The sequence below is a fragment of the Pseudoalteromonas sp. Angola-4 genome, from assembly GCF_028599265.1.
GTDB classification, from domain to species: domain Bacteria; phylum Pseudomonadota; class Gammaproteobacteria; order Enterobacterales; family Alteromonadaceae; genus Pseudoalteromonas; species Pseudoalteromonas atlantica.
The window spans coordinates 1-50,353 of record NZ_JAQREK010000023.1; the positions used below are offsets into that span (position 1 = coordinate 1).

The window sequence follows — 50,353 nt, forward strand, 5'->3', positions numbered from 1 at the left end:
TGGACAATGCCAATCCATAATTGGAATCTGACATTGTCGCAATTGGCCATCCACTTCGAAGGTAGGTTAGATGGTGTGCTAGATATTTAGCAACTTAGGCTGACACAGAATTCTGAACGCTCTCTTTTTAGGTTGCATATCCAAGTATATTTTAAAGGCATTGTACATATCCTCAGACATTAAACTTTCTTGAATATGTTTGCTTGAATTTAAGCATTTTGATGAAGGAAATGCCTTAATAACATTGTTGATATATAAACCCTTGTCACCCTCAGCTACATTTAATACCGAGTTAAAGTTAATTGTAATACCAGTTGAAATGATATTAACTTTACCGTTTATATGCAGAGTCGATACTAAATATGCTGAGGGCCTTTTAGTCACATCTTGGTTTATGTAGTGAGTTATGAGTTCACTTTTTTTGTAGGTACATCCTTTTGTTAATTCTAAAATAAGGTCGTGTTCAATAAGTTTAGTAACAGCCGTTTTTGCCTCTATATTTTTTAATCCGCATGCATTAGCTATGGTCGGTACCGAAAAGTTTTCGACGTGCCCAAACTTATCTTGGTTTAGTACGAAGAAACTCCATACTATTTTTACAGGCACCCTAAAGTCTTTCCCCTCTATTTTTGATAGCATTTCGTTCGGTATTAATTTACTCATTTCGATAGATTCATTGAAGATAAAATTGTAACAATCCTTAGGTCGTCCCCGGTTAAAGTGCTCAACTTTGAGTTTTGAAATGGCATCGATGTTTAGTAGTTCACCTACAACTACATTAAATTTATTGTATGGACATCCTCGTTCAATGAAGTCAGTTTTAGATAATTCATCTCCAATAGTCTTATCCACAATTAAACCAATTAGAACCCATTTTGAATGTGCTGATAAACTTGTGGTTAAGGTGAAAAATTCATTCATTTAACTTATTTCTCATGAAATACATATACCAACTAGTAGAGCAGTTTAATGAATATAATACAATAACAGGGTGTTATTTCGTTAAATAAATATAATATCTAAATTAGAGTTTAGTTAGGGTTAAGTTAAGCCTTAAATTGGTGTTATGGTAAAATCTTACTAGCGGTGATTAAGTATCTAAATGAGATGTTAAATTTCAAAGAAATATTTGCTAACTAATAGGTATTACATTACTGTCTTGGGTGAAACCTACATACACTAAAGCCCAAGGAAGAACTAATGAGGGATTGGATTGATAGCAAGAAAATTTTGACTTGGGTCAAGGAAGATAACGAAGATTTACGTAACTGGCTAGCATGGCGCTATGGCAGTTATAGTAATTATTTTAAATTCCCAGATTCAACATTAGATAGCTTTATTAGAGATGAAATAAAACGTATAAGTGATAATAATAAAGATAGTCAAAAAGTTAACCTTGATAAGCTCTATAAAGCTTGGAAAAGCTATGAAAGAGGCTTAAAAAATACATCTAATAAAGTGTGTAAACTTCAGCTTGAGGTATCCAAATCAGCTCGTGGTAAACTACAAACTTTAAGTGAGGCCGATGGAATTTCACAATCTAAATATATTGAGAAATTGATTACTTACGCTCATAAAAACCCTAAGCTGATTTCCAAAAATTCAAAAGTACAAGAGCAATACACACTTAACCAGAGAACTTTTGATGATAGCACTGAGATTAAAGCCATAAGAGAAGACTTATCGACTATTGATGATAAGATTACTAGGTTATTGTCTGCTTTGGGAGAGTAGGGCAAGCTGAGTTTTTTCGACCGCTTTGGTTATTTTTAAAGATAAATAGCTTTTAGTATACCTATTAGTATTCCTTGATTTTATTTTTAAAGGTATTGTTGTTTTTAACCAATGGTTTATTAGTTTTCCATGAATCCCTCTTCCCCATCATTCTTGAACCCAGTTATTGAATATCAATAACTGGGTTTTTTAATGCCTGCTGCCCAAACCTTAGTTATGCGCTAATAGGCATGTATTTAGTGGGTAATCTCAATCGGCTCTTAAAGTCGTCCCTTTAAATACGTGATATGTTATAAGCCCCGAATTTATTGGTACTCAAATAACGCGTTTTCCCATTCTTGAATGATTATTTGGCGCTTCATCTGATCGTCTATCACTAATATTTCTATGCCAAGGGGGACGGGGCGCAGCTGACCTTCTGATATATCAAGTAAATGTTTTTGTTTAATTCTTACTTCGTTATTTATTGGCTCAAAATTAGTAAAGTTGGCCATGTCTGTTTGTCCTTGTACAGACACTAAGTAATCAATAAACAGCTGTGCGCCAATTACATTTTTAGCATGTTTAGGAATAATGGCACTGCGCATAATAACCGAGGTGTAGTCTTTAGGTTGCACCACAATAATATTAGGGTGCTGCGCCGCCCATGTGCGCGCATAAGAGCTTAATATGTTATAGCCAACAGTGAGCTCTCCCGTTGAAAGTGCCTTAAGGATGTCGGCGCTGCGTCTAAATACACGCGTGCTGTGATAGCCAAATGATTCAAGCATTCGGCCATAGCTTGAGCTTTGCTCGCGGTCATGAGCCCACAGCAAATAGCCTATGCCCACTTGAGTAATATCGTAAATGCCAATGCGGCCTTTAATTTGCTCACTGCGCCTACGAATTAGCTCTAATAATTCGTTGCGGCTACTTGGTGCGACCTCTTCACCTAAAAATTCTTTATTAAATGCAATTACCGCTGTTTCATAGGTAAAGCCAAATACTTCATTTCGCCATTTAGCCCATGCAGGAAGCTTATTTGTTTGCTCAGAGCTATAAGGCTGTGCGTAACCGTCGTTAACTAACTTTACCTGCAAGTTCATTGCTGAACTTAATAATACGTCGGGCGGGTTTTTAACGTCGGCTAAAAATTCGCTATACACTTCGAAAGTACTCAGCTCGTAGTAGTCAATTTGTACAAAAGGGTATTTTTTTTGAAAGGCCGATAAAAAAGGGGCAATTTCCATTTTATCAGCGCCGCCATATATTTTAAGCACAGATTTATTTTCGCTTTGTGCCGGAAATACTAAAGGGGTTTTTGCAGCAACGAATGGCGAGTCTACAAAGCACGTAAAAACAACGGCAATATAAATCAGCGATAAAAGTTTCAATGTTCGTCCTCGGTCAGCATTAGCGGAAAGTTTATTTCAAAAATAAGCCCCGACGGGCTGTTATCAAGCAGCTTAATAGCAGCGTTATGATGCTCTGCTACCTCCTTTGCAATGCTTAAGCCTAGGCCGCTGCCGGCACGTGGGTCGCCTTTACTTTTGTAAAACCGCTCAAACACATGCTGTTTTTGCGCATCGGGTACACCTACGCCTTGATCAGCCACGCATAATCGGGCTATGTAACCACTGTCTGTACTGTGAAGCTCGGTAGACACATTTACTTCTTTGTTTTGCGGGCTAAATTTAATCGCGTTTTCTAAAATGTTGCGTAGCATTTGGCTAAGTGCAAACGAATCACCATTGATCATTAAGTTATCATCACCTTGATATGTGATGATCACGCCGCGTTGAATCGCCGATACCGCAACATCTCTACACACAGACTTTACCAGCTCCGGCAACGAAAGCGTTATTAAAGGCTGGCTATGAAAGCGGTGCGCAAGAGTGGCTTGGTTTAACAGTTGCGTAACGGTGCTGTCGAGTAAATCTGTTGAATATAAAACACGATTTAACTGCTCTGTTCTTATTTTTTCATCGCTTTCTTCAATGGCATTTTGCGCCTGGCTTTTAAGGCCTGCAAGAGGCGTTCTTATTTGATGGGCCACTTCGCCAGTAAAGCGCTTTAAATGATTAAGCGAGACTTCTAATTGCGATATAAAATGGTTAATGGTTGAAATTAAATCGGCCATTTCTTTGGGGACCGACATATCAATAGGGCGTAGATCAGTGGGGGAGCGCCGACGTATTTTTTTATTTATGCTGTAAATAGGGCGCAAAATTTGATTCACTCCCAGTAATATAAGCACAATAGCTATTACAAACGTTAAAATAACCATTTGTATTACATTTAAATTCATTTCATAGGCGAGCTGATCGCGTGCTTGGGTGGTTTGGCCTATTAAAATATTTACATCAAACGATTCACCCACTTCATAAAGCTTATCTGAGAGTAAAATAAAGCGGTAGTTTTCGCCTTTGTAATCACCTTCCCAAAATTGTATTAGTAGGTTATCTCGCGGGTCATACTCTGCACGTTGCCACTGGGTGTCGGCTTTTTGTAAAATGTGTTGATATAAGCCATTGTAACCGGTTAAGTGCTCGCCTTGATTTTGTGTTATTTGATACACCAATCTGTCATTTGAGGCCATCGAGAGAGTTTCGAATGTAGCACTGGGTAAATCAACAATAATTTCGTGGTAATCAATGTGGGTATTTTCAAAAATTTGTAAAGCAGCACTGGCAAGTAGTCTATCGTATGAAATTTGGGCGGCGTTTTTACTGTAATTATTAGCCATAAAATAGGTTATAAGTGTAATTATAACCATTAAAGCAATGGTTATTGTAAGCAGCTGTCGGCGAATTGAGGGGAGGGTTTTGCTACTCATTCGGCTCTGCTAAAAGATAGCCTAAACCACGCAGTGTTTTTATATCAACACTGCTATTTACCAGCTTTTTACGAAGCCTTGCTACGTAGGTTTCTATGGCGTTGGGGCTAGGGGAGTCGTCAAACGAATATAAGTGATCGAGTAACTCATCTTTATTAAGCACTTTGCCTTGATGCGTTAAAAATATTTCTAGTAACCTAAATTCTCGTTGTTTTAAGTCAACAAGTTCTTTAGCAATAGTGACCGTGCATGATTTTCGGTCAAAATCGAGATTGCCATAACTAATAATGTCTTTACCTAGGCCTTGGTTACGCCTAAGTAGGGCGCGGCAACGGGCTTCTAATTCGCCAAAATCAAAGGGTTTAGTGAGGTAGTCGTCGGCGCCTAAGTCGAGTAATTCTATGCGGTGCTCTACTTGAGCGCGTGCCGTTAAAATTAATACAGGCGTATTTGATGAGCGAGCCCTGAGCTTTTTTAATATTTGCTCACCGTTTAAATTGGGCAAGTTCAAATCAAGTAAAATAAGGTCGTACTCATGGCGTTTTAACAGCGAATTAGCCACATCACCACTGGTTACAAGGTCTATACCTTGGCCCATTTTGGTGAAACGTTGGCAAATTGCTTCTCCTAACACTTCGTCGTCTTCAACTGCTAAAATTCTCATTAAGCACACCCGCAAAGTCGCAATTAAAAAATATAATTTTAAGTTGTGCAAGACACTAAACAATTACTGCAACGTTTACAATACGCAAATACCTTCGTTTATAGCAAGATAAGCTATAGTTTTAATTTAATAGCTAAAAATACAATTGCCTAAAATGTAATTATCTTGTGACAGGTTTGTGACAGGTTTACCGTGTAAATTGCAACATGAATAAACTGATACACACTACACACAACTATAAATTTAATTAAACAAGGTAGCGGAGACAACTATGGCTCAACGGTTCTCTAAAATATTTGCAGTAACAGGCGCAGTATTAACTTGTGTTTCTATTCCTTCGTACGCTTCTTTTAATGGGCTTACAGAGCAAGACGAATTTAATATTAAGCTAAGGTCAATTTACTTTGACCGCGATTACGATAACGACGCCAGCGACGACTCAACGTTTGCACAAGGCATAGAGCTCAATTATCAATCGGGCTATTTTAATGACTTAATTAGCATGGGTGTCTCTACTTATACCGTACTTAATTACAACTCAACCGGCAGCGCACAAAATAATATTTTACCCGCAGGGGATGAAAAAGGCGGCGTTGACGATAGTTTTTCTAAATTTGGTCAATATTTTATCGACGTTAAACTTGGCGACAATGGCCATGTAAAAATAGGCGGGCAAAAAACCAAAAGCATGTTGTTAAAAAGCTCGGGTAGCCGCGCAATTCCCAATACTTTTAGAGGCGTATTTGGTGACTACAAGTTTGGCAATACCAAAGTATATGGTTACGCCTACGATAAATGGAGCCGCCGCCACGACGACAAGTGGGAAGATTTTTCTACCGACCAGTCAGATAACGGCGCAATTAGTGTTATTTGGGGTGTGGGCGCAAGCTACAAAAAAGACGCGCTAAAAATAGACGCAGAGTATTTAAATTCTCATGACTACTTATCAAAGCTTGGGCTTAAAGGCAGTTACGCTATAAAGCTCGATCAAAGTAAGTTAACCCTTTCAAGTGGCGTATTTACCTCACAAGACGATGGCGATTTATTTGTAACCGGCGCAGAGGGTGGCGATTTAGATGATGAAGATGCACTCGGTGCTGTTTCAGGCGTTACTAAAAGTGAAAACGATGGTTTTGCCTATTACCTAGATGCCAATTGGAAAAAAGATATTTGGACACTAGGCGCCGCATTTACCAAAGTGAACGATGCCTGGATTGAAGATAACTTTAGTGGCGATCACGGGACTAACCCGTTTCCCACGCGCTCATTAATTGGTGCCGATTTAACAAACCAAAATGAGGCAACCTGGCAGGCTCGCTTAGGCATTGATCTAAAAGCAGTGGCACCGGGTTTGACCACAAAGTTTTATTACACCAGCGGCAGCGATGCAGAAAATTCAAGCTTAGGTAAAGCAGGTGGCACAGCCGATGAAAAATATTGGGCCATTGATACACGCTACAAAGTAGCGGCTGTAAAAGGCTTAAGCCTACGTTGGTTATTTTTAGATTACACCACAGATGAAACTGGCAGTGTTGATGGTGTAAAAGGAGACAGAGCAGATCACCGTGTATATGTAGATTACACCATTAAGTTTTAAACGCCCCCTTCGATTGGCTTTTAACGCGCAGCATGAGAATGCTGCGCGTTTTTTAATGTTTAAAAGTTATTTTTTAATCAATTTTTATTTCGTGACAGGTTAGTGACAGTTTGGCTCCTTACTCTTAAAAAAAGGGCAACGTTTTGATAACGACGTTACTTGTTTTTAATTGCATTGAAAGGGCGAAACGATGAACTCAACACACGCTACACCTCAGTTAAAACCTACGCCGAGAGCCATTCACTTTCGTGCAAATAGCCACCAAACAGCCACGGCTGCTAGTGCAACAAGTAATACTAATTTTGCCCCTCAACCTTTGCAAAGTAAGCAAGAGCAAGTGCAAGAGTGCGTGGTTATTTTAAGTAATAACTAACCCGTTACTGCTCATTTAAATTGATTTAGAAGCTGGATTATTATGACTATTCAAAAAAAAATACCTTGTGTCATTATGCGAGGCGGAACGTCTCGCGGGACATATTTTTTAGCCAACGATTTACCGAGAGAGTGGGATAAACGCAAAGAAATTTTAACAGCAGCTATGGGCTCAGGCGATCCACTGCAGGTAAATGGCGTTGGTGGAGGAAACTCACTAACCAGTAAAGCGGCCATTATTTCACGCTCAACCGACCCCGATGCAGACATTGATTACTTATTTGCGCAAGTTGCCATTGAGCAAAATGAAGTCGATATAACCCCTTCGTGTGGCAATATTTTATCAGGTGCAGCACCTCTGGCAATTGAATACGGATTGGTTACTGCAAACGACGGTGAAACAACGGTACGGGTTAAAAATGTAAATACCAATACCCTGATTGAAGTTGTGGTACAAACGCCTAACGGCTTTGTAGAGTACGAAGGTGATGCCACCATTGATGGCGTTCCAGGCTCTGGAGCGCCTATTTTACTTAAGTTTTTTGATGTGTGTGGCACTAAAACCGGTGAATTACTGCCTACTGGCTCTGCACGCGATACCTTTGATGGCGTAGAAGTAAGTTGTGTCGATGCGGCCATGCCAATGGTACTAATACCTGCACCATCACTGGGTGTAAAAGGCTCTGAAACTAAACAAGAGCTTGATGCAAATACAGAGTTACTGCAAAAAATAGAAAGCATTCGCCTGCAGGCGTCACTAAAAATGGGCCTTGGCGATGCAACCGGAAAAGTCATTCCTAAAGTCGGTTTACTGTCGGTGCCGCAATTTGGCGGTACGATAACTTCGCGCTACTTTGTGCCGCAAAATTGCCATACCAGTCATTCTGTTACTGGGGCAATTTGCGTAAGTGTTAGTTGCATGTTGCCAGGCAGTGTGGCGTACGACTTAATTACGCCACAAAGCTCAGAGCAGCAAAATATAGTGGTTGAACACCCAAGCGGTAAAATAGATTTACTCCTTGAGGGGCGCTTTGAAAACGATACGCTAGATATAAAATCGGCGGGGTTAATGCGCACCGCCAGAATGTTATTTAAAGGTGAAGTACACATACCTGCAAAAGTATGGGATGAAAGCAAAATAGCTTAACTTATACCAATGGGCAAAATAGCTCACTTAATTAAGCGAATTGGTGTTAAGCCTTAGTAAACCAACCGAAAATGCGATAGCAGATTGTCTGTTATCGCTTTTTTTATACTTTAAATAAATAAAACTAAATTTATTTTTATTTAAAAACAACGCCTTATAAATAATTTTAAATTAATGGGTAGTTTGGCGTCGATGACAGGTAGATGACAGTTTCGGCTATTAGTCTAGCTGTTGTTAACTTCTTTTAACGAAATACTTTCATCTACGTAATAGATGCAATGACGTTATTAGGACCTATTTAAATAATTGCAGCGAATAACAGAGGTCAAATTATGAAGATTAAATTAAGTACTTTTGCACCTAATCGACTAAAAGCAATGCTTGTTGTGTTAGCAGTAAGCACTTGTATCAGCTCAGCTTATGCAAACAATAACGACGAAGTAAGCTTTGATGGTGAGCGAGTAGAGTGGGTTGTGCCTTTTAAAGAAGGTGGCGGCTCTGACACATGGGCACGTTTTTTTGGTCCGCGTTTTTCTCAGCATTTAAATGGTAAACCTGTGGTTGTGGTTAAAAACATTCCAGGTGGTGGCTCTACCAAGGGGGCTAACCGCTTTGAACGCCGCGCTAAAGCAAATGGTTTAAATGTATTTAGTACTTCTGCCTCTACACAAATCCCTTACTTACTTGGCGACTCACGCGTTAGATACGAAGTAAAACGTTGGAACGTGATTATGGCAACACCGACTGGTGCGGTGGTATATGTGCGCCCAGAGCTGGGTATTAAAAACGCATCAGAGCTTGCCAAATTGCAGGGTCAAAAACTTAAATTTGGTAGCCAACGGGCCGCGTCAATGGACCTGGTTGGGTTATTAGCCTTCGACATGCTTGATTTAGACATTCATGCCATTTTTGGTATGAAAGGCCGTGGCAGTGCGCGTTTATCGTTTGAACGTGGCGAGGTGGATATCGACTTTCAAACTACCTCTGCCTACTTAAAAAAAGTACAGCCGCTAGTTGATGAAGGTAAAGCGATTCCGCTTATGTCGTTTGGCGTACTTAATAAAGAAGGCAAAATTGTACGCGACCCAACGTTTCCTGACTTACCACACGTAGGCGAAGTATACGAAATGATCCATGGTAAAAAGCCAACAGGCGTTGAATACAACGTATGGAAAACCTTTTTTGTAGCCGGTTTTGCCGCGCAAAAAGGACTGTTTTTACCTAAAGGCACCCCAGATGACGTTATTGCAGAGTGGCGCAATGCAGCACAGCGCGTCATTGATCAAGACAACTTTAAAGAAGAGTCTGAATTAGTACTTGGCCAATACCCACAACTTGTAAACGAAGATGCAGTAAACACACTGAGCTCAGCACTGACAATTTCTGAAACTGACAAACAATGGGTAAGAAATTACCTAACCGAAAACTACAACGCGCGTTTTTAAAAAACCATGTTGATTTGTTGTACACACAGTGGCTCGCATTTAGTGAGCCACTTTTTTAATCTAAGGAGAGCAGTATGTTAGATGCATTTTTAATTGCGCTACAAACTATTCTTACCCCCACACACTTAATGTATTTATGCGGCGGCGTTTTTTTAGGCTTGCTGATTGGTATTTTTCCGGGTTTAGGCGGCATAGCGGGTTTATCGTTATTACTGCCATTTTTATATGGTATGGACCCAATTTCAGCGCTTGCTATGCTTATTGGCCTAGTGGCGGTTATTCCAACCTCTGACACCTTCACCTCTGTATTAATGGGTATTCCAGGCTCCAGTGGCTCACAAGCCACAGTGCTTGACGGCTTCCCACTGTCTAAAAAGGGTCAAGCAGCGCGTGCGCTTTCAGCAGCGTTTGCTTCGTCATTATTTGGTGGCCTTTTTGGCGCGATTATTTTAACGCTGTTTGTACTGATTGCCCGCCCCGTTATTTTAGCGTTTGGCTCGGCCGAATTATTCATGCTTACTTTGCTAGGTTTAAGCATGGTGGGTGTATTAGCCGGTAATAGCCTAGTAAAAGGCTTAAGCGCATGTGGCTTAGGTTTATGTTTAGGCTCACTTGGCGGTGCTCCTGCAACCGGTGAGTACCGCATGGTATTTGATAACGGTTACCTTATGGATGGGATTCCGTTAGTGGTTGTTGGTTTAGGTATATTTGCATTACCAGAGATTATCGATTTACTGCGTCAAAATCGCTCTATTTCAGAAGCTTCTGAGCTGGGTAGTGGATGGTTTGAAGGCGTAAAAGATGTTGTTAAAAATAAATGGCTAGCTACGCGCTGTGCTGCCATTGGTTGTGTTGTTGGCGCACTACCAGGCCTAGGTGGCAGCGTAGTTGATTGGATCTCTTATGGTCATGCGGTGCAAACCTCTAAAGACACCGAAAACTTTGGTAAAGGCGACATACGCGGTGTTATTGCCCCTGAGTCATCAAATAATGCCAAAGAAGGCGGTGGCTTAATTCCGACCTTATTATTTGGTATTCCAGGTTCTGGCAGCATGGCTGTATTTTTAGGTGGTATGGTATTAATTGGCTTAGAGCCAGGCCCTGCGATGATCACCACTGACCTTGATGTTACTTATACCATTGTATGGTCACTGGCACTTGCTAATGTAATTGGCGCGGGCGCGTGTTTACTAATTTCTAAATGGGTAGCAAAGGTAACAACTATTCCTTACACGCTCATGGCACCATTTATGGTTATGGTGATCTTTTTTGCGGCGTTTCAGGCAACCCGTGATTTAGGTGATTTAGTCGCACTCATTGGTATTGGTATTTTAGGCGTATTAATGAAGCGCTTTGGATGGCCTCGTCCGGCATTTTTAATTGGCTTTGTACTGGCAAGCGGCATGGAAACTTACCTTTATCAAGCTATTCAGTTTGACGGCATAGAGTTTTTATTAAAACCGGGTGTGATTATTATTGGTGCATTAACCGCGCTTTCTATTTTCTTTGCAGCACGCCACTCTATTAAGGCAGCTAAAAAAGAAAAAGCCAATAAAAACACGGCTAATGCTGAGGTAAAACCAACTAATCTTAAACCACAAATCGCGTTTTCTGGCTTTGTTTGTTTAGTGTTTGCATACGGTTTGTATGACTCGTTCCAACGCACATTCTTAGGTGGAGTATTTCCTGCCGTGGTGTGCTCGTTCATGTTAATACTCTCTGCGGTTGTGCTGATCAAGCTGCTACTTAATAAAGTAGACGATGCTGTAAATTACGATAATGAGGTCTCTGCGGGGTATGTAAACGACTCAAGCGTGACTGGCCTTTGGCATTATGTATTTTGGCTGTGTGGCTTATTAGCTGGGTGTTTTTTACTGGGCTATGTGATTTCTATAGCGTTGTTTTTCATAATATTTTTACTTGTAAAAGCACGTATATCAATTGCTAGAACATTAACACTGACAGTGTGTGCGTTAGCATTTTTACTTACTTTATCGCACTTTATGGTATTAGATTTACCAAGCGGTTACCTACAAGAAGTGGCAAGCTTTACGCAGCTGTAAACGCCGCCGTGCTAAGCAAAACAAGCAGCGCTTAGCACGGTTTACATTCGCTCTAAAAGGCACAGGCTTAAGAAGGATATAATTATGATTTCACCTAAGCTTATTTTAATGCCGCTTTCTACAAGTGGGCATGTAACAGAGCGCTTAAAAGGGGGCTTAGCCGTTGCTAAGTATTTTAATGCGCACCTTGATGTTTATCACACGCACTTAGACCCAAAACGCTTTTTGCCAACAGGGCAGCTTGGCTTACCAACTAAATTGGTAAAAGAGTTAGACTCTGTAGCAGGGCGCTTTGCTACAACCGAATCGGCAAATTTAAAAACCGAATTTGTTAGTTTATGTGCCCAGCAGCAAGTTAAATACACTGACGACAGCGCAGAGCATCCCACGCACCCAAGCGCTTCATGGCATATTAATATAGGTGTGCGCAGCGAAATAATCGCAGAGCAAGGCAAAGTCGCTGATTTAATTATTATTCCGCAGTCTAAAAGTGGTAAATCAACCTCGACCTTTGAGGCATCGGTAATGCGAAGTGGTAAACCTATATTATTGGTACCACGGCAAATGACCCACTTTGATATAAAAACAGTGGTGATTGGCTGGAACGCCAGCACCGAGGTATCGCGTGCGCTCACATACAGTTTACCGCTTCTAAAACAAGCTCAAAAGGTTGTTATTTGCACCAGCGCAAGCAGCGCCGATAAAATGCCAAACGGCCATGAAGTGGTTAAATATTTAGCTCAGCACGATATTAAAAGTGAGTTTGTAACATTTAATAATGGCAGGCAATCGACCGCTAAAGCGTTTATGTCGGTAGCGCAAATGCATAACGCTGATCTAGTGGTGATGGGCGCATTTACTCACAGGCGAATCCATGAGCAAATTTTTGGTGGTATGACTAACTACATGCTAGCAAACACCACCTTGCCAATACTTATGGCGCGATAACACTTAAAGCTTAAAAACTAAATTTTACCCAAAAGCCGATATTTACGTTTAATATCGGCTTTTTATTAAAGCTCAATGTGATAAAACTAACCATTACAATAATAAAAGTTAATGGGTAGCAGCCTATGTATACGCTTTCACAGTGGCAATCAAGCGGGCAGTTTATTGATATAAATGCCCAGCAAATTTTTACTCAAACAGCGGGGGATGCTAATAACCCCGCGCTCCTTTTGATACACGGCTTTCCTAGTGCAAGCTGGGACTGGGAAGGTATGTGGGATGAGCTCAAAAAACACTACTTTTTAATTACACTTGATATGCTGGGGTTTGGCCTTTCGGATAAACCAATAAATGCGGCTTATAACATTACAGAGCAAGCTGATTTATACACGCAATTTTTAAAGCGTTTAGATATTACCAATGTACACCTATTAGCCCATGATTATGGTGATACCGTGGCTCAAGAGCTATTAGCAAGGCAAGTTGCTGCTCAAAGCGACATACGCATACACAGTGTATGCTTTTTAAATGGCGGGTTATTTCCACACATACATAAACCTTTATTTATCCAAAAGCTGCTACTTTCAAAACTTGGTTGGCTAGTACCTAAGCTAATGAGCAAACAAAAGTTTGCTAAAAATTTAATCACTATTTTTGGTAAAAACACGCCACCAGCCCCTATGGTAATTGATACCCTTTGGGCGTTGTTAATTTACAACAATGGTTTACGTGTGATGCCCAAGCTAATTAAATATATTACACAGCGAAAACAAAACGAGCAGCGCTGGGTTGGGGCAATGATTAATAGCGATATACCGCTTACGTTTATTGCAGGTGAGCAAGACCCAATATCGGGTAAACACATGCTTGAGCACTATAAAAAAACAATACCTAATGCGCGCGTACAAGGGTTTGTTGAGCTTGGACACTACCCACAAATAGAAGATGCCAAGGCTATAACCGAGGCTTATTTAAAATTTAGAAAGCAGATATAAAAAACGCGGCTATTTTAGGCCGCGTTTATAAACTAAATAACGTGATGCTGGCTACTTAGTACTTTCTTTTTTTAGGAATTTTTAACTGGCTTTCAAATTCATCAGGAAAAAGCACCGTGCCGTCGTCCTCTTCGGTAGGGAACACCGCAATAAGTAGGTCGTCTTCTTCAAGGCCGGGTGTCCAGCGGCTAAACCAATCTTTAGTCGGAATGGCTTTTGGTGTACAGCCTTCCCATTCGCCCGTGGCCCAAGCTTGTGCAAAATCGCGGGTTGGCCACACTGGTACACAGTCGTCATCTTCGTTGGCAAGCATTACGCAGCCATCATCGTCGTTTAAAATCCATACTTGTTTGTACTGTTGTACGGTTTCAAACATAAAAGCGAGTCGTTTTTTTGCCCCTAGCCCTAAAATTACGGTTTGTTCTTCAGTCGCATTTGCAGTTGTCATAATTGGCTCACTCTTTATTGCTTCAAATTTGAATTTTACTGTTACAAGTATATCGAGTTATGTGACAGTGTGTTGAAAAATTATTATTTAACCTGAACTCTGGATAATAAATCTATCTCTAGCAGCTATTTTAAGCGCTAACTGCGTTGAATTTACTGAAAATCTCTGGCTAGAGACAAAATAAGCTTAACTATCATCATGATAAAATATGTTAGTAAATCTCTTAACCAGAGTTCAGGTTATTTAATTTTGTAATTCAGATCTGTTTTGGTACTCCCTAAGTATATTTTGAGCGAGCATTCAAAATTACCCTTGAATGTTGTTAAAAAGGCCGCATCTCATATGCATACTCATAATGAAGGATTTAACAATGACCACAGATTTACTGGCTCCGTATACATTAAACGACTCACTTGAACTTAAAAATCGCGTTTTTATGGCGCCTTTAACCCGTTGTATGGCTGATGATAATTTAGTACCTACGCAAGATATGGTCGAATATTATGCGCGCCGTGCCGATGCCGGTTTAATTATTAGCGAAGCCACTATTATTCGCCCAGATGCACAGGGCTACCCAAATACACCGGGGTTATTTACCAGCGAGCAAATTCAAGGTTGGAAAAAAGTAACCGACGCCGTACATGCAAACGGCGGTAAAATGTTTGCACAGCTTTGGCATGTTGGCCGTGTTGCTCACCCTCACTTTTTTGACGGCGAAGTATTAGCGCCATCGGCAATTGGTGTTGAAGGCTCTGTACCACGTATGCGTGAACTGACGTACATTACGCCAAAAGCGGCCACTAAAGAGGATATTAATTCACTGATAGCCGACTTTGCTAAAGCGGCCGAAAACGCCATTGAAGCTGGTTTTGATGGTGTAGAAATTCATGGCGCAAATGGTTATTTAATTGATCAGTTTTTACATTACGCTGCAAATGAGCGCACAGATGAATATGGCCAAACACCTGAAAATATGGCGCGTTTTGCAATAGAAGTGACCGATGCGGTTGTTACTGCAGTAGGTAATGAGCGTACGGCAATTAGGTTATCGCCAGGTGCTTATTTTAATATGGAAGAAGATAAGCGTGATAAAGCGGTATTTGATTATTTATTAGCGCAGCTAGATGACAAAAAACTGGCTTACATTCATGGCGGTATTTTTGATGACAGCACTCAATTTGACTCTTTAGAAGGTAAAACAACCTCGCAGTATTTGCGCGCTAACACTAAAACCAGCCTTGTAGGGGTAGGTAGTTATAGTTTTGATGATGCAAAACAAGCAATAAACAATGACCAGTTTGATTTAATTGCGATTGGTCGTCCATTTATTGCTAACCCAGATTACATTAGTAAAGTGGCTAATAATGAAGAACTTGTTGCTTATAGTGACGAGATGTTAGCTAAACTATTCTAATTAATTAGGGCGTGTTGACCTTTGGCGTTTGAATTTGCAGCAGTATGTTTGGTTTTTAGGCAAGGCAGAGCCTATGAAGTGTGGTTACTCCCCATAAATAGGCGATAACGCAGCATAAATGCCAAACATGCGCTGCCCTTCGGGTTCTGCCTAGGGGCGATAAACTCTTTGTTACTCGGTTTTTACTTAGCCCACTAGGTTACAAACCTCGTGCCGCGATTTAATCACCCCTAGATTGAACAAATTTCAATCCGCAAAGATCAACACGCCCTAGTATTTATATATAAATCAGCCTAGGTTTTTGTGCTTAGGCTGACTTACAAATGACATAACAAAGCCATAAAAACCCCACATTTTTTTAACACCCCTGTAAATAAACTTCATTTTTGTTGTCATAATTCGAAATCATACTGTGCCCGCTTTCATAATTACTTTATATAATTAAAACCAAACGGGATCACAATGTACGCTTTAACTAATAAATCGATTTTGAGCATGGCAATTGCTATGGCTGTATCAACGTCAGCTTATGCAAATGACAACGAAATAGAAGAAATAACCGTTACTGCAAAACCAACCAGTTACGCAAATAATGTGATTGAGCCTGCAATGCTTGATCAACAAACAACGGTTTCGAGTGTGTTATCGGTTATTGATAACTTACCTGGCATTAGCATAAACGAAGGCGATGCATTTGGTGGCGATGACTGGTCTACCACAATCACTATGCGTGGTTTTAGTATTGACTCAAACCAGCAGCAATTAGGGATGACCGTTGATGGTATTCCTAACGGTGGCTCAAACTATGGTGGGGGCGCTAAAGCAAACCGTTACCTAGACACTGAAAATTTAGCCACTGTAGAAGTAGGCCAAGGCACCTCAGATATTAAATCGGCATCGCTTGAGGCACTAGGCGGTACATTTAACTTTGTAAGTAAAGCGCCAAGTCTTGATAGCAGCACCACTTTTGCTTACACCTCGGGTAGTCACGATGCGACCCGCTTTTACGTTAAGCACGAAACGGGTACTTTATTTGATAATACACAAGCGTATGTAAGTTACTCACAAACTGATACTAGCCGCTGGATTGGCTCGGGTAGCAATGGCGGAAAAGATAACCAACACGCAGAGCTTAAATTTGTAACAACGCTTGCTGATTTAACAATTACAGGGCGTTTATCTTACGATGATGTAAGCGAGACTAACTACAACAGTGTAAGCCTTGCGCAATTTGAACAAACGCCAGAGTGGGATCAGCTAACGTGGAACTGGACAGGCGTTCCACATTACGACCAAATGTTTGCTGAGGGCTGGGGTACACTGCGCGAAAATACACTAGCGTATTTAAAGTTTGAGTATGCGCTTTCGCCAACATCGCTTATTACAGTGAGCCCTTATTATCATAAAAACTCGGGCCGTGGCGATTGGATCCCACCGTATTTAACAACTCCAGTAGATGAAAACGGCAACCCAACTACAGAGGGCGGCACTAACGCAGGCTCTTACGGTTTTGTAGATAGCGCAGGTAACGCACTGGCACCAAACGAAGGTTGTACGGCAAGTTTAAGCTGGCCGTGGGAGTCGGGGCCTGGTTTAAACCCAGCATGTTACGATGATACGGCAATACCTGTAATGTCGTATCGTCATACGCATTACAAAAAAGACCGCTTAGGGGTTACTGCCAACTACCAAGCTACGTTTGGCATGCACGACATAGAAGCCGGTTTTTGGTATGAGCAAAGCGACCGTGACGAGTCTCGCGATTGGCACAAAGTAATTAATGCCAGCATTTACCACCACTTTGATAGCACGCCATACTGGACCCAGTATAAAAACACCTTTGAGACCGACACACTTAAATGGTACGCGCAGGATTCAATGGCACTTGGTGATTTCACGCTTAACGTAGGTGTTAAAAAGTACCTTGTTGATATTGAAAAGTACGACCATTATCAAAATGCCACAACCGCTAAAGTTAATAGCGACTCTGATGTGCTATTTAGTGGTGGTATTTTGTATCAGCTAAATAACTCAACCGAGCTATTTACCAGCTACAGCGAAAACTTTGCTGCTATTAAAGACGGTGTGCTTGAGCGCGACAGCTCTGATTTATCGGCCATTGAAGCTGAAACCGCTGAAAACATCGATTTAGGTGTACGTTATCAAAATAACGCGCTAAACCTGACCGCAACAGCGTATTCAATTGAATTTGATAACCGTATTACGTTTATTGCCCCAGGTAGTGACACCGGCGGTATTGATTACACCATAGGTACAAATGGCTCTTACTTAAACGTAGGGGGTATTGAATCGCAAGGTTTAGAGCTGTCGGCAAGTTACATGCTAAGCCCACAATGGAGTGTATATAGCTCGTACACGAATAATGATTCAGAGTACAAAGGCGATGCACCCGGGTTTGAAGCCGGTGAAAAAGTAATAGACTCAGTAGATGACTTATTTGTGCTATCGACCGATTACTTTAGCGGTGATTTCCGCTTTGGTTTATCGGCTAAATACACCGGTGAGCGTGGCGAAGTTGATGGCTATACCGTGGTTGATTTAAACGCAGGTTACGCAACCGATATAAACGCAGGACCATTTAAAGCTATTGATGTTGCCTTTGTTGTTTATAACGTTACCGATAAAAGCTATTTAGCGGGTGGTACGGGCAATGGCAGCACTTACTTTATTGGTGCACCACGTACAGCAGCACTGACGTTATCGGCTACGTTTTAATAGCCATAATGTACAGTAAACAATTAAAAGCCCATCTTTGATGGGCTTTTTGTTAAAGGTACACAGTTATTATGAACTCAATTATAAAAGCCACGGTATTTAGCATCATTGTATTAATCAGCAATACCGCAAGCGCAGCGCAAAATGTAGTGCTAGTGACCCTTGATGGTGTGCGCTGGCAAGAGGTGTTTAGCGGCGCAGATAAAAACCTCATTAATAATGCCGATTTTGTTAAAAACCCAACGCAATTAAATAAGCAATTTTGGGCGCCTACCGCCAATAAGCGCCAGCAGTTACTCATGCCATTTTTAACTCAGCATGTGGCTAAAAAGGGCGTAATTGTAGGTGATAGAGCAAAGGGCTCTAATATGTCGGTGAGCAACCCTTGGTATTTTTCATACCCTGGGTATAACGAAATTCTCACCGGCGAAGTAGACGAAAAAATTAATAGTAACAATAAAGTATTAAACGCGAATAAAACCATTTTAGAGCGCCTAGATGAGCGTGCAGACTTTAAAGGTAAAACCGCTTTGTTTGGGAGCTGGGATGTATTTCCTTACATTGTGAATACTCAGCGTAGTAACGTGTATGTGAATGCGGGTTTTATGCCAATAGAAAACGATTTATTTGCCGATGCTAAGCTTTTAAACGCATTGCAAAATGAAATTCCAAGCCCATGGGAAAACGTACGCTTAGACAGTTTTACTTACCGATTTGCCAAAGCGTATATGCAGGCAAAAACGCCGCGCTTATTAGTCATTAGCTTAGGTGAAACCGACGACTTTGCGCACGATGGCCATTACGACCAGTATTTAAAATCTGCAAGGCAAAGCGATGCGTTTTTAAAAGACTTATGGAACACAATTCAAACTACACCGGGCTATAAAAACAATACAACGCTTATTGTTACCACCGACCACGGCCGCGGAAGCAGTGCAAGTGACTGGCAACATCATAGCTCTAAACGTGCGTTGGCTGAGCTGCATTTAGCAGGTAATAAATTTCCTGAGGGCATTGTCGGCTCTGAGCATATTTGGCTTGCTGCCATTGGCCCTGCAATAAAAGGGCACGGCTTAATTAAAACACAAAATGAGCTTAAACAAGCGCAGGTTGCAGCCACTGTTTTAAGCGCATTGGGTATAAACCCAAAACACCTAAATTCAAACATGGCACCGCCAATAAGTGAGATTTTAAAATGAAGCAGTTAGTAAAACCTATTACACACGCCGTATTAGCATTAGGGTTAGCGTTTAGCGCAAATACTATGGCAGCCCCTTCAAAAATTTTATTTGGCTCGTGTGGGCATCAAGATAAAGACATCCCAATATTTGACACCATTAATAAAGAGCAGGGCGATTTATTTATATTTTTAGGTGACAATATTTACGGCGACACCAACGATATGACGGTACTTGCCAATAAATACCAAAAATTAGGTGCAAAACCAGGCTTTAAAACGCTAAAAGCGAATACGCCAATCATTGCGATGTGGGACGATCACGACTTTGGTCAAAACGATATTGGTAAAGACTACCCACATAAAGAGCAGTCTCGCCAAATTATGCTCGATTTTTGGGGCGAGCCTAAAAGCTCACCCAGACGCACCCGCACGGATGGCATTTACACGTCGTATATGTATGGTGAGGATGAGCAAATCGTACACGTTATTATGCCCGATTTACGCTGGAACCGTGATGCGCTTAACCATGTAAGCGAGCTTGAATATTACACTAAGCGTAAGCTTAATAACCAAGGCCCGTATAGCCCAACAGAAGTGAAAGGTGCCTCTATGCTAGGAGAGGCGCAGTGGCAATGGCTTGAGCAAGAGCTTAAAAAGCCTGCGGCTATAAAGCTAATTGCCTCAAGCTTGCAGTTATTACCCGATTTTACAGGGTGGGAGTCGTGGGCTAATTTCCCAGAGGATCGTAACCGTTTATTTGCGTTAATTAAAAAACATCAAGTGAATGGGGTTATTATCATCAGTGGCGATACGCACTGGGGCGAAATATCAAAGTATCAACAAAACCTTGATTACCCTTTAATAGAAATGACCAGCTCAGGCCTCACTGAAAAGTGGAAAGACGTAAGCCCAAATAAACACCGTGTAGGTGATTACACTCACAATGTGAATTACGGCGATTTAAGCATAGATTGGCAACAAGCAGATCCGGCCATCTCACTTAAGCTTAAAGGAATAGATGGTAAAGTGATTATGCAAAGCGCATTTAGCTTATCAAGCATTAGCCCTTATAAATAAAATGACCTGAGCAATAAAACGCACAGTGATTAAAATTAACGCTGTGCGCTTAAACTCCCTGCTAACCCGCTGATTTATTAGTGCCAATTTGCTGATTGCGCTACCCCTATAAATGAAAATATCTTAAACTGGTTTTACTTCAAGTAAGGACTCCAGTTGTATGCTCAATATTATTCAATCAAACCGTATGGAAGCGCTGCAGGCTCAGTTTAATCAGCTGTTAAAAGTAAACCCGTTGCAAAGCCCATTCGATAAAGAAGTGGTATTAGTGCAGTCGCCGGGTATGTCGCAGTGGCTGAAAATTGGTTTAAGCGAAAACCTAGGGTTAGCCGCGCAGGTCGATTTTCCGCTGCCATCGAGCTTTATATGGCAGTTGTATCAGCAGTTATTGCCCAATGTACCTAAAGAGTCGGCATTTAATAAGCCTAACCTTGCTTGGAAATTATTTGCAATACTGCCCAGTTGTATTGATGAACCGCTTTATTTGCCGTTAAAAACCTATTTAGAGGGCGACCTAGACGGGCAAAAAACCTTTGCCCTGTGTGAAAAAATTGCCGATGTGTACGACCAATATTTAATGTACCGCCCGCATTGGATTGCCACTTGGGATAGCGGCAAAGACGAACTTGACGATGTTGATGTAAGCATTGCCCCGTGGCAAAGCGATTTATGGCGAAAGCTGGTGGCGCACAGTAAAGCGCTTGGGCAAAGCCAATTTCATCGTGCCAATATGCAAGGGCAGTTACTCGATGCCCTTGAGAATATGGATAATAGCTTACTACCTAAACGCATTAGTTTATTTGGTATATCGGCGATTGCGAGCTCGCAGCTTGAGGTGTTTGAAGCCTTGAGCAAAAAAACAGAGGTGTTTTTATTCTTTTTTAATCCTAGCGAGCATTATTGGGGCGATGTGGTTGATGAAAAAACAGCAGCCAAAATAAATGCCAAATACGCCAAAATGCCGCTTTTAGAAGCGCAGCAAAAAAAACAAACTAACCCTGATGAAGAATACTACTTTATAGGTAACCCGCTTTTATCGTCATGGGGAAAACTAGGGCGCGACTACTTTGAGCAACTCGTACAACTTGATGCGCGTTGGATTGATGGCTTTATAGATGCGTTTGACGATAGTTTACTGGGTCAAATTCAAAGCGAGATTTACCAACTGGCATTTAAAGGTGAGTCGCTTACCGATAACAAGCAATGGTTTATAAATGATGAGGGCAAACTGCCCATTAGCGACACCGACACCAGCATTACTTTAAGCGATTGCCACACACCGCTTAGAGAGGTTGAGCGCCTGCACGATTATTTACTTACTTTGTTTAATCAAAACCCGTCGCTCACTCCTAAAGACATTATTGTAATGATGCCTGATGTAGGCACGTACAGCCCGTATATTGAAGCGGTATTTGGCGGCGCGCAAAACACCAGTCGCTTTATTCCTTATGCATTGGCCGATTTAGCCATAGAGCAAGAAAAACCAGTGCTGAGCTCGTTTGCCAGCTTAGCCAATTTGCCGTTTTCGCGTTTTGGTGTTTCGGATATTCTTGATTTATTGCAAGTAACACAAATTGCCGAAAAATTTGCGCTAGAGGCGCACGAGTACGAACAAATTCAATATTGGCTTGAGCGTGTAGGGGTTAAATGGGGTATAAATGCTGAGCACAAAAGTAGCTTTGATTTACCCGCAATAGATTTAAATACCTGGCAGCATGGTTTAAACCGTTTACTGCTAGGCATAGCCCAGCGCGATGAACAATGCCCATTTAACGGCATTTATAGTGCCGATGAAGTAGAGGGCATGGCGCTTGATACCCTTAATAAATTGGTGCATTTTATTGATGTACTGCAGCGCTTTAAAGATGAGCTAACCCCTGATGATACTCTTAGTAATAAAGCGGATATTTTATCTGAGCTAATAAATGCTATTTATTACAATGAGGGCGAAGACAGCTGGGATTTACTGGTACTGCAAAATGTTTTAGAGGAGCTTAAAAAGCACCACGATAATGGCGATTACGATAAACATGTATCGCAACGAATTGTAAGCTACCTGATAAAACAAGGCATTCAAGAAAAAGGCGTAGGGCAGCGCTTTTTAGTGGGGCAAGTTAACTTTTGTACACTAATGCCTATGCGCGCTGTGCCGTTTAAAGTGGTGTGTATGCTTGGTTTAAACGATGCCGATTACCCACGTACGGTGCAGCCAATAGGGTTCGACTTAGTGCCGTATTCTAAAAAACAAAAAGGTGACCGTTCACGTAAATTAGATGACCGCTACTTATTTTTAGAAGCCCTGCTTAGTGCCCGCGAAAATTTATACATAAGTTACATTGGCCGCTCGTGTTTTGACAATCAACCACGTATGCCCTCGACCTTAGTAAGCGAGCTTTTAGAGTACATCGGCCGCAGCTTTACGTTAGCAAATGACAGCGAAAAAACGCTGCCTGAGTGTTTAATTAATCAACAGCACTTACAGCCTTTTAATCGTGCGTATTACACAGCAGACAGTGAAGCTGAGGCTAAGCTGAGTAATCACAGTTTTAATCCTATTTGGTTGCCAAGCGAGCGTATAGACGCGCAGCCGCTAACAGCCATTGATGTAACAGCGCCCGCGCAATTAGAGCTTGATGTATTTATTCGCAGTGTGTGCAACGCACAAGAGAGCTTTTACCAGCAAACATTAGGTTTACGCCTACCTGAATTTAACGAAGTCGCAAAAGATGAAGAGCCTTTTAGCCTAGATGCGCTGCGCCGCTACTTTTATTTAGACGAAATACTGCAAGCCAACATTAATGAGCAACCTTTAAGTACAGAGCAAATATTGCAACGGGGAGAGCTGCCACAAGCCAATGTGGGCAATTTAGTGTACGAGAGCATGGCACACCGAGTAGATGCACTAGCCGGGCAAGTAAAAGAGCATATCAAAAGCGGCAAGACCGACCCGCTTGAGGTGTCTTTGCGTATAGAAAACACCACCATTGAGGGCTGGCTTAATCATATTTACCTTCAAAAACAAGTGTTTTATCGAAGTGCCAGTATAAAGGCCAAAGATTTAATTAAGGGCTTTATATATCATCTTGTTGCACAAAGTATGGAACAAAATGTTGAAACCCTATTACTAGGGCTTGATAAGCAAATTAGCTTTGCACCACTGAGTAAAAATGAGGCCGATGCCTTGCTCAATGATTGGTTTTCGTTATATCAAGCCTTGCGCAAAGAGCCTGTGGCATTTTATCCGGTAAGTGGCTATGAATACGTTAAAAGTGGTGGCGATATTGGTAAAGCCATTAGCAAGTTTAACCCACAATACATAGGGCGCGGCGAGGGCGAAAACCCGTATATTCGTTTAACGGTGCAATCGCTCAATGACTGCCAAGAAGAGTTTATTAAGTGGAGCGAAAAATTACTCTCCCCATTACATGCACATGCAAAGGAGAGTGACCATGCAAGCGCTTAATCCGCTAACAATGCCGTTAAAAGGGCAAAGTTTAATAGAAGCCAGTGCGGGTACAGGTAAAACCTACACCATTACCGGGCTTTATTTACGTTATTTATTAGGCTTGCAAATACCAGGGGAGATAAACACCCCGTTAAGCGTTGAGCAAATACTTGTGGTTACCTTTACCGATGCTGCAACGCAAGAAATTAAAGACCGCGTACGCAGCCGTATTATTGCTGCGCGCGATGCATTACTTGGCCAAAACCCAAATGATGAATTAATAGAAGGTGTAATAGCCGCAGTAGATGATAAACACCGCGCCTTTGATTTACTCGATGCCGCCGCTAAATCTATGGACGAAGCCGCTATATTTACCATTCATGGTTTTTGCCAACGCATGTTAAAGCAGCATGCGTTTGAATCGGGCGTTGCTTTTAACCTTGAATTTATTTTAGATGAGCGCGACATACTGCTCGACACAATTAAGGATTTTTGGCGCGCCTTTGTATACCCACTTAATAAAGAACGCACTGATGCTATTTTAGAGGTGTTTGCAGCCCCTGAATCGCTATTTAGCCAAGTTAGTAGTGTGCTAAATAAAGCCAATGCGAACATAGTGCCGCAAATAAACTTAGATGACGTATTTAAAGCTCGCGATGAGTACATTGCTAAAGTACCCGCTTTTAAAAAAGCAGTGCTGGAGCAAGAGTTTATAGTTGCAATAAAGGGCTCGGGTTTAAGTGGCTCTAAAACACCTGGGCGAAAAGGCAGTTTAACGGCCCTTGAAGGATTTTGTTTAGGTGATGAGTTATTTTTTGAATTTGGCACCAATAAATACTCGTTTGAGGTGTGGAGCAGCGAAAACTTAAGTGACGCCAGTAATTATAAAAAAAATCAGCCATTATTTAGCCACCCTCTGCTTAGCTTGTTTGATGAGCTTAGCGCACTTAATACTAAAATTAATCAGGGCCTTAAAATTGCCGTTGTACAAACCGCAGCTCGGTGGGTTAAACAGGCAATTGTAAAACGCAAGCAAGAGCAAAGTGTGATCACCCCAGATGATTTACTGACTAATTTACACAGTGCTTTAAATGCCGAGCAGGGCGAGGCTTTATCGCAAAAAATAGCGCAGCTATTTCCTGTTGCCATGATTGATGAGTTTCAAGATACCGATCCGATTCAGTACGGAATTTTTAGCAAAATATATGGCCAAGAAAAAACGACGCTTGCCATGATAGGCGACCCAAAACAGGCTATTTATGGATTTAGGGGCGCTGATATTTTTACCTATATTGGCGCAAAAGAGTCGGTAGAGCCTGAGCAGCAATTTACTTTAGGTACCAATTTTCGCTCAAGCACCGATATAGTAAGCAGTGTAAACAGCTTGTTTTCTAAACATGCCAATAGCTTTATTTATAACGATGCCATACCGTTTAACGCAGTAGCAGCAAAAGGCAAAAAAGCCGATGAAACATTTACAATAGATGGCAAACCTGCCACCGCGTTTGAATTTAATGTATTTGTAGATGAAGCTGCAGATGAAAAAAACAAACCCACCAGCAAAGGGGTAGGGCAAGGGCATTTGGCCAGCTATTTTGCCAATAAAATAGTGACATTGCTTGAGCAAGCCGAGCAAGGGCGAGCGTGCATTGGTAAGCATAAGGTGACCGCTGCCGATATTTGTATATTGGTGCGCGACCGTGTAGAAGCGCAAATAATGAAAAAAGCACTGAGCAATGCCAATATTGCTAGCGTGTATTTATCGCGCGACAGTGTTTTTAGCCAAGAGCTTAGCCACCATTTACTTAATTTTTTAACGGCATTGCATGGGCAATACAACGAGTCGTTACTGCGCGGCGTATTAGCCGGGCCATTATTTTGTTTAAGCTACAACGAAATTTACGCCCTTGCTGATGATGAAAATAAATGGCAAGAGCACTTAAACTTTTTTGCTCAACTTAGCCATATTTGGAACAAGCAAGGCGCAATGGCGATGCTTGAGCGTTTGTTAAGTCATAATCAGCTGAGCGCTAAGTGGCAAGGACTTGGCTATAACGTTGAGCGCTGGTTAACCGACTTTAGACACTTAGGTGAAATACTGCAGCAAAAGCAAATAGAGCTAGAAGGCACTTTGCGCTTGCTACGTTGGTTTGCACAAAAGGTTAGCCAGCAAGATGGCGAAACCGTGCAAGTACGCCTAGAGAGTGACGCCAATTTAGTTAAAATTGTGACTATGCATGCCTCAAAAGGGCTCGAGTATCCGCTGGTATTTATGCCTTTTGCCAGTGGCTATCGCGAAACTAAAGAAGCGCTTTATCACCAAAACGGCCAGCTAGTTTACGATTTAAGTAAAAACGAAGACGCCTTAGCACAAGCCGAGCAAGAACGCTTAGCTGAAGACTTACGCTTACTTTATGTTGCCCTTACCCGCGCGGTACATTTTTGTGCGCTTGGGGTGTATAACATAGGGCAAGGGCAAAGTAGCCGTTTGGCTATACAAAGTAGTGCATTAGGGCATGTGTTATTTGCAGGGCTTGAGCTTACAAGTAGCCAAACGTGGCGCACCCACTTAAGTGAATTTTGCGACGCTCACACCGAAATGCACTATCAGCAATTTACGGCTGAGCAATTGGCCGAACATGGCCAATTAACACTTAATAGCGCAGTGCAGCAAAGCCAAGCGTTAAGAGTTAATACGGTTACAGCCAACATAGAGCGAGATTGGCGAGCAACCAGCTTTAGCGCGCTGAGCTTTAAAAAGCACACCGATCATATTGAGCCTGGACGCAGCGATGAAGATCATGAAAAAGATGAATTTGCTAACAGCCAAGATGAAATACCATCGCCTTACAGTTTCCCAAAGGGGGCAAAGCCCGGAAGCTGTTTGCATGAAATATTTGAACAAATAGACTTTACCAGTGCGCAAGTACACCCTACAAATCCAGAGCAAAATTTAGCAGAGGTAGTAAAACATACGCTGGATAAATATCATATTAGCGAAAGCTGGCAACACGTGACCGAGCAATGGGTGCTTGATTCGTTAACCTGCCCTTTAAACAATGAGGGGTTAAGCTTAAGTCAATTAGCCCCGACAGATTGCCTAGTCGAAATGGAATTTAACTTACCTTTAGATAGTTTAAGCGCGCCTAAATTAAACGAAATACTGGTTAAGCATTTTGGTTTTACCCAAAGCAAACTCGAGTTTTCTCATGTAAAAGGCCTGTTAAAGGGATTTATAGATTTAATTTTTTGCTATCAAGGGAAGTATTATATTTTAGATTATAAGTCTAATTACTTAGGTAATACGCCCGCTGACTATGAAAGCGACCTGCTAGAGCAAGCCATGAATAGCCATCAGTATCATTTACAGTATTTAATTTATAGCGTTGCGCTGCACCGATTACTCAAACAACGCATTAGTGATTATGCAATAGAAACCCATTTAGGCGGGGTTTATTATACTTTTTTACGCGGCATGTCGGCGGGCAAAGGGGTGTATTTTAATAAGCTTAGCGCAGAGCAAATCACACTATTAGATGGCTTATTTAGCCAAGGAGCCATGTTATGAGTGACTACCCTATGCAGCAAAGCCTGTTTGATGAGCCGCCAGCACCTGCCCAACCGTTAAATACGGTGGAGCTGCTTGACTACTTATTAGATGAAGAACGCATAAGAATGGTAGATGTAAAGCTTGCCTTAATGCTGTGCGATAACCAGCAAAACGACGTGTTTTATATAGTGTTATTGCTGTGTTTAGCACAGCAAAGCCAGCATAGCTGTTTAACATTAAAAGAAGTCGACTGGCAAAACCCGTTTAATTTACGCCAAAGCGACTTTACTAAAACCGAGGGCAATGTACCAAATATTACATCGCCTTTTAACGAAGCCTTTAACTACCTCGATGCGCTTAGCTGTTTAAGTGCCCATAACAGTGTGGGCGAGGCCAAACCCTTACAGTTATTTAACGAACGGCTTTATTTTGCGCGCCTAGCTGATTATGAGCACACCTTAGCTACACGTTTACTTGCGATGAGTGAGCGCCATTTAAATATAAATACCCAGTTACTCAGCCAATTATTAAATGACTACTTTGTTGATAATTCAGCGCTTGCGATTGATTGGCAAAAAGTAGCTTGTGCTATTGCAGCAACAAAAGGCTTTAGCGTTATTACGGGCGGGCCAGGGACTGGTAAAACCACCACCGTGACTAAGCTATTAGCTATTTTACAGTCGCTTTATAAAAGTGCACCTTTAAGCATAAAGCTGGTGGCGCCTACAGGTAAAGCGGCAGCCCGTTTAAGTGAATCAATTTTAGGTGCAAAAGAGCAACTTAAAATTATTCCTGAGGATATAAAGGCCTTAATTCCCGATAGCGCGCAAACCATTCACCGGCTTTTAGGGGTTAAACCCTTTACTAATAAATTTAAGCATAACAGCACCAACCCGCTGCATTTAGATGTACTTATTATTGATGAAGCCAGCATGGTTGATTTATCACTCATGGCTAAATTAATAGAAGCACTGCCTGCGCATGCGCGTTTAATATTGCTTGGCGATAAAGACCAACTTGCCTCGGTAGATACCGGCAGTGTAATGAGTGATTTATGCCAAGTGTTAGCATTGGGTGAAACGCCTAATTACTCGCAAGCACGATGTGATGAGCTTAATGCTTTATGTTTTAAAGGAGAGGCTAAATTAGCGTCGCCTGGACATAGCGAATTTAAACTAGCCGATTGCATTGCGTTTTTACAACACAGCTACCGATTTGATGCACAAAGTGGCATTGGCCAGCTTGCTCTGGCGGTTAATACTAACCATAACGGTATTTTAAAATACGTAGAGCAACAAAGCACACAAGGCCAATTTAACGATGTTATTTTAGATTATGACTTTGTTGCAAAACCCATAGAAAAATTAATAAACAGTGCTGCTAAGCATTACGCTCATTATTTAAATTTAATTGCACAAGGGGCAAGTGTTGCAGATGTTCACGCGGCGTTTTCTCAATATCAATTATTAGCGGCCGTTCGTGAGGGTGATTACGGCGTAAATAGCTTAAACAGCCGCATTGAGCGCGCACTTGTGCAACAAGGGTTAATATCGGTAAGCCCAAACCAGCGCCATTACAGTGGTATGCCTATTATGGTGAGCCAAAACGATTATCAACTTAAGTTGTTTAATGGGGATATTGGTATTTTAATGCCCGATGAAAGCGGGCAGTTAAAAGCGTTATTTATTGATGAGCAAAACACGGTTCGGGCATTTTCACCTGCGCGCCTGCCTGCTCACGATAAAGTGTATGTAATGACCATACATAAATCGCAGGGCTCGGAGTTTAGTTATACGGCTATGGTTTTACCGCCGCTTAAACACGCCAGTATGGGTGTAAATAGGCAGCTGGTGTACACAGGCATAACACGTGCTAAAAACACCTTTGAGCTGGTGGCCGATAAAAAAGTACTGCAATTGGCCATGAGCAAAAGCGTATCAAGAGCCTCAGGATTGTATGAGCGCTTAAAATACTAATACCTGTTTATATTTAAAGATAGAACTAATTACTAAAAAACCTAACGTATTTTTATGCGTTAGGTTTTTTTTGCTTTAGTACTGCCTAGTTACTAGGTATGTGTAAATAATACTAAATATTGCAATTATTTGAATTTAAATAATTGAATATACAGTCAATATAGGTTTAGCAGAATTTAAATGATAATAAATTGTTGCATTTTTGAGCGTTGTTCCTAATACTGGTCAATGCATGTGCGCCTGCACATGTGTAAATGAATACCTTAAGTACATAGGCATAAAAATAAAACACTGAACACATTAAGGATTTATATGAACAACTCTAAACGAACACACACACTTAAATATCTACTTTTAGCCAGCGCTGCGTTTTTAATGAGCTTTTCTGCACTGAGTAAAGATCACAAAATTATACTGATCCACGGCTTACAGGTATCGCAAATAACCAATAAGTCGGGCAGCGATGTAATAAACGACGGTGAAACCTATTGGCAAACCTATTGGAATAACCGTGCTGATGAACGTATCGATTGGCCTGCCTATGAGCGCATTGAAGGTAAAATTGCGACCGATTGGGTATGGCCTAAATTAAAGCAAATATCGCGTTCTAACTTATGTGCTGATGGCTGTGTACTAGTAACGCATTCAACAGGCGATTTAGTTGCTCGCCATATTATTGATAACCAAGCTAATTGGCTTGAAAATGCAGGCCTTACGCCACTTAATATTGTGGCGACCTTTGATTTAGCGGGAGCAGGGGGCGGCAGCGAGCTTGCCGATATTGCTGTAAGTGCTTTAACTGGCGCAGCATGGAACTTTGCAGTGGATGCAGCACTCAAATGGTGGTTAGGCAGCGATGTGACAGAAGCGGTGGGCGTATTACACGATTTAAAAGTAAATAACGCACGCAAAATTTCGCCGTTTCCAGATGCGCGTACGCCGCGTTTACGTTTTGTAGCCGATGGTAATGAGTACCTAGGTTTAACGGGCGGATTTTTAAAAGGTAATGATGATTCGGTGGTGGCATCGCATTCATCGTGTGGAGCAAGCGCGGCTAAATCGTTTGGTAGTTGTAGTAGCACTATTGATACTAATGGCCAGTTAAAATCACAAGGCGATGCCGTTAATAGCTTTATGCCGCACCATTATCCAATGATGATGAGCGACAGTTACAGCCACAACGAGATCCATAATGCGCAGCGCAAAGGGAATGTCACAATTGCCATGAACAATATAAATGTAGATGGTCAAAATGTTGGCTTTAACACATTTGATAAAACAACGGGTACTTGGTTTTGGAAAAAACACTACCGCTATATTAAGGATTCAAACACGCAAAGCGCCTCGGCACTTATTTATAACGTGATCCCTTAATAAGTACCTAAATTTTATAAACGCGTTAGGTATTAAACGCTAGAGCGTGTAGTTATTTGCTGCACGCTTTTAAAGGATTGATGCAACATGAAAAAGTTTTACATTGGTGCCGCTGTAGTCAGTATTGCGATGTTTTTACTGTGGTTTACAAATAAAAATGAAGTTAAAACGCTTGAGCCTCCCGCTGCGCTGGCAATAAAAAACAAGACAGATCCAGCAAGCCCAGATAAAAACACGGTAATAACCATTGATGTGCCAAAACAAAAACAGGCAAAAAGCCCTCCCAAAATACATTATGATCAGCACTTGGCCAGTGCCGCAGAGCATGTGGCAATGCAATACCAAAGCGCACTAAAATACCCGCCTTATTCGCAGCCTTTAAGCGCACTTGATGAAGACCGTTTAAAGCCCAATCAGTTTTACCCAGTTACAAGCCCCATTGACGATGCGGGTAATGCCCTCGTAGTTAGTTTAGATAAATATCGGTTTGTATATCCGCAAGAAATAACCGTTAATATTGCTGCGCAAAACCTAGCAGAGGTAAATGTAGTGCTAAGCAATACCGATACTAAAGCGTCAATCAGTTCAAAAACCACCACAGCTCAGCAGGGTGAAGCTACGGTGAGCTTTAAAGCCAGTGAAGACTACCCTCGAAATTTACAGCTATTTGTAAAGGCAAATATTGCAGGTAAAAAGGTACCTGCAGTTGCGCAAATACAGTATATGCCACCCAGTGCGACGCTTATTGATTTTGATAATGCCTATGCACAAAACGAAAACATGATAGCCACAGCACATTTAAAGGTGCTTAAAAGCGGCTTATATAGAATTAGAGCTAATTTATACAGTGATACGACCCCACTTGCACATTTAGTGACTAAAAAGAAACTTTCACAAGGCAGTCAAACGGTGGATTTAAAGGCGCATTGGTCGGTATTACCACAAGGGGTGGTTAACATGCGTTTAAGTGACTTTGTGATAGAGCGCATGTCGCCAAGCCCAGGTGAGCGTAATAGTTTTGGTAGCAGTGAGATTACTGAGTTTGAAATTACAGATTTTGTCTACGATAGTTTGCAACAGTTGCCTTATCAAGCAAACGAGCAAGAACGAATGAGTTTAGAATTTTTAAAAGGGTTAGCTGATAAAGGCGCTTAGCAGGATTAATGAGTATAAAAAAAAGGGGCGAGTAGCCCCTTAACTGTATTTTTAAAACCGTTAGCTTAGGTTAATAGTAACCACATCAGCTTGTTGCTGTTGGTTTTCATCTTCATCGCTTACAGGCGCGTTAGGTATATCTGGTTTATCGAGTGCTATATCGCCGCCATCAATAACGTCGCCGGTTTTTAGGTTTTCAAAGTCAAATAGTTCTGTATCGGCTAAATGCGAAGGCACCACATTTTGCATTGCAGTAAAAATACTCTCAATACGCCCAGGGTGGTCTTTATTCCACTGCGCTAGCATGTTTTTAGTGTGTTTACGTTGCAGGTTTTCTTGTGAGCCACATAAGTTACACGGAATAATAGGGTAGCCTTGGCTAAATGCGTATTTACTTATATCGGCTTCTTTACAATAAGCGAGCGGACGAATAACCATATGCTCGCCGTTATCGCTCATTAATTTAGCCGGCATGCTTTTAAGTTTACCGCCGTAAAACATGTTTAAAAAGAGTGTTTCGATCATGTCATCGCGGTGATGGCCAAGGGCAATTTTAGTTGCGCCCATTTCTTTGGCTGTACGGTACAAAATACCACGACGTAGGCGAGAGCAAAGCGAACACGTGGTTTTGCCCTCAGGGATGATATCGGTAACAATACTGTAGGTGTCTTCTTCTACAATTTTGTATTCAATATCTTGTTTATCAAGGTACTCAGGTAAAACGTGTTCAGGAAAGCCTGGTTGTTTTTGATCGAGATTAACAACAAATAAATCAAATTTAATGGGCGCCACACGCTTTAAATGTTTAAGCATATCAAGCATGGTGTAACTGTCTTTACCTTATATTGAATAATAACATGCATAAAATATTTTTTTATATTATTTACAACAGGTTAAAGGTTTTAAACTTAACAAAAAATAAGGTAACTGTTAACTATGGAAGAAGAATGAAAGATTTGATGTATTTTCAGGCTTATGATGTTTTACAAAACGTGCTATTAGAAATATTCGGGGAGGGTGTTATTTTGCGTTAAACTTTTCTTTAATTTGATTTAATAACTCTTCCTTCTCGGAGTTATTTAAGTTAGCTATCTGAATTACCAATTCGGCTGTTACGTCGTCTTCACAAAAGAAATAGTTTAGTGGAACTCCTAGTTCTAAAGATATTCTCTTCAGCGTTTTAATGTCAGGTGTGTGTCTACCTTTCTCATAGTGATTCATGCGACTGCTCGCGGAGCTAGAATCAAGACCAATAAGAATCCCCAAATCCTTTTGAGATAAGTTAGCTTTTTTTCTGGCTTTAGCAAGCTGAGTTGGTATGGGGTTAATATATTCCAATGAATTATCATAAAAAACGACTTTATACTTAGATTCTCTAAGTTTTAGTCTATCATGTATACTTAGGAATCCTAAGCGCGTGGGTACTTATGACAAATACTTCTAGAGTGAATATTAAATTACATGAACTTATTGAGACCGGTGCACCAATCATTGAAGTGGCTAGTGAAATTGGAGTTTCTACTAAGCAGTTAAAGGCTTGGATTGCACAGGTTCACAAAGAAAGTTTTGACACTAACAAAAATAAATTTATTTTGATGAAGGTTGAGGAGCACCTTCAACATACATTAAGAGAAAGGGAAGTGTTATTAAAAGCTGTTAAAATATTTGCTCGAGAGATGAAAGATATATAATACAAAGACATATTTATGATTGTTCTACTGTCTAGCTCACTGTATATTCAATGAAAAAATCAATCCCTGCATAGTATGAAATTAGCCTGCGTTTATATTAGTGAACATCATCAGCTTAAAAACCTTTTTATACCGCTGATGTCAGAATTTATTTTCGATTTTAACGATAATGTATTAAAGATAAGTAAAAATGAGTTTTACGTACCAGACTATTATAAAGGGCTAAATTTACAAGCTGTCATAGGTAAAAATGGCTCCGGAAAAACCTCTATATTAGATTTTATCGAAAGTATTCATAGCTATAGCGAAAGCTCTGGTTTTTATTTATTTTTTGACTCGACTTTAAATTTATTTTCTAAAGTCGAGTTAAATATCGGTAAGTTAGATGTGAGGTTTTGTGAGCAACTTAAGGAATATTCAGTACGAAATTTTTTGCCGAGAGGTATGCACACAATTGTTAAAGTTAATAATCTGTCGAAATTTAGCTCAAATAAAAAGCCTAAAATGAAAAATGTTGTCGACCTAACATCTGAAAGGCTAAGTAGTAGTAAAGTAAATAGAACCAAGCAATTACGTAATTTGTTCACATATTTAGGTCGTAAAAACAAAGCTAATGAAAGTCAGGTTTATTATACTTTTAAGTTCAGAGGATGGACTCCAGCTCTGAAGAATTGGTTGAAGCAATCCTTTCTTTTCGATATTACGAAAAAAGGTTTTTTTCATGATAATAGAGAGCTTTTTCTTAGATACCCTGAAAAATATAATCTATCTGTTTCAGAACTAGATGAGCTTTTCTCTTCTCTAGGCTCTATTAGAGAGCCTAGCGATATTCCTGGTCCCCTGCAAGGTTTGACTGATGAATTAAGCGATCTTTTCTTAAATAGTTTTTCATCGTATGTTTATGATGGGGATGCATTGGCTGTCTTAGTTCCTCCGGACTCTAAACTAGATGGCACAACTTCTGCGGCAATATTAGCTAAGGGAATTTTGAATATCTTCAGGTACAATATTCAAAAGATTGATATTGAGCAAAGTTTATCTGCTGATCTCTGTATGGCTTTAGTTAACAAGCTTTTTTTCGAAACTCATTCGCTTACAATTAACAATGTTAGTTCACCCCTGAATATACGGAGGTGTATTACAGAAACAATAGAAAAAGCCATAACTATTAATACTTCAATAGATAAAAAAAACTATCACTCTATCGTCAATTTATGCAAAACGTTTGAAGAGGCTGTAGAAAAGGACTTAGATATTTTACTTGAGGTTGTTAGAAACATCAGTTGCGTAGATTTATCGGTTGTATTTGAGAATGATCCTAATGATATTGTGGCTTATAGATCTGATATTGATGAACCTTTCCGAGATTTAAAATTTAGTCTTTATGAATATTTTCCTACAGGTAGTCTCATTCACTTTCCAAATTATTCAGGATTAGAACGAGTGAAAGTAAAAGAGCCTCTTGATATTCTTTATGTTTCAGAACAAATTGATAAACTCCCAGATTACCTCCAAAAAAATATTGATCATGGTTGGCAAGGCTTGAGCAGTGGAGAGTTTGCTAAGACAAGTTTATTTTCATCTATTTTTAGTTGTTTGATAGCAGATGAGCCACCTGAATTTAAGTTATTTTTAATTGATGAAGCTGATCTATATTTACACCCAGAATGGCAACGGAAATTTATTTTTGAACTAATAGAATTAATAAAAAGTATCGGTTACGAGTCAAAGACACAATTTATTATAACTACGCATTCTCCACTTATAATTGGCGACTTTTTACCTGAAGATATCTTAGCTTTAAAAGTTGTAGCTGGAAAAACAGTTATTAGTAATTCATTAGGGTTTGGAACTAAGTTATCAGACTTTTACCTGGAAGGTATGCACCTTGATTCTACGTATGGGGAGCACTCAAGATCAAAGCTTCAAGCGCTTATAGATGCAAAGCTCACAGGCATACCGTTAACAAGAGAACAATTGAATCTAGCTTATAAAATATGTAATAAATCACTTCAGGAATCTTTGTTAGATGATTAAGTTTAAATACTCTTTTCCTGAAGGCTTTAGCAATAAATTAAAAAACTCTAATTTTTTAAAAAATGCTTTATTACATCAAAAAGCCGTATATGCAGAGATGATGGATCAGTGTCAGATTAGTTCAAATTTTTACAGTGCTTTATTCAGCGAATCATTTCTTTTAAGCTTAATATTTTGTTCTCCAAAAAATTTAAGCCGAAAAATAAATGAGGTTTATGAAAATTATCCTCTTCTTGCAGATAGATTTAATCCATACTTTAACTTTAGAAGTTATGATTTAAATTTTGACGTCTCTTTGATTAAATCAAAAACTATTACAGATAGAAACTCTGTTTTTGCATTAAAAGCTAAATTTATCATTGAATTGGGAAAAATTCGCAACGAAAAATCATCTATATTATCTAATTACTTTTATGTAGAACTTATAAATGCAACAACCCCAACAAAAATTTACCATGTATGTTGTAGAATAAGAAATATACACTTAGGCATTTCAGCTACACCAAAAGTTGTTCGAAACAAATACCCGTTGTGGTTTCATAAACTAGAAAAAATATTTAATTATGAAGCTCTGAGAGCTGAATTAGGGCAAGAAATAATTGAATCAAGCTCTTTGGAGATTTGCCCTTACTGTAATAAAAGAGATATTGAAACCACTTTAGGTAGAAATGTTATAGCTAGAGCCGATTTAGACCATTTTTACCCTAAAAGTAAATATCCTTTTTTAGCAACCACACTATACAATTTAATTCCTGCGTGTAACTTTTGTAATCAGAAGTTTAAAAAGTCTATAGACACTTATTTGAAAAACATGCATCCACTTATTGCCGGAACTAGGGGCTATAGGGTATTTAGTTTTGCACCTTTATTAGATAAGCCGCCTTTGATTAATTTAAGTGGTTGCGCTAAGTTCAATAATAACATTATATTATTTGAGCTTGAGGCGGAGTATCAGAAAGGTTCTATAAAGCGAGAATATATATCAATGAATGATAAATTTGAACTACTTAAAGGTATATATGGCCCCAATTTCGAGCAGTTCATAAATACTAAAGAAAATATTGTTACTATGTTTGATATCGGAGGCAAAAGAAATACACATAATACTAGCTTATACAAGTTTAGGTTAGATACATTTAGTCATTTAACTAATAAAAACTATAGGAACTAGTTCAAGAACCACATCTATTAACAAGCCCAAATTCACTCTATTTTGTATCTATAGAATATTTCATCTACGCACTAAATGCCGTATAATCCGCGCCAAACTTCTACTTATGTATAACTGCCAGTCACACTGGCCGTGCGGGCAAAACCAATGAACTTACAAGATACCAGAAAAGATACGCTTGAACTTAATAAACTTCAAAAAAGACTCAGAAGAAATGTTGGTAATGCTATAACTGAGTATAATATGGTTGAAGATGGTGATGTTGTGATGGCTTGCATAAGTGGAGGGAAAGACTCATTTGCAATGCTTGACATTCTATTGCAGCTTCAGAAGTCAGCCCCAATAAAGTTCGATGTCATTGCGGTTAACTTAGATCAGAAACAACCTGGGTTTCCTGAACATATTTTGCCAGAGTACTTTGAGACATTAGACATTCCTTATTATATAGTCGACAAAGATACATATTCAGTTGTTCGAGAAAAAGTTCCGGAAGGTAAAACTACCTGTGGTCTGTGCTCTCGTCTTCGTCGTGGTACTTTATACTCATTTGCAGAAAAAATTGGTGCGACTAAGCTAGCACTTGGTCATCACATGGATGATATTGTAGAAACTATGTTCTTAAATATGTTTCATGGTTCTCGATTGAAAGCGATGCCTCCAAAACTACGTTCAGATGACGGCCGCAATGTCGTTATTCGTCCTTTATCTTACTGTCGAGAGAAAGATCTCATTACCTACGCTGAACACAAAGCCTACCCTATAATTCCTTGTAATTTATGCGGCTCACAAGAAAACCTGCAACGGCAGTCGATTAAAGGGATGTTAATCGATTGGGATAAAGAGTCACCAGGCCGTGTTGAAAGTATATTTAAATCTATTCAAAACATTAGCCCAAGCCAGTTAGCTGACAGAGATTTATTCGATTTTATTAATTTGCCATTAGCAAGAGATGGTGAGCGTAATGCTTACGAATTCAGTGAAGCAACAGTATCATCTTCGAATATAGATGAATCATTATATATAGACGTTACTAATATATAGTTGTAATGGTCAACTAAGTTTGAATTGGCGACTAATTAGGTGAATAAATCTTAACTTTATTTGTCAGGTTTGATTGTTAGGGCTTAATCAAATCTGACAGTCGCATAAGTGCCAATTGCAGACAGTGGTAACGCCGCCATAAACCGCGCGAGCTTGCGAACGTCGGCCGACCGAAGGGAGCGAATTTAATGGCTTTGTTATGCACTTACAGCATGCCTATTAAAGCCGAAGCGCCAGCTCCAATAAGACTGCCAACAGTGCTATTTTGCAAAAATTCCTTTAGTTTTGATTTTGCCTCAGGGTCATCACTTTTAGCGATTTTTTCCGCCAACTCTTGAATGGTTACATTCGTAGTTAATGTATTACTGTTGCCAACCTGAATATTTTCGCCACTTATTGAGCCAATATTGAAAGTGGAATCACCGTGTTTTGTGACATGGGGCTGTGAAGTCGTATTTTCAACCTTAAGAGTTAGTATATGAGGATGTGCAGTCCCGACTCCAAGAGTGCCACCTTCTAGAAAAGAAGCATCTATAACTTTAAGGTGTATCTCGCGCTTACCTGATTTTTGAGTAATAACATCACCAATACCTACATCCGGTTCAGTGGTGTAGGGCACTAACACTTCACCTTTGGACATATTGCGTTGCCCGTTGTATTCCGTACCTGCAATAGTCAATTTTTCTGGGTAAGCGAGTTTATCAAAATCCATTTTTACCTCCTATGTTCTCGTGATTGGATATTAGTTCATAACTTTCCAATAACGGGCGCAGACATGTGGGGCATAATGGCGAAGCCGCCCCGCGTGTATGCGTCCCATCGGACGTAGTGAGTGCGTTTATTGGCTTGTTAGAGTTTGTGGCGTAAATGATACTCATATTTGTCCTCCCCAACCCTTACGAAGCCCAGAGAGAGGTATAATTCTAAAGCCCGATTTTGTTTTAATACATTGAGCTCTATTGCTTTACACGTTGAGTGGTTGATAAACCAAGATAAGATAGCTCGTCCATATCCTTTGCCTTGGTGTCTAGGAATGATCTGAAGTTGATGAATTTTGCATACACAACCCGTTTCTTCGTACTTTAGCATCCCTATTTTTTTATCGTCGCAAAGTACAAAATACATAAATTCAAAGTTCTCTTTTACCAATTCTAAATGATCGTTTGTAGATAGGCTTACATTTGCTTTTTCGAAATGTTCGCTCATGGTATTTATTCTAAGATCCAATAAAAAGGGAATATCGTCTTCTTTGACTTTTATAAGAGTGAAATCCATTTAAACCTCGAAAACTTTAACAACTTTATCAACTTTATCAACTTTATCAACTTTATCAGAGGACACTTTCCCTATTTTAGCGCGAAAACGTCCTTATTTTATGAATTTATATTAATAGCAAATAGCGTAAACTATTGCCAGCTATAAATATTATACTTTCTATAGCCTATATAAACATGTAAAAAAGAGGAAAGTGTCCTCTTATTCTTACTAAGTTATTGACAACTCACCTCAATGACCGCTTATCGCTCACAGCTGAACTTCGCAAAAGTGCCATAAGGAGTCACTCATACAAAAGTGACAGACCCGATCCTATTATCCTTAATATTAAATCTGCAACGAACTAACTTTTTAAAAGATTTAGCTAATCCCTAAAATTTCTATATCTAATGTTTTTCTATTATTATTTGCTTACGACTTTTCGTATCTATTTTTACAAATCCACCAATAGGAAAGCAAATATGGGGTGTTGTATGTCCAAAGTTTAAATTGTAAAGCACAGGAATTGATGCTAACTCTTGTTTTGAATGTATAATTTTTTTGAGCAAAGTCTCTGATACTTCTGACTTTAATTGGAATTTCCCAATGACAATTCCTTTAACTCTATCGAAATTTTTTTGATGAATTAACGATTGCAGATCTCTGTCAAAATTTGAGGGAGATGTTAACTCGTCATCTTCAATAAACAATACAGAATTTGTTAGGTCTGGCATAAACTCAGTTCCTTGAAGCAAATTTAAAGTACAAAGGTTCCCTCCAACTATTTTTCCTTCAGCCTTACCATGATTTAAGACTTCTATGCCGCTGTCTTCATAAAAGTTTCTTTTTTCCTGATCTATATACCATGCATCATCACTCCATTTATCGGAGTTTATAATTTCATAAGGAGCATTTGAGAATAAACACTTTTTAATATAATTTATCGTGAAATCAATCCCCTTAAGCATACCCAAAGTTGAATATGCTGGTCCAGAGTAAGTAACTAGCCCTGCTTTGTGGAATAATGCATTTGATAGAGCTGTAGTGTCAGAGTATCCACATATAATTTTTGGATTTTTTTTTACAATATTATAGTCAATATACTTTAGTAATTGATTGACATTATCGCCCCCAATGACAGTAAAGATGGCTTTGACTTTTTTATCTAAAAATGCTTCATGTAAATCTTCAATTCTTTCTTCTATAGATGAAGACGAAAAATCATCTATAGAATTACAATTTTTTGAAAATGACAATTTTAGACCAAGCTCTTTAAACCTAGTGTTTGCTATTTCTTGTGTCTGTTTATCAATAATTGACAAACTCCTAGAGGGCGCAATTATCCTAACTTCATCATTCACCTTTAGTTTATTTGGGATTATCAATTTATTCTCCTTCCGAATACTTTAAACAGCATGTAAATCAAAATAGACCGAACTTCGCATAAATGCCCACTTATAAGCTATTAACTAAATCAACTGTTTGTTCAATCGCTATATTAACTAAGTTAGGCGAATCAATAGGTATATTGTGGCCCGTTGAATTCGAAACTATATGGATCGAATTAGGGTTATGCCGTATTAACGAAGAGTGGAGCTCTCTCCATATTTTCTTCCCTTGTTCACTGTGACCAATCCACCAATCGCTTTCTCCTAATTTACTGGAGGTGACAATAACAGTTGGTATTTTAGCAATAGAGCCTTTATCCTTTAATTGCTCATTTTGATATATTTTTTGCAAAATTTGCCACTCTTGGCTTAGAGCCAAAAGCGAATTTAGCCTTTTATTATCTCTCACCGCCCAGGCTTTATTTAACTGAATTAGCTTTTTCGAAAACTGCTCGTGACTTGGATCAAGTAACACTAAGCCTATCACTTGTTTCGGATAAGAAATAGCATATTCACGAACATGAATACCTCCATATGAGTGCCCAACTAAAATAATATTTCTATCAATATTTAATAGCTTTAGCAGAGCATGTAGGCGCTTATTAGATTCCGAAATAGAAACATCCATAGTAGGCGTTGAGCGACCATTGCCAGCACGAGAATAAATAATAACTCGATGTTTGGGCATTTTTAATTTAGCCAATAGTGGCTTCCAATAATTAATCCCCATTCCTACGCCCGACTCAATAATGATATTAATATCTCCAGCACCTATATCAATATATTCAAGCTGCATATTTTTGATCGTAGCAAAACTAACCTTAGACTCGGCAAGGGCAGTGAAATGAGTTAAAAGAATACTTATAAAAAATAAAAAAATAGAAGACTTCAATGGTATATCCTTAGCTTATAACGCCCACTAAAGCGGGTGGGAACAAGTCCGTTTGATCAACTTATTGTATACGAATTATCTAAATTGGTTTTATCATGTGTATTGTTTCAGATTTAAACCCTAAATTTTCATAGAAGCCTTTTGCTTTTTTATTATTTGCAAAAACTTCTAAATGCAATAATCTGCAACCTAGTTCCTTAACCCAATTTTCTGCGTATTGAATTAAAGCTTTTCCTACACCTAAACCTTGTGATTTTGGTGAGACGGCAAGTAACGGTATAGTGCCGCAAATTTCACAGGAAATTTCATCTTTATGTGTGCGAACATGAATAAACCCCAATTTAACATTATCGATTTCAGCTATAAAAGTGGCTTGAGGTTGCAATGCTTCAGCAAGCATTTCAGAAATATAATCGTCTTGCATTTTTCTGACGACATCATCTGTGTGCCATTCTAACTTTGCAACTTCTGCTAAGTTAGGTGACAACTCAAAAATAAATGTATGATCACTCTGTTCTGCTTCTCTAATTACGATTAAATTTTTCATATTATTTTTTGAATTTAAATCTCAGACCCGCATTGCTAACACCATTTTGGTAGTTTATAACACACCAGAACAACGTATATTAAATACCCTGATAATTTCACCAATAATTACCTTTGTAAACAAGTAATTAAAATAGCTAGGAATTAAGCTTGTTATTTGCCTCAAAGCGGTGATTAATAATGTTATTGGAAAAAACTAGACTCCTACTCAAAAAAGCGGGAATTTATTTTTTCAATGTCCGGTTATCGCTCAAAGCTGCCCTTAGAGCATTTACGTTAACTCGTTTTGGGGCAAAAGCTTGTTAGAACAAAAGGCAGACTGCGACAAATAGCATCGAAAAGTTTCGAACTTTATTGTCATGGTTTTAGTATTTATTGTCGAGTTTCATACTTTAATGTTATGCATACTTAAAAGTGTAACATCTCCTTTAATGGTTAATATCTGCGGTTGTAAGGGTGAACTGAACTAAAGCATAGTTCTTATAGAGGTAGTACTTTCTGTGCTGATTGGAATCTAACAGAGGCGATGTTGCCAAACTCATTTCTGCCCCTTTTCGAGTTAGCAAATTGCATATTTTGCAAATTGGTTTTGCCCCTTTTCGAGTTAGCAAATTGCATATTTTGCAAATTGGTTTTGCCCCAAGACGTGTTAACGTAATTACTCTATAGGTCGGCTTTGAGCGATAATCGGTCATTGATACTGGCTAAATATCGTCGTTAATAGATTGGTTAAACTGCTCTTTGCGCATATATTCATGAAAATGAGCGCCGAGCGCATATTGTTCTATTTAACTTTTCTTTAAAGTTTTAGAAAACTTAGTGATAGTAATACCTTAGGTTATTTGTTAAAACTATATAATGTAGAAAAATGAGCGTAGCGTCGGCAGAAATATGCGCGATGAGCGCACTATTAAATTGTTATGTGTAATGGAGTAGATGGCATGGAGTTTCAGACGATCCCAATAATGCGGATTTTCGATGAAGATAAAGCAAAAGAGTTTTACCTTGGCTTTCTCGGTATGGAACTAGATTGGGAGCATCGTTTTGAGGATGGTTACCCAATTTACATGCAAGTTTCGCTTGGCGATTTTGTTTTACATCTGAGTGAACACTCTGGTGACTGCACACCGGGCAGCAAGGTCTTCGTTAATGTAAGCAATCTTGATCAACTTTTCGCACAAGTTACTGCAAAGCCTTACAAATACAACAAACCAAGCATTGAAGATGCCCCTTGGGGTGCAAGGTGTTTTACCGTAACAGATCCGTTTTCAAACAGGATATTGTTTAATGAATCAGCAGACACATAACAATCAAATTTTATCGCCAGCAAAAAGCGCTGGCTGCGACGTCAACCCGCTGCGCGGCTTTCCGCGCTAAATTTGGGCGTTAAGCATACGAGGAACCATGTCCAGTGAAGTCACCGTGGCTAAAATATGAATCGAGGTTGGCAGACTGGATGAAACAGTTTGCTAGCGAAAAGTTGTCGTTCACTAATGGTTTTCAAGCAATCCCTGGCTTTCCTTCAAATGGATTTCGTGCTGATGGGCTGCTAACTGATGGGAATGTTGTTATAGCCTTGGAAGTGGAGGTAAAACAAACTCACCCTGATACAAATGTTGGAAAATATTGGCTCTTAAGCCAGTATCAAGCTTATGAAAAGGTGATTTTGTTTCATGTTTATACTCCAGAGTACACATCTTATCCTTGGCGCCTTCAGCTAGGTCAGTTTTATGCCTCAAAAATGGCGATAGAGTTGCCATTTGAATATGAACTAGTCGATCAAAGAGAAGCTATCGATACGAACTCATCATTTGAAGCAGTAACTAGAATTCTAGAGCAAAGAATACTCGGTGAATTCGGAGTAATTGCTGGTAAGTCGCAAAATGCTTAACAAGTGCAGGTTGTCGGACGTGTGCTACGCTGCGCTCCGCACCCGCCGCAACTGCAGGCGTTATGTGCTCTAAGGTATCTCATGCTCTCAATCACCAGTGAAGATAAAGAGAATCAACTTAAAAGTTATTGTCAGCATTGGCTGAGCTTATTAGCCACAAATCAATTTGAAGACGCAGAAAAGCTCATTGATATAAACAATAACTATGGTGTTGTATGGGCAGAATCTGAACTCAAAGACGCTGTGCATGATTACTTTGGTAGCGATGCCCCTGTGAGTTTTCAAAACGAAAATATAGCGAATTGTTACCCTGAGTTTTTAGAAACCGATTCAGGCTCATTGATCTTCGGCTTTTATTTACCCGCCAATGGCGAGATAACCGACCTAACTGTTGAATTTGAGTTTGTACCAATTGGGAACAACAATTATGCTGCAACAATCAACGATGTTCATGTTCTGTAGCATGTACGCACATAACAAGCGCCAGCACATCGCGCCTGCGGCGCTGGACTCGCAACAAGTTGCTCGCCCGTGTGGCGGGCGTTAGCTTTGCGGAGGCTTTATTGACATTTTAATATTAGTTATCGCCTCAGTATTATTCTTTGTTTTGGTTATAAAGTTGGAATCAATGATTCCCATCAACTTTTTGGACAAAGCAGAAAGAACGTTTAACGACCTAGGTGCAAACGTGCAGGTAAGAACAAATTCTTACTCTCGTTTTTATAACACCAAAGGACGATTGGTAAAAAAGTCGGATATAGCAAAAATCCAAAAAGCGGGTTGTCTTACACTTTTTACATTATCGGATAACGCAATCGATATTACGGTGCATCCAGCTAATAAAGATACTGTGTTTGAAAAAGCTAAAAGTATATTTAAAGAGGCTCAAGTTGTTGAAATTGATATACAAAGCTAACAAACCAATTATTCCGACCTCAACTCGCTGCGCTCTTTTCGTCGGCATATTGGGGCGTTATGTTGGAGCAGCATATTGATCGCTCGTATTAAGACAATCAGTTTTGGGGTATTAGTAGCTGCATTAATCATTACGATCACGTTGATGGTAGCCGATGTTGAATTTTATGGGCTCCTCAGTGTTTACGTATTTATGGTTTTATGGAGTTTACACAAGATATTTTTGTGGCTCATCGGTGATGAGTTTGGCATCGCCGTTCAGGTGAAAATTAAGAAAGACGCACCAAAAGCAATTCGTTTCCTTGGGCTGTTATTTGTCTGCTTTGTTTTTTATTTCGTAGCTAAGGGGCTTATCAAGCATGTTTCAACATAACAAGTTGCTTAATTTCGTTCCGGCCACAAACAGCATGGCCTCCACTGGACTGCCTACGCTGCGCTGCGGCAGCCAATTAGCAAAGCGTTAGCACTGTCCACTTATGGCACAGAGCTGTCATTCGGCTCTGAGCTGGCACATTTTTGCCCCTTTATGAGTTAACGCAAATACTCTATAGGTCGGCTTTGAGCGAAGCAGTCAATCAAAAGTTTTGATGTCTGAAGTCAAGATTTGATCCTTGTTGGCTTTTTCAAAACGAATGGGCACGAGCTTTTGTAATAGTGGCAACACAAGCAAAGGCTCAGAGCGATTATGAACCCAAACAACGGCATTTGCACTACTCAGCGCTCTCACCAATGCGTTAACAGGGGTTATATCGTCGAAATACGCATCAGGCGAAAAACAATATAACTCAAGTGGCTTAACTACCGCGTTATTGTTGTTTGATAGTTTTTCCCTAACACGATGAGTGGATGAGCTTTTTTATCCAGTCCGAGCTTAAGCAAAAGCGTATTTATTAAATCCATGTACTTCACTGAGTACCAAATTAAAATAGCGTCATATTTTTATCGTGCATTATTAGGTACATTAAAACAATAGCTATTTTGATGAATTACCAGCAATTGCGCTATGCACTATGAGTAAGCAATTTAATCCATTCATCTGCGTTTGACACAATGAATTGATATTTATTGCCATCTTTTAATACGAGTTCAATTGCATCATGTGTATAAGGCAAAATACCCGCAACTTTACCAGTGCACTTACTCACTTTTACAATTTCACGCCGTGAAAACGTATAAGACCCTAACCCAAATTGTGCATTAAACGGTGCAAAATGAATATCAGTGTTGGTTAGCCAAAATTTGCCATCGGCTTTAATCGCCCCTTGTTGAATCGTGGCGGTAGTCGATTTGATTGTTATTGCTTGCATAATAATATTCCCTTATGTAGCTATTAATGTGTCAGTTTTGTCACTTTTAAGTCATTACCAAGTGACGACATTTAAGCTGACTGTATTACCTTTTCTTGGTTCGCCTACCGTTAAGTAGTGCGCCCAACCACGTATTTTTAACAAATAATAAATAACTTATTTGACCTATAAGTAATGTAACCACCACGCTAACTATAAACTTTACTAAAACTGGCCAATTAGTATTAATCAATGGAATCTGAATATAAATCAATACCGGCACATGTATCAAGTAAACCCAATACGACGCATTTGAAATGCTGCGGCTGAGCTTACTTTGGTGATTTAAAAAACGATGCCCAAGTAAAAACGTTATGGCGGTTAACAAAATAACACTCAGTCCTTGTGATAAAACATGCAATACATGTAGCTCTCCCGCTGCGGCAAAATAACCTGTTGTTGCGGCGGCAATCACTTCATCTAAGCTTGGTGCGGCTGGTAATAAAGAAAAGTAACCAGTCAGTGATATTGCAACACCCAAAATAAGAAGCCATAAGTACTTATGATATGACCAAATGAGCAGCTGTTTTTTATAAAGTCCCACTCCTAACCAATAAAAACTGCCGTAAAAACCATACGACCATAACTGTGGCGTGAGTTTATCAGGAGCAGGAAATGGAATAGATTGCCCCATTAATGAAAACGTTAACACGATGGGAAGTACAACCCACATAAATAAAGGGTGGACGCTAAGCGCATCGAATTTATTGCCTAATAAGTCAGTTGTTTTCAACAACCAGTGAATTAAGCAAAACTGGAATAAGTTCCACAAAAACCATAAGTGCATAGTGCTAACAACAGGCTCTTTAATAACTTTAAACACAGCAAAGATCGGCGGTAATGGATTAGCTATACCGGCTCCAAAACTCAAGGCATGGTAGTAAACGGCAAAGCTTAACGGTAAAAAAACAATAAAAGGCAGTAGAATATGTTTACTGCGATGATGTAAAAAGCGTGCGCTGCTCGATTTATCTATTAAAAGTGCACTGCAAAATCCTGCAATAATAAAAAATAATGGCATCCGAAATAAGTGCAGCGTATGCGTAATATAATCAAATAGACCATGTGTGCTTGGGTCTGCCGTAAACCAAATATTGCTAAAGAACGGACTGTAGGCTAAAGCGGCATGAAATACGATGCCGAGCAATAGCGCGAGGCTGCGTAAATTATCAATGTAGTGTAATCGACTGTCTTTATTCATTAATGTGCCCAACTAACTTTTATTAATAAAGCATAAATGAATGAGGTTTCATGACACTAGTCACAAAGCTCATAGCCCGAGCTATGACAGATGTCACTGTTTTTACAACGCGAGTTCTGCAATAATTGCTAAAAAAATATGGCCACAGTAATGGAATCAACTATACGACATACAACCGATTGGCATTTCTCAACATTGGCATCGTGGCTTGGGGTGACATTGGCGTGTGCCTATTATGCCAACTCAGAATTAGCGCTATATTTGCAAATCATAGTAAGTGGTTCCATTTTAGCTATTTTGCTGTATGTGTTAAAACAGCCTAACAAATTTGTTCACGGCGTAGCACTTGGCTATTTCCTGCTTATTTTGGCAATGATACAACTGAGTTCAACATCCTTAGTTTTTATCCACCTAGTGATGTTTACCGCGGTTTTTAGTCCTCATTTTTCGCTTCCTAAGATACTGGCTTGTGTTGTGGCCGCCATGCTGGTGTATGGTTTAACGCATTATGCGCGCTGGGAAAATGGCATTCCTTGGATCACGTTTACAATTTGGTTTTTCTTTTGCTTGATGAATTGGTTTGTTAGCCGGCGTATTGTCGAAAGTTTAAATACACATTACCAATCCCGCCAAAACTACAAAGAGTTAAAAGCCACCCAACACATGATCGGGGTTATGCATGCAGTGCAAGAGCGACAAAATATATCACGCGAGCTCCATGACTCACTCGGTCATAAGCTTACCGCGCTCAGCATTAATTTAGATTTTGCTAAAAGAGCAGCAAATGAAGCCACCGTTGAAACCCTCTCTCTTTGCCACCAACTTAGCCAAGAAGTATTGGCTGAGGTGCGCGAAATCGTTTCCACTCAACGCAATGACAAAACGATACTTAAGCAAGCTCTTGAGGCCATTTGCGAACTAACACCTAATTTACACTGTGATCTCCAACTAAGTAAGGAGACAGAGCAGCTCCCTCAAGACTACGCCCTTTGTGTATTGCGGTTTACCCAAGAGATGATCAGCAACACCCTTAAACATACCCAAGCAAACCATTTTACTTTGCATGTAAATGTCACCCTCGTTGGCGAACAGCCGCTGTTAGTTGCAAAAGCGTATCACAATCAAGCAGAGACCCATTTACCAAAACAAGGGAACGGATTAGCAGGACTAAATGAGCGAATGGCACAATTTGGCGGTGAATTTTCACAACACCTTGAGCAAGAAACATTGATCAATACCATGACACTACCACTAAATTTAGAAGAAAAAAGCCATGATAAAGTGCCTACTAGTTGAAGATCAGACATTAGTTCGTTTAGGCCTCGCTAATTTACTTAACCTCGATAGCGCCATTAATATCGAAGCCCAAGCTGAAGATGGCTTGCAAGCGCTTACACTATTAGCTGAGCATAGTTTTGACATTGCTTTACTCGATATGAGAATGCCGAATTTAGATGGGCTCGGCGTGCTGCAAAAAATGCGTGAAAAGGGTGATAAAACCCCTGTGCTGATCATCACCACATTTGAAGATTGTGATGTATTAGTCAAAGCCCTTAATCTAGGTGCTCGTGGGTATGTGCTTAAAAACATTGAACTTGAAGAGCTCATTAGCGCTATCAAGCAGGTCGTTGCAGGTGAGCGAGTATTGCAAAGTGCGGTGACTGATTTTTTACTCAAAAAGCAACTAAGCCCTCAGCTCTGCTTAACGGACAAAGAACAAACCGTATTGCAGTGTTTGTCTTTAGGTATGCCAAACAAAGTGATTGCCAAAAAATTAGATAACTCTGAGGGGACTATTCGTAATCATGTGTCACAAATTCTTGCCAAATTAGACGTAAAAGACCGCACTCAGGCCGTTATAAAAGCCATTAATCAAAACCTAATTTAACACGCGAACAACACCAAATTACTATTTTTGATTAGGCTTAAGTGGTGCAATCAACATAAATAAGAGTAAACAAAACTAACTAATAAACAAACAGGCGACTATCCATGCGAGCTTTTCTTGGCGTTACACTTTTTGTGACCTAGCAATGAGTATGATTGGCATCACCCAAATCTTGATTTCAGACATTAAAGATCTTCAGTCTGCTCATGGCACCAGAGCTGCCCTTCGTCTCTAACGAGTTTTTGTCCAAATTTGTTTCAGTCGGTTGTTTATACCGCTTGTTTTAAACTATATTCCTCTCCCGTAAATGCGTAACTGATAGTTATTTTCTCTCGGTCTGACCGTGTTATCCTCAATTGCTAATGCACAGACTCGGTGGGGTTAACCTTTTGGTTTACCTTTAGCCACTTCGATGTGGACTCTTCACCTGAAGACGCGAAAGCCTAATAACCACTTTAAGAGTCGATCGGAGGCTCGCTGGGACAGTAACATCAGGGCGTTACAAACGGCAGCTGGTACTTAGCCGAACTTTGACAAAGAGCTAGGTGCGCACTAAAGGCTTCCAGCGCTATTGTGCAGAGCCAACAATTATTTTATTGTATGTTTTACTACAATTTCCAGAGTCTTACTAATATGACTCTACATGTGGAACTCCAAACTTACTATGTCTCGCTAAGTAAGCTTTAGCTTCCTATATATGAGATGAATTTATGGATGATGATACTTCAAGAGACGCTACTGAATGTAAAGAAATTAAATTAGATTCACCTTCAGTAAACAGGACTATAAAATCATTGCCTTCGCGGCAGTCTGGCATCGATAAGGCTCTTGCAGCTATGGCAAAACCAATAGCTTTAGAAAGTGCAATGCAGGCTTTTTCTTCTCAGCAGGCTGTTATTGATAACGCAGTGGCAGCTATAGCGAGACCATCTTTTATAGATATTGCATCACAGGTTT

At 39.8% G+C, this 50,353-nt stretch carries 42 protein-coding genes and 1 pseudogene; 29 read left to right on the forward strand and 14 right to left on the reverse strand.

Annotated elements, in window-relative coordinates:
* Positions 1-78: 78 nt before the first annotated feature.
* Positions 79-921: a hypothetical protein gene (locus PSH48_RS18655; protein ID WP_273612087.1), complete on the reverse strand. Its 843-nt coding sequence runs from the start codon at positions 919-921 to the stop codon at positions 79-81.
* A gap of 279 nt (positions 922-1,200) precedes the next feature.
* Here PSH48_RS18655 and PSH48_RS18660 point away from each other — a divergent pair, with 279 nt between their 5' ends.
* Positions 1,201-1,734, forward strand: a complete 534-nt coding sequence (locus PSH48_RS18660) for a hypothetical protein (RefSeq protein ID WP_273612088.1) — start codon at positions 1,201-1,203, stop codon at positions 1,732-1,734.
* Between the two features lie 305 nt (positions 1,735-2,039).
* Here the strand turns inward: PSH48_RS18660 and PSH48_RS18665 are convergent, their stop codons facing one another.
* The 3 genes from PSH48_RS18665 to PSH48_RS18675 are packed head-to-tail and all read right to left on the reverse strand — an operon-like array spanning position 2,040 to position 5,213.
* Positions 2,040-3,107 (reverse strand): ABC transporter substrate-binding protein, encoded by a 1,068-nt coding sequence (locus PSH48_RS18665; RefSeq protein ID WP_273612089.1) that lies wholly within the window; start codon positions 3,105-3,107, stop codon positions 2,040-2,042.
* Positions 3,104-4,549: a sensor histidine kinase gene (locus tag PSH48_RS18670; RefSeq protein ID WP_029774041.1), complete on the reverse strand. Its 1,446-nt coding sequence runs from the start codon at positions 4,547-4,549 to the stop codon at positions 3,104-3,106. The genes PSH48_RS18665 and PSH48_RS18670 overlap by 4 nt, the downstream gene beginning before the upstream one ends.
* On the reverse strand, positions 4,542-5,213 hold the full coding sequence (locus PSH48_RS18675) for a response regulator transcription factor (protein WP_273612090.1): 672 nt from the start codon (positions 5,211-5,213) through the stop codon (positions 4,542-4,544). The genes PSH48_RS18670 and PSH48_RS18675 overlap by 8 nt, the downstream gene beginning before the upstream one ends.
* Before the next feature lie 271 nt (positions 5,214-5,484).
* On the opposite strand from PSH48_RS18675, the gene PSH48_RS18680 reads away from it, so the two are divergent.
* From PSH48_RS18680 to PSH48_RS18710, 7 genes are all read left to right on the forward strand, one after another.
* Positions 5,485-6,810 (forward strand): OprD family outer membrane porin, encoded by a 1,326-nt coding sequence (locus tag PSH48_RS18680; protein WP_273612091.1) that lies wholly within the window; start codon positions 5,485-5,487, stop codon positions 6,808-6,810.
* A 190-nt stretch (positions 6,811-7,000) separates the two neighbouring features.
* Complete coding sequence (locus PSH48_RS18685; protein ID WP_273612092.1) at positions 7,001-7,183, forward strand: hypothetical protein; 183 nt, start codon at positions 7,001-7,003, stop codon at positions 7,181-7,183.
* 42 nt (positions 7,184-7,225) lie between these two features.
* Positions 7,226-8,329, forward strand: coding sequence for a 4-oxalomesaconate tautomerase (locus tag PSH48_RS18690; protein ID WP_054983682.1), 1,104 nt, complete (start codon positions 7,226-7,228; stop codon positions 8,327-8,329).
* A 332-nt stretch (positions 8,330-8,661) separates the two neighbouring features.
* Entirely contained in the window at positions 8,662-9,774 is a 1,113-nt protein-coding gene (locus PSH48_RS18695; protein WP_273612093.1) for a Bug family tripartite tricarboxylate transporter substrate binding protein, read from the forward strand.
* Between the two features lie 74 nt (positions 9,775-9,848).
* Complete coding sequence (locus PSH48_RS18700; protein WP_126006571.1) at positions 9,849-11,837, forward strand: tripartite tricarboxylate transporter permease; 1,989 nt, start codon at positions 9,849-9,851, stop codon at positions 11,835-11,837.
* An 84-nt stretch (positions 11,838-11,921) separates the two neighbouring features.
* Positions 11,922-12,785: a universal stress protein gene (locus tag PSH48_RS18705; RefSeq protein WP_096739791.1), complete on the forward strand. Its 864-nt coding sequence runs from the start codon at positions 11,922-11,924 to the stop codon at positions 12,783-12,785.
* A 125-nt stretch (positions 12,786-12,910) separates the two neighbouring features.
* Positions 12,911-13,780, forward strand: a complete 870-nt coding sequence (locus PSH48_RS18710) for an alpha/beta fold hydrolase (protein ID WP_273612094.1) — start codon at positions 12,911-12,913, stop codon at positions 13,778-13,780.
* Positions 13,781-13,835: 55 nt separating this feature from the next.
* On the opposite strand, the gene PSH48_RS18715 is transcribed toward PSH48_RS18710, so the two are convergent.
* Positions 13,836-14,228: a DUF2750 domain-containing protein gene (locus PSH48_RS18715; RefSeq protein WP_004588808.1), complete on the reverse strand. Its 393-nt coding sequence runs from the start codon at positions 14,226-14,228 to the stop codon at positions 13,836-13,838.
* 370 nt (positions 14,229-14,598) lie between these two features.
* Between PSH48_RS18715 and PSH48_RS18720 the strand changes: the two genes are divergently transcribed.
* The 9 genes from PSH48_RS18720 to PSH48_RS18760 all read left to right on the forward strand — a co-directional run bounded on the left by PSH48_RS18720 (position 14,599) and on the right by PSH48_RS18760 (position 32,135).
* A complete protein-coding gene (locus PSH48_RS18720) occupies positions 14,599-15,642 on the forward strand; it encodes an alkene reductase (RefSeq protein WP_248461298.1) in 1,044 nt (347 codons plus the stop codon).
* Positions 15,643-16,104: 462 nt separating this feature from the next.
* Positions 16,105-18,378 (forward strand): TonB-dependent receptor domain-containing protein, encoded by a 2,274-nt coding sequence (locus PSH48_RS18725; RefSeq protein WP_055255334.1) that lies wholly within the window; start codon positions 16,105-16,107, stop codon positions 18,376-18,378.
* 71 nt (positions 18,379-18,449) lie between these two features.
* Positions 18,450-19,577, forward strand: coding sequence for an alkaline phosphatase family protein (locus PSH48_RS18730; protein WP_273612095.1), 1,128 nt, complete (start codon positions 18,450-18,452; stop codon positions 19,575-19,577).
* On the forward strand, positions 19,574-20,635 hold the full coding sequence (locus PSH48_RS18735) for an alkaline phosphatase D family protein (protein ID WP_024032577.1): 1,062 nt from the start codon (positions 19,574-19,576) through the stop codon (positions 20,633-20,635). Before PSH48_RS18730 ends, PSH48_RS18735 begins: the two co-directional genes overlap by 4 nt.
* A 160-nt stretch (positions 20,636-20,795) precedes the next feature.
* Positions 20,796-24,098 carry an exodeoxyribonuclease V subunit gamma gene (recC, locus tag PSH48_RS18740; protein ID WP_273612096.1) on the forward strand — a complete coding sequence of 1,101 codons (3,303 nt, stop codon included), beginning with the start codon at positions 20,796-20,798 and terminating at the stop codon, positions 24,096-24,098.
* Entirely contained in the window at positions 24,085-27,648 is a 3,564-nt protein-coding gene (gene recB / locus PSH48_RS18745; protein ID WP_273612097.1) for an exodeoxyribonuclease V subunit beta, read from the forward strand. The genes recC and recB overlap by 14 nt, the downstream gene beginning before the upstream one ends.
* Positions 27,645-29,606, forward strand: a complete 1,962-nt coding sequence (gene recD / locus PSH48_RS18750) for an exodeoxyribonuclease V subunit alpha (RefSeq protein WP_273612098.1) — start codon at positions 27,645-27,647, stop codon at positions 29,604-29,606. Before recB ends, recD begins: the two co-directional genes overlap by 4 nt.
* Positions 29,607-29,918: 312 nt before the next feature.
* Positions 29,919-30,980 carry a hypothetical protein gene (locus PSH48_RS18755; RefSeq protein WP_273612099.1) on the forward strand — a complete coding sequence of 354 codons (1,062 nt, stop codon included), beginning with the start codon at positions 29,919-29,921 and terminating at the stop codon, positions 30,978-30,980.
* An 87-nt stretch (positions 30,981-31,067) separates the two neighbouring features.
* Positions 31,068-32,135 (forward strand): hypothetical protein, encoded by a 1,068-nt coding sequence (locus PSH48_RS18760; protein WP_273612100.1) that lies wholly within the window; start codon positions 31,068-31,070, stop codon positions 32,133-32,135.
* A gap of 60 nt (positions 32,136-32,195) precedes the next feature.
* On the opposite strand, the pseudogene ttcA (PSH48_RS18765) reads toward PSH48_RS18760, so the two are convergent.
* Positions 32,196-32,975: pseudogene (ttcA, locus tag PSH48_RS18765) on the reverse strand (tRNA 2-thiocytidine(32) synthetase TtcA); the annotation flags it as partial.
* A 180-nt stretch (positions 32,976-33,155) separates the two neighbouring features.
* Complete coding sequence (locus tag PSH48_RS18770; protein ID WP_273612101.1) at positions 33,156-33,473, reverse strand: helix-turn-helix domain-containing protein; 318 nt, start codon at positions 33,471-33,473, stop codon at positions 33,156-33,158.
* Positions 33,474-33,562: 89 nt separating this feature from the next.
* Between PSH48_RS18770 and PSH48_RS18775 the strand changes: the two genes are divergently transcribed.
* The 4 genes from PSH48_RS18775 (at position 33,563) to ttcA (PSH48_RS18790) (ending at position 38,075) form a co-directional block, all read left to right on the forward strand.
* Positions 33,563-33,826, forward strand: coding sequence for a transposase (locus tag PSH48_RS18775; protein ID WP_138607086.1), 264 nt, complete (start codon positions 33,563-33,565; stop codon positions 33,824-33,826).
* A 75-nt stretch (positions 33,827-33,901) separates the two neighbouring features.
* Positions 33,902-35,863, forward strand: a complete 1,962-nt coding sequence (locus PSH48_RS18780; RefSeq protein ID WP_273612102.1) for an AAA family ATPase — start codon at positions 33,902-33,904, stop codon at positions 35,861-35,863.
* On the forward strand, positions 35,856-37,034 hold the full coding sequence (locus PSH48_RS18785; RefSeq protein WP_273612103.1) for an HNH endonuclease: 1,179 nt from the start codon (positions 35,856-35,858) through the stop codon (positions 37,032-37,034). The genes PSH48_RS18780 and PSH48_RS18785 overlap by 8 nt, the downstream gene beginning before the upstream one ends.
* A gap of 147 nt (positions 37,035-37,181) precedes the next feature.
* Positions 37,182-38,075, forward strand: a complete 894-nt coding sequence (gene ttcA, locus PSH48_RS18790) for a tRNA 2-thiocytidine(32) synthetase TtcA (protein WP_273612104.1) — start codon at positions 37,182-37,184, stop codon at positions 38,073-38,075.
* A gap of 205 nt (positions 38,076-38,280) precedes the next feature.
* Here ttcA (PSH48_RS18790) and PSH48_RS18795 read toward each other — a convergent pair whose 3' ends face one another.
* From PSH48_RS18795 to PSH48_RS18815, 5 genes are all read right to left on the reverse strand, one after another.
* Complete coding sequence (locus PSH48_RS18795; protein ID WP_273612105.1) at positions 38,281-38,787, reverse strand: hypothetical protein; 507 nt, start codon at positions 38,785-38,787, stop codon at positions 38,281-38,283.
* A 137-nt stretch (positions 38,788-38,924) separates the two neighbouring features.
* Complete coding sequence (locus PSH48_RS18800) at positions 38,925-39,350, reverse strand: GNAT family N-acetyltransferase (RefSeq protein ID WP_273612106.1); 426 nt, start codon at positions 39,348-39,350, stop codon at positions 38,925-38,927.
* Between the two features lie 386 nt (positions 39,351-39,736).
* Entirely contained in the window at positions 39,737-40,714 is a 978-nt protein-coding gene (locus PSH48_RS18805) for a S66 family peptidase (RefSeq protein ID WP_273612107.1), read from the reverse strand.
* Positions 40,715-40,784: 70 nt separating this feature from the next.
* A complete protein-coding gene (locus PSH48_RS18810) occupies positions 40,785-41,609 on the reverse strand; it encodes an alpha/beta fold hydrolase (RefSeq protein ID WP_273612108.1) in 825 nt (274 codons plus the stop codon).
* Positions 41,610-41,688: 79 nt separating this feature from the next.
* Positions 41,689-42,156: a GNAT family N-acetyltransferase gene (locus tag PSH48_RS18815; RefSeq protein WP_273612109.1), complete on the reverse strand. Its 468-nt coding sequence runs from the start codon at positions 42,154-42,156 to the stop codon at positions 41,689-41,691.
* Between the two features lie 940 nt (positions 42,157-43,096).
* Here PSH48_RS18815 and PSH48_RS18820 point away from each other — a divergent pair.
* The 5 genes from PSH48_RS18820 (at position 43,097) to PSH48_RS18840 (ending at position 45,334) form a co-directional block, all read left to right on the forward strand.
* Complete coding sequence (locus PSH48_RS18820) at positions 43,097-43,462, forward strand: glyoxalase superfamily protein (RefSeq protein ID WP_024592045.1); 366 nt, start codon at positions 43,097-43,099, stop codon at positions 43,460-43,462.
* 149 nt (positions 43,463-43,611) lie between these two features.
* Positions 43,612-44,046 carry a hypothetical protein gene (locus tag PSH48_RS18825; protein WP_063529658.1) on the forward strand — a complete coding sequence of 145 codons (435 nt, stop codon included), beginning with the start codon at positions 43,612-43,614 and terminating at the stop codon, positions 44,044-44,046.
* Between the two features lie 81 nt (positions 44,047-44,127).
* Positions 44,128-44,508 carry a hypothetical protein gene (locus PSH48_RS18830; RefSeq protein WP_024592043.1) on the forward strand — a complete coding sequence of 127 codons (381 nt, stop codon included), beginning with the start codon at positions 44,128-44,130 and terminating at the stop codon, positions 44,506-44,508.
* Between the two features lie 166 nt (positions 44,509-44,674).
* Positions 44,675-44,962 carry a hypothetical protein gene (locus tag PSH48_RS18835; RefSeq protein ID WP_024592042.1) on the forward strand — a complete coding sequence of 96 codons (288 nt, stop codon included), beginning with the start codon at positions 44,675-44,677 and terminating at the stop codon, positions 44,960-44,962.
* Positions 44,963-45,037: 75 nt separating this feature from the next.
* Positions 45,038-45,334 carry a hypothetical protein gene (locus PSH48_RS18840; RefSeq protein WP_024592041.1) on the forward strand — a complete coding sequence of 99 codons (297 nt, stop codon included), beginning with the start codon at positions 45,038-45,040 and terminating at the stop codon, positions 45,332-45,334.
* 628 nt (positions 45,335-45,962) lie between these two features.
* Here the strand turns inward: PSH48_RS18840 and PSH48_RS18845 are convergent.
* Both PSH48_RS18845 and PSH48_RS18850 read right to left on the reverse strand, forming a co-directional pair.
* The gene (locus PSH48_RS18845) at positions 45,963-46,268 is read right to left on the reverse strand and encodes a hypothetical protein (protein ID WP_062375929.1); all 306 of its coding nucleotides are present in this window, start codon (positions 46,266-46,268) and stop codon (positions 45,963-45,965) included.
* Positions 46,269-46,353: 85 nt separating this feature from the next.
* A complete protein-coding gene (locus tag PSH48_RS18850) occupies positions 46,354-47,508 on the reverse strand; it encodes an acyltransferase family protein (protein ID WP_062375927.1) in 1,155 nt (384 codons plus the stop codon).
* Between the two features lie 150 nt (positions 47,509-47,658).
* Here PSH48_RS18850 and PSH48_RS18855 point away from each other — a divergent pair, with 150 nt between their 5' ends.
* From PSH48_RS18855 to PSH48_RS18865, 3 genes are all read left to right on the forward strand, one after another.
* On the forward strand, positions 47,659-48,804 hold the full coding sequence (locus PSH48_RS18855; protein WP_062375924.1) for a sensor histidine kinase: 1,146 nt from the start codon (positions 47,659-47,661) through the stop codon (positions 48,802-48,804).
* Positions 48,782-49,396: a response regulator gene (locus PSH48_RS18860; RefSeq protein ID WP_024605373.1), complete on the forward strand. Its 615-nt coding sequence runs from the start codon at positions 48,782-48,784 to the stop codon at positions 49,394-49,396. Before PSH48_RS18855 ends, PSH48_RS18860 begins: the two co-directional genes overlap by 23 nt.
* A 710-nt stretch (positions 49,397-50,106) precedes the next feature.
* Positions 50,107-50,353 (forward strand): hypothetical protein (locus PSH48_RS18865; RefSeq protein ID WP_273612110.1); only part of this gene is annotated, 247 nt, incomplete at its 3' end.

Bases quoted from the DNA above. Each gene is read 5' to 3' on its own strand.
- PSH48_RS18655 (WP_273612087.1), bottom strand. From the start codon at position 921: ATGAATGAATTTTTCACCTTAACCACAAGTTTATCAGCACATTCAAAA.
- PSH48_RS18660 (WP_273612088.1), top strand. From the start codon at position 1,201: ATGAGGGATTGGATTGATAGCAAGAAAATTTTGACTTGGGTCAAGGAA.
- PSH48_RS18670 (WP_029774041.1), bottom strand. From the start codon at position 4,549: ATGAGTAGCAAAACCCTCCCCTCAATTCGCCGACAGCTGCTTACAATA.
- PSH48_RS18675 (WP_273612090.1), bottom strand. From the start codon at position 5,213: ATGAGAATTTTAGCAGTTGAAGACGACGAAGTGTTAGGAGAAGCAATT.
- PSH48_RS18680 (WP_273612091.1), top strand. From the start codon at position 5,485: ATGGCTCAACGGTTCTCTAAAATATTTGCAGTAACAGGCGCAGTATTA.
- PSH48_RS18685 (WP_273612092.1), top strand. From the start codon at position 7,001: ATGAACTCAACACACGCTACACCTCAGTTAAAACCTACGCCGAGAGCC.
- PSH48_RS18690 (WP_054983682.1), top strand. From the start codon at position 7,226: ATGACTATTCAAAAAAAAATACCTTGTGTCATTATGCGAGGCGGAACG.
- PSH48_RS18695 (WP_273612093.1), top strand. From the start codon at position 8,662: ATGAAGATTAAATTAAGTACTTTTGCACCTAATCGACTAAAAGCAATG.
- PSH48_RS18700 (WP_126006571.1), top strand. From the start codon at position 9,849: ATGTTAGATGCATTTTTAATTGCGCTACAAACTATTCTTACCCCCACA.
- PSH48_RS18705 (WP_096739791.1), top strand. From the start codon at position 11,922: ATGATTTCACCTAAGCTTATTTTAATGCCGCTTTCTACAAGTGGGCAT.
- PSH48_RS18710 (WP_273612094.1), top strand. From the start codon at position 12,911: ATGTATACGCTTTCACAGTGGCAATCAAGCGGGCAGTTTATTGATATA.
- PSH48_RS18715 (WP_004588808.1), bottom strand. From the start codon at position 14,228: ATGACAACTGCAAATGCGACTGAAGAACAAACCGTAATTTTAGGGCTA.
- PSH48_RS18720 (WP_248461298.1), top strand. From the start codon at position 14,599: ATGACCACAGATTTACTGGCTCCGTATACATTAAACGACTCACTTGAA.
- PSH48_RS18725 (WP_055255334.1), top strand. From the start codon at position 16,105: ATGTACGCTTTAACTAATAAATCGATTTTGAGCATGGCAATTGCTATG.
- PSH48_RS18730 (WP_273612095.1), top strand. From the start codon at position 18,450: ATGAACTCAATTATAAAAGCCACGGTATTTAGCATCATTGTATTAATC.
- PSH48_RS18735 (WP_024032577.1), top strand. From the start codon at position 19,574: ATGAAGCAGTTAGTAAAACCTATTACACACGCCGTATTAGCATTAGGG.
- recC (WP_273612096.1), top strand. From the start codon at position 20,796: ATGCTCAATATTATTCAATCAAACCGTATGGAAGCGCTGCAGGCTCAG.
- recB (WP_273612097.1), top strand. From the start codon at position 24,085: ATGCAAGCGCTTAATCCGCTAACAATGCCGTTAAAAGGGCAAAGTTTA.
- recD (WP_273612098.1), top strand. From the start codon at position 27,645: ATGAGTGACTACCCTATGCAGCAAAGCCTGTTTGATGAGCCGCCAGCA.
- PSH48_RS18755 (WP_273612099.1), top strand. From the start codon at position 29,919: ATGAACAACTCTAAACGAACACACACACTTAAATATCTACTTTTAGCC.
- PSH48_RS18760 (WP_273612100.1), top strand. From the start codon at position 31,068: ATGAAAAAGTTTTACATTGGTGCCGCTGTAGTCAGTATTGCGATGTTT.
- PSH48_RS18775 (WP_138607086.1), top strand. From the start codon at position 33,563: ATGACAAATACTTCTAGAGTGAATATTAAATTACATGAACTTATTGAG.
- PSH48_RS18780 (WP_273612102.1), top strand. From the start codon at position 33,902: ATGAAATTAGCCTGCGTTTATATTAGTGAACATCATCAGCTTAAAAAC.
- PSH48_RS18785 (WP_273612103.1), top strand. From the start codon at position 35,856: ATGATTAAGTTTAAATACTCTTTTCCTGAAGGCTTTAGCAATAAATTA.
- ttcA (WP_273612104.1), top strand. From the start codon at position 37,182: ATGAACTTACAAGATACCAGAAAAGATACGCTTGAACTTAATAAACTT.
- PSH48_RS18795 (WP_273612105.1), bottom strand. From the start codon at position 38,787: ATGGATTTTGATAAACTCGCTTACCCAGAAAAATTGACTATTGCAGGT.
- PSH48_RS18800 (WP_273612106.1), bottom strand. From the start codon at position 39,350: ATGGATTTCACTCTTATAAAAGTCAAAGAAGACGATATTCCCTTTTTA.
- PSH48_RS18815 (WP_273612109.1), bottom strand. From the start codon at position 42,156: ATGAAAAATTTAATCGTAATTAGAGAAGCAGAACAGAGTGATCATACA.
- PSH48_RS18820 (WP_024592045.1), top strand. From the start codon at position 43,097: ATGGAGTTTCAGACGATCCCAATAATGCGGATTTTCGATGAAGATAAA.
- PSH48_RS18825 (WP_063529658.1), top strand. From the start codon at position 43,612: ATGAAACAGTTTGCTAGCGAAAAGTTGTCGTTCACTAATGGTTTTCAA.
- PSH48_RS18830 (WP_024592043.1), top strand. From the start codon at position 44,128: ATGCTCTCAATCACCAGTGAAGATAAAGAGAATCAACTTAAAAGTTAT.
- PSH48_RS18835 (WP_024592042.1), top strand. From the start codon at position 44,675: ATGATTCCCATCAACTTTTTGGACAAAGCAGAAAGAACGTTTAACGAC.
- PSH48_RS18845 (WP_062375929.1), bottom strand. From the start codon at position 46,268: ATGCAAGCAATAACAATCAAATCGACTACCGCCACGATTCAACAAGGG.
- PSH48_RS18850 (WP_062375927.1), bottom strand. From the start codon at position 47,508: ATGAATAAAGACAGTCGATTACACTACATTGATAATTTACGCAGCCTC.
- PSH48_RS18855 (WP_062375924.1), top strand. From the start codon at position 47,659: ATGGAATCAACTATACGACATACAACCGATTGGCATTTCTCAACATTG.
- PSH48_RS18860 (WP_024605373.1), top strand. From the start codon at position 48,782: ATGATAAAGTGCCTACTAGTTGAAGATCAGACATTAGTTCGTTTAGGC.